Genomic DNA, 51,068 nt, shown 5'->3' with positions numbered 1-51,068 from the left:
GCCGACCCGACGGCGCTCAACCGCACCACCGTCGACCCGGCACTACCTGTCGAAATGCATGCCCTCCCGTCTCGCCGCCACCGCAGACTCACCCATGGCCCAGCCAGACCAGCACACCCGCCATACCAACCACACATCAGTCACAAGAGCCGGATATCCCATGCCATTGTGGGTTCTCCCCTCGTAGACGAGCGGAGAACCCACAGCTCGAACGGATATCCCTTCGAGGGTCAGGCCCCGAGGTGCGGGGTCAGACCTCGGTTTCGTCGTCGTCGGGTTCCTCGTCGGCGTCGGCGAGGGACCACTTCAGCTGGAACTCGACCTCTTCCTCGCTGTCACCGCGTTCGTGCTCGACGCTGATCCTGGCGTTCTTCGGCACCGTGAACCGCTCGCCGGCGATCTGGATCCGGAACGGCTTGCCCGCTTCCAGGGCGTCCGCCAGCCGGCGCAGCTTGGCCGCGAAGTCGGCGACGGAGTAGTCCTTCTCGACATCTCTCTCACTCATGCGGCCCATCCAACCAGCCGACAGGTTCTTCCAGCCATTGACAATAGTTGTACGGCGCGTTAACTATTGCATCATGGTGGAAGATCAGGTCGACCGGTTCTTCGAGGTCCTGGCCGACCCGACCCGGCGGCAGGTGGTGCGGCTGCTCGGTGAGGGTCCGCAACGGGCCGGCCAGCTGGCGGCCGCGACCGGTGCGTCGTCACCCGCGATGAGCCGGCACCTGCGGATCCTGCTGTCCGCCGGGCTGGTCGCCGACGAGCGCGGTCCCGACGACGCGCGGGTGCGGATCTTCCGGCTGAACCCCGAGCCCGTGGTCGCCGTACAGGCCTGGCTGGACCAGGTCCAGGCGCACTGGAGAGACCAGTTGGGCTCGTTCAAGCGACACGTCGAGCAGAAGGAGTCCTGATGACCAAGCCATCGGCATCCGCGTCCGTCGAGGTCGCCACCGACCCGCAGTCCGCGTTCCGGATCTTCACCGAGGAGATCGACCTGTGGTGGGTCCGCGGCCCGATCAACTTCTGGGACTCGGCCCGCGCCACCGCGATGCAGATCGAGCCGGGCGTCGGCGGCCGCATCCTCGAGGTCTACTCGCTCCCGGACGACGTACTCGAACTCGGCACGATCACCGACTGGGAGCCGGGCGCGCTGATGGCGTACCGCAGTTCGGTCGACGACACCGAGACCCGGATCACCTTCGACGAACTCGACGGCGGTACGCGCGTCACCGTCGTACAGACGCTGGTCCAGGGTGGCGAGAAGGCGTTCTACTTCTGGGCGAACATCCTGCACTGGGTGCCGCAGTGGTTCGAGCGCCGCAACGCGCCGGAGGCCCAGCGCGAGCTCGACCGCCTCTCGATCGGCCTGTACTACGAGGACCCGGCCGCCGCCGCGCGCTGGCTGCACACCGTCTTCGGCCTGGACTCCTGGGACAAGATCCCTGCCGAAGGCTCGGACCCGTCCTGGATCGAGTTGCACGTCGGCTCGTCCGCGATCCTGCTGTTCAAGCTGACCGAGGAGCGTAAGGGCCTGGACCACGAGGTCTGGGTGTACGTCGACGACCTGGCTGCCCACTTCGCCCGCAGTACGGCGAACGGCGCCAAGATCGTGTCCGAGATCCACACCCACGGCTACACCCGCTACCAAGCCGAAGACCTCGAAGGCCACCGCTGGATCTTCGCCCAGGCCCGCCCCTCCCAGTGACCATCCCGCTCACCGGCGGCCGCCTCACGCCCGGTGTCGTCCGCATCGGCGACACCGTGCGGCGGCCGTCGTCCCCCTTCACCGCAACCCTCCTACGCCACCTGTCATCCGTAGGCTTCACCGCCGCACCGCGCTACCTAGGCCGCGACGCCGAGGGTCGAGACATCCTCGCGTACCTGGACGGCTGGGTCCCCACCCGCTTCCAACGCTGGACCGACGACCAGGTAGCCGCAGCCGCCCGCCTCCTACGCACCTTCCACGACGCAACCCGCGGAACCCACCTGACCGGCAACCACGAGGTCATCTGCCACCACGACCCCGGCCCCAACAACTTCGTCTTCGTCGACAACCTGCCGGCCGCCCTGATCGACTTCGACCTGGCCAACCCCGGCAACCCGCTGGAAGACGTCGCCTACCTGGCCTGGACCTGGTGCATAGCCTCAAAACACAACGACCCAGAACCCCAAGCCACACAGGTAAAACTCGTGGCCGACACCTACGCCCTGACCACCACCCAACGCCAATCCCTCATCGCCACCATCCTCGAACGCCAACTCCAAAACGCCACCTTCTGGACCAAAACCCAAGCCGAAGTAACCCCCGACCAACGCGCGGCCCGCATCACCTGGTCCCACCACGAACACACCTTCCTACAAACCCACCGCCCCATCTTCGAACGCGCACTGACGTAGACCTGAGCCCGCCTTCGGGCGCTCGGCGGAGTGATCAAAGTGTTATAGCATCGATGCTATGACCTGGGGTACCGTTGAACTGGAAGCTGAGGTGCGCGCCTGGCTCGAAGGGTTACCGACCGACCTGTTTGCACGTGCTGCGTTCTACGTGGATCTCCTCACCGAGCGAGGCCCACTGCTGAGCGAGCCGTACACCAAGCAGATCGGCGAAAGCTTCGCGAGTTGCGTTTCTGGCTCGATCGGGATGCGATGCGGATCAGTTACTGGATTGCCACCGATCGGCGGATCATCCTGCTGACCGTGTTCCGGAAGACCGGGATGCGGGAGACGCGGGAGATCGAGAGAGCGCGGACGGCATATCGCAGGTGTGTGCAGGAAGCGCACACCGTTCCGGTGACGGAGGAGGACTGAGGTGACGAGCCGGACGGGATGGGACGAGGTTCGGGGACGCCGGATGGCGGAGCCCGGGGCTGCGGAGGCGTACGACGCGACTCGGCGCGCCTTCGAGCTCGGTGTAGCGGTGCGGCAGATGCGCGAACAGCGCGGCTGGACCCAGACCAGGCTGGCCGAGGCCGCAGGGATGACCCAGTCCGCCCTCGCCCGCTTCGAAGCCGGCGGGACTGTACCCACCCTGGCCCTGCTGGAACGGATTGCCCAAGCATTCAACGCCCGCCTGGTCGTCCGCTTCGACGAACACAACTCAGCCGGCTGAACCGGACCGATACCTGGCGGGAGTCGTACGACGCGGCGGCCAGTCCCCGGGTACGGCGGGAGTCCGCCACCTGGTGGCGTTGGACGGGATGTGGCTGGCCTTGCTGACGGGCGCCGGCTGGCACTCGACGGAGGCGGACCACGGGTGGTTAAAGGCGGCCGGCCTTTTTCAAAGCTAGGTAGGTGTCGGCGAGGGCGGGGGCTATCTGGTCGGGGTTTTCGTCTACTACGGTGACGCCGGCTCGGGTGAGGATGGCGGTTACTCGTTCGCGGTCCAGGCGGGTGCGGGCGGCGGAGGCGGCGCCGTAGACCTCGATCAGGTCGGAGCGGGTGGACTCGAGCTCGGTGAGGCGGGGGTCGGCGACCGAGGCGAGCACGATGACGTGGCGGCGGAGCAAGGGGCCGATGACGGGGAGCAGGGACTCCTCGATGACGGCTGGGTCCAACCCGGTCAGCAGTACGACAAGCGATCGCTGGCCGAGGCGTTCGAGGACCTGTGACACGACCACGCGGAAGTCCGTCTGCACCAGCTCGGCCTCGACGTTCGCGAGTGCGTTCACGAACGACGGCAGCACGTCCTCCGGCGCCGGTCGTCGTACGTCGGCCCGCACCGCCGAATCGCAAGCCAGCAAGGAAACCCGGTCGCCAGCACGGGTCGCCAACGCAGCCAGCAGCAACGCGGCATCCATCGCGTGGTCGAGCCGAGGTGCGTCCCCAACCCGCCCGGCCGACATCCGCCCGGAGTCGATCACGATGGCGACCTGACGATCGCGTTCCGGCCGCCAAGTCCGCAGTACGACGTTGCCCCGCCGAGCCGTCGCCCGCCAATCGATGCTCCGCACATCGTCCCCAGGCACGTAGTCCCGCAGCGAGTCGAACTCCGTCCCCTGCCCCCGCACGAGCAACGCAGTCCGCCCGTCCAGCTCACGCAACCGCGCCAGCCGCGACGGCAGATGCTTGCGGCTCTTGAACGGCGGCAACGCCCGCACGGTCCACGGAACCGTGTGCGACCCCTGCCGCCCAGCGAAACCCAGCGGACCGATCGACCGGATCGTCACCCGATGCGCCTGCCGGTCACCCCGCCGTGTAGGCAGCAGATGCGTCGTCAGCCGCCGCCGCTCGCCATGCGGCAGGTCCAGCTTGTGCGGCGGATCCTGCACGCCGGCAGACGGCGGCCATGCGTCCCGCAGCAGCCCCTTCACCCGCCGCCCCGGGTTCGCGACCAGCAACTGCACCACAGCCGGCTCACCCAGCCGTACGGCGTTGTCGCCCTCCCGACTGAGCTGCAGTCGCCGAGGCGAGCCGGCCAGCAGCATGTCGACCAGGCAGACCACCAGCACGACCGCGACCACGATGCCGACCCCGCTCCAACTCGGCATGAGCAGAGCAACGAAGACGACGCCCGCGGCGGCGAGCAGCCCAGCCCGGCCAGTGAGAACCATCAGCTGTACGCAATCATCGTGGCACCGGCACCGTGGCCAGCACGCTCTCGAGTACGGCGTCCGCGCTGACACCCTCGAGCTCAGCCTCCGGCCGCACCTGTACTCGATGCCGAAGGCAAGGACGCGCCATCGCCTTCACATCGTCCGGAATCACGTAGTCACGCCCCGACAACCACGCCCACGCCCGCGACACCGCCAGCAACGCCGTGGCCCCACGCGGCGACACACCAAGCTGCAGCGACGGCGACTGCCGCGTGGCCCGGCAGAGGTCCACCACGTACGCCAACACGTCCTCCCGGACAGCAACCCGCCGTACGGCGTTCTGCCCGGCCAGCAGGTCCTCCGGCCCGGCCACCGGACGCAGACCGGCGCCGGCGAGGTCCCGCGGGTCGAAGCCCTGCGCATGCCGAGCCAGGACGGCGATCTCCGCATCGCGCGGCGGGATGTCGAGCGTGACCTTCAGCAGGAACCGGTCGAGCTGGGCCTCCGGCAGCGGGTAGGTGCCCTCGTACTCGATCGGGTTCTGCGTAGCGGCGACGACGAACGGCACCGGCAGTTTGCGCGGCACACCGTCGACCGTGACCTGCCGCTCCTCCATCGCCTCCAGCAAAGCGGCCTGTGTCTTCGGCGGCGTCCGGTTGATCTCGTCGGCCAGCATGATGTTGGTGAACACCGGCCCCGGCCGGAACTCGAACTCGCTGCTCTTCGCGTCGTACACCAGCGATCCGGTGACGTCACCGGGCATCAGGTCCGGAGTGAACTGCACCCGCTTGGTGTCCAGCCGCATGGCGGTCGACAACGCCCGCACCATCAGCGTCTTCGCCGTACCCGGGACGCCTTCGAGCAGCACGTGGCCGCGGCAGAGCAGAGCGAGCACGAGCGCCGTCACCGCGGTGTCCTGGCCGACCACCGCCTTGCCGATCTCGGTCCGCAAGGCGACCAGTGCCTGCCTGGCCTGCTCGGCGGTGACCTCGGTAGTCGTCACGGGTGTCGTACCTCCTGCGTCAGTACGTCGAGTTCGTAGGACAAGGACATCAGGGCGGCGTCGCTCAGCGGTGGGAGGCCGTAGAGCAGCTCGTACAGCATGGCCGGATCCCGGCCGGTGCGTGCGGCAACCGTCGCGACGACAGCTGACGGGTCGGCGCGCCGCGGGATCCCGTGCGCCTTGTGCAGCTTGCCGAGCGCCGACTCGCGCAGTGCGGCCGCAGCCCGGTCTCGGGCGCGTGAGCGCCGGTAGAGCCGCGCCCTGCCCTCAGTGGTCTCTGCAGCATGCACGATGACCGGGAGCCGCTCGGCAACCACCGGACCGAGCCGCCGGCCACGCCAAAGCGCTACGACGAGTACGGCGAACGCCAGCGCCCACCCGATGTACCGGACGTCCGGCGGGATGAGTGGCGGCGCGTCCTCGTCGGGTTCGTCGTACCCGGTGGACTCCCACTGCGGCAGGTACCAGGTCAGGTCCTGGTGGGTGCCGATCAGGTTGAGTGCGAGCGCAGCGTTGCCGTCGTCCGCGAGCTGGTCGTTGGTGAACGAGCGCTGCGACCCCACCACGTCGACGATCCCGTTGTCGGTCTCCAACCGGATCACCGTGTTCGAGATGCCGTCGCCGTAGCAGGCCTGGGCTGTGGAGGGAGCGGAGTAGGTGGAGCCGCTGACGGTCGCCGTGCCGGCCTTGACTGCGGCAGGCAGGTCGCAGTCCGGAGCACGGCTGCCGGACGACAGGGTCTGACCGGCGTCCAGGACACCAGGCGCCAGGGCCTCCAGAGCGCGGGAGCCGGGACGGATGAGGACGATGTGGCTCCAGCCCGCGTGGGCGATTCGCTCCCAGTCGGAGCGATCCAGCTGGCCCATCGGCCCGATCAGCAAGGTCTTGCCGGCTCCCGGAGCGAGTGCGTCCTCCAGGTCCTCGGTGCCCTGCACGTTGACGCCGTGCTTCTCCAGGAGCGCCGCGAGGGCGCGTGCTCCGTTCTGCTCGGTGGAGTCCGGGCTGAACGGTCCGGAGGTGCGCGCGGCGGTCGCGATCAGGAGGACGATCGCCGCCAGCACGATCAGGCCGGTGACGAGCAGCGGCACCCGCAGCACCCGCCAGCTCTCACCGGCACTTCTCCCGACCACAGTGCTCACGCTTGCACCAACGCCTTGGCGGTTCGGGCCGCGTTGTCAGCTGTCACCACTGGTGCATACCGCTCCGGCGTACCAGGACGGTTGCCGTAGACAACCTCGGTGAACGCCAGCGCCGCGGGCTGCAACGGGTCTTGCAGAGACGGTACGGCGCGGCCCGCGTCGGCCACCACCTCGTACGCAGTCCGCCCCGCCCGCTCGTCCAGAATGGTTCGCTCGGTCAACTCCGCCACACAGGCACGGAACCGGCTGCGGATGGCGAGTGCGTAGTCCCCACCAGCGGCTTCCTGCTCCGCCTGCGCTCGGTACTCGGCCGCACGGCGCGGCCTGGCCGTGTCGAAGACCGCCTGGCCCTTGATGCGGTAGCTGGTCCGCAGCACGCCGGCCCGCCAGAGCACCACGATCGCGATCAGGATGATCAGTCCGATCAGCATGAACAGACCGGCGTGACCGCCGGGAGAGGTCCCGGACAGGCTGTCCATCAGGTCGGCGATCCACTCCATCACCTTGCCGAGCGCCCGCTCGATCAGCGAGTCGCCGGACTGCCGGTACGCCGACTTGGACAGCTCCTCGGCCGCCTCGGCGGCGGCCTGGTCCCGGCCGATGTCGATCGGGGGCTCCAGGATGATCACGACGTACCTCCAGGTCCCTGAACCGGGCCCTGAACCGGGCGCAGCACCGGCCGCATCCACAGGTCGAGGCCCTCCCGCCGTACCCGGAGGTCCAGGTAGATCAGGGCCTGGACGGCGGACATGAAGGCCAGGCTGGCGATCAGCGTGATCGCGGTCGCCAGCCCGGCGGCCACGCCGAGCACGACCGCGGCGATCGTCGCACTGCTGCTCTCACTGCCGTCGGCCCAGGTGCCGACCGTCATCACGAGCGTGGTCACCCCGAACTGCAGCGCGTAGCTGACGATGTTCACCACCAGCCCGGCGAACAGCAGGATGCCGAACACCCGCCAGAACTTGCCCTTCACCAGCCGCCAGGACCGCTTCAGCGCACCCCAGATGCCCACCCGCGCCGGGATGTGCAGCCCGATGTCCGGCGCGTGCCGGCCCTCCATCAGTACGACGGTCCCGGCCAGCAGCAGCCGGATGCCGAAGATCAGCACGAGCACCGCGCCGAGCAGCATCATCACGATCGCCACCGCGCCGGCCACGTCGGACGACACCGCGGACTCGGCCCCGGAACCGACGCCGACGACCGCCAGGCCCCAGCCGCCGATCAGGATGATGAACGACAGCGACTGCACCAGCCCGACCGCGGCCAGTGCGGGCAGCGCGGGCCGGACCAGCCGCAGCAGCTCGAGAGGCCCGACCCCATGCGCCAGCTGGCTCCGTACGGCGGCCAGCGCGATGATGCCGGCCAGCATGCTCGACACGACGGTGAACAGCACCAGCTGGACACCGTACGTGAGCAGCAGCGCCGCACCGGCCTGCTGGAACGGGTCCTCGGCCCCGAAGAACCCACTGATCCCGCCCGGTACGGCGATCTCGGTCAGCACAGCCTGGACCGCGAGCAGGGCGACGGCGGCGAGCACCGGGAGGCCCAGCATGATCGTCTTGTTGTCGGAGATGGTCCGGGCGGCGTTGTCGAGCAGGTCCGCGGGCAGCCACGGCCGCAGTGGCTCCGCCGCCGGGTCCTCGTGCATGCTGATGTCCGTCACCTGTCACCTCCCTCCGTCGAACCGCGGGCCGGGCTGAACCGTGTAGTCCATAGGTTGTCCCGGGCCAGGGCTGTGCACCATGATCACAGCCCAACTCGGGGTCACTCGGCGATCCGGCGTGTGCACTACCCGGGGAATGGGACACTATCCGTAGTGCGTACGGTCAGCATCCGCTGGGCGCACAACGATCGGACGGCAAGGAGCTGGGCGTGGCAGACGGTAACCGGACGATGCGGGGTCGCATCCTCATCGTCGACGACGACACGGCGTTGTCGGAGATGCTCAGCATCGTGCTGCGCAACGAAGGCTACGACACCTATCTGTGCGCGACCGGTGACAAAGCGGTACCGGCGTTCCGTGAGTTCAAACCGGACCTGCTGCTGCTCGACCTGATGCTGCCCGGGATGGACGGGATCGACGTCTGCCGGGCGATCCGGGCCGAGTCCGGCGTCCCGATCGTGATGCTGACCGCGAAGAGCGACACTGTGGACGTCGTGCTGGGCCTGGAGTCCGGCGCCGACGACTACGTGGTGAAGCCGTTCAAGCCGAAGGAGCTGGTGGCCCGGATCCGGGCCCGGCTGCGCCGGATGGACGAGCCCGGTCCGGAGTCGCTGACCATCGGCGACCTGACCATCGACGTGGCCGGGCACTCGGTGAAGCGGGCCGGTGAGACGATCCAGCTGACCCCGCTCGAGTTCGACCTGCTGGTCTGCCTGGCCTCCAAGCCCTGGCAGGTGTTCACCCGCGAGGTGCTGCTGGAGCAGGTCTGGGGCTACCGGCACGCGGCCGACACCCGGCTGGTCAACGTGCACGTCCAGCGGCTGCGCTCCAAGATCGAGAAGGACCCCGAGCACCCCGAGATCGTGGTCACGGTCCGCGGTGTCGGCTACAAGGCGGGTGCGGACTGATCGAGTACGGACGCGACCAAGAGTCGCAGGCGGCCGCCGACGCCCCGGCCGCCACGCCCGGTCCGGAGCAGCAGCAACCGGCACCGGTCGAGCAGGAGACGGCGGAGAACCGCGGGACGGAGCTCGAGCTCACCGCCGCCGTGGCCGATTGGCCTGCCTACCCGCAGCCGCTGTGGCGCACGCACCCGAAGCACTGGCCGGACATCTGGCGCCGGTCCATCCAGGCCCGGATCGTCACCGGCACCCTCCTGATGTCGACCGTCGTGCTGATCCTGGTCGGCTGGGTGATGATGAGCCAGGTCACCGACGGCGTGCTGGAGTCCCGCCGTACCAGCGCCCAGGCGGAGGCGATCGCGCAGCTCGCCTCGCTGTCCAACACGATCGACGCGGCCGACCCGAACTCGATCAACCAGCAGCTGTCCGAGCTGGTCCTCGGCACCAACCGCCCGGGCCTGTACGACGTCCTGCTGGTGCCCGGCGACTTGTCCTCGACCAACGCGATCCGCTACACCGGCCTCGTCGACAGCGACTCGATCCCGACCGAGCTGGCGTCCTCGGTGATGAGCGACGACACCAAGCTCTGGGACACCTACACGGTCATCAACTACCGCGACGGGCCCAGCGTGCCCGGCCTGGTGATCGGGTCCCAGCTCCGGGTCCCGACCGCGCCGACCGAGCGGTACGCCGTCTACTTCCTCTTCCCGCTCACCCCGCAGCAGGAGACGCTGGACGTCGTCCAGCGCGCGCTGGTCACGGCCGGCCTGCTGCTCGTCGTCCTGCTCGGAGCGGTCGCCTGGCTGGTCACCCGCCAGGTGGTCACGCCGGTCCGGATGGCGCGGCGGATCGCGGAGCGGCTGGCGGCCGGCAAGCTCGAGGAGCGGATGCAGGTTCGCGGCACCGACGACCTGGCCCGGCTGGCGGTCTCCTTCAACAAGATGGCCGGCAACCTGCAACGGCAGATCCGCCGGCTCGAGGAGCTGTCCCGGCTGCAGCGCCGGTTCGTCTCCGACGTCTCGCACGAGCTGCGCACCCCGCTGACCACGGTCCGGATGGCCGCCGACCTGCTGCACGAGAGCCGGGACCAGTTCGACCCGATCAGCCGGCGCTCGGTCGAGCTCCTGCAGAACGAGCTCAACCGGTTCGAGGAACTGCTCGCCGACCTGCTCGAGATCAGCCGGTTCGACGCCGGCGCGGCCGCCCTCGACCTGGAGGACGTGGACCTGCGCGACATCGTCAACCGGGTGCTGGAGAACCACGAGACCCTGCTGGAGCGCAAGGGCTGCGAGGTCCAGCTGGACATGCCGGAGCCGTGCCGGGCCCAGGTCGACTCGCGCCGGATCGAGCGGATCCTGCGCAACCTGATCGGCAACGCGATCGAGCACAGCGAGGGCCTGCCGATCCGGATCAGCACGGCGTACGACGACGACGCGGCCGCCGTCGCGGTCCGCGACCACGGCGTGGGCTTCCGGGCCGAGGAGGCCGAGATGGTGTTCAGCCGGTTCTGGCGGGCCGACCCGGCCCGGGCCCGGACCACCGGCGGCACCGGGCTCGGCCTGTCCATCGCGTTGGAGGACGCCCGGCTGCACGGCGGCCGGCTGGACGCCTGGGGGTCGCCCGGTGACGGCGCCTACTTCCGGCTGACGCTGCCGCGGCGGCCGGACGTCACGCTGTCCGGATCGCCGCTGCCGGCCCGCCCGGCCGACGCCAGCCGGGTGGTGACGGAGAAGTCCCTCGTCGACGTGGGAGCGCCGTACCAGAAACTGACCGGTGGTGAGGAGCGGTGAGGCGGAAGCTGCTTGCAGTGATCCTGGCGTTCCTGCTGCTGGCCACCGGCTGCGCGACGGTGCCGACCAAGGGCACCATCCGCAACGCCGGCCGGGAGGGCCTGGCGCCGGACTTCGGCGGCGTCGGCGTGGAGGCCAAGCCGCCGCGGGCGGACGCCCAGCCGCTGCAGCTGGTCAACGGCTTCCTGGAGGCGATGTCGGACTCCCGTGCCTTCGACGTGGCCCGGCAGTACCTGACCCCGGAGGCAGCGGCCGCCTGGAAGCCGGAGTCGCAGACGGTGGTGTACCAGCAGGCCCGTGACGCGGTCACCAGTTCTGGCGACCAGGTCCGGTTGCGGGCCGGCATGATCGCCACCATCGACGACCGCGGGTCCTGGACCCCGGCGAAGGTCGACGCCTCGGTCGACTTCACCTTCAAGCTGGTCAAGGTGGACGGCCAGTGGCGGGTCTCGACACCGCCGCCGGGGGTGTACCTGAGCAGCAACCAGCTCGACCCGAAACTTGCCCCGCGCAACCTCTACTTCTTCAACCCGGGCAAGGACATGCTCGTCCCCGACCCGGTCTACCTGCCGGTGAACCTGTCGGCCGGACAGGGCGCCACCCAGCTGATCCAGGAACTGCTCAAGGGCCCGACCAAACGCCTCGGCAACGGCGCCATCTCGCTGGCTCCACCGGGGACAGCGGTCCAGGTCTCCGTGCCGGTCGAGTTCGGCGTCGCGACGGTGGCCTTGAACGAGGCGGCCGCCTCGCTGCGGGACACCGAACGGCGACTGCTCGCGGCCCAGATCGTCTGGACCCTCAACCAGGTCAACCTGCGGGTCAAGATCACGGTCAGCGGCGCGCCGCTGCTGCCCGACGAGCCGGACGTGCTGCCGTTCTCCAACTTCGGGAACTACGACCCGCAGGTGCCCGACGGCGCGATGACCGAGCTGTACGGCGTCCGCTCCGGCCGGATCCAGCGGATCGAGGGGCTGGACGGGGCGTCCGACATCGCCGCCCGGCCGCTGACCAGCAGCAAGCTGTACGACTACCAGGCCGAGTCGTTCGCAGTCAGCCTGCGCGGGGACTCCGGCGCGATCGTGACCACCGACGACGGCGACAAGGTGGTGGCGTACGCCCGGCTGGAGTCCACCGAGAACGACAAGTCCGACCAGGTCCGGAAGATCCAGACCCAGGGCCGGGTGCTGCGGCCCAGCTTCGACAACCAGGACAACCTCTGGATCCTCGACCGCGCCGACGGCGCGGCGCCACGGCTCCGGGTCCGCAACCGCGACGGCACCGCGATCGCCGACGTGATCACCAGCTTCCACGGCGACGCGCCGATCGCGTTGCGGATGGCTCCGGACGGCGTCCGGGCGCTGCTGGTGATGCGGTCCAAGACCACCGGCCAGAACTACGTGCAGACCGGGACGATCCAGACCGCCAGCGGCGGCAAGCTCCTCCTCGGGCAGCTCCGCCAGCTTCAGTTGCCGCTCTCCGCCATCACGGATGCGGCCTGGAACAAGCTGGGCATCCTGGTCGCCGGCACGTCGCCCGACGTCGGCAACATCCGGCAGCCGTGGCTGGTCAACACCGACGGCTCCGGCCGGCAGTTGCTGCCCGGGGCGTCGTCCGGGTTCGAGACCGCGCTGCTCGCGTCGAACCTGAACAAGGACACCCTGCCGGTGGTCGAGGACGTGAAGGGCCAGCTGCACTGGCAGACCCGCGATCTCACCTGGGTCGACATGGACAACGATGCCAACGCGGCCCCGATCGTGCCGACCTACCCGGGCTGAGTTGTCCACAGGCTCGGCCTGTCCCGGTTGCGAGCGGGCGTGCTGTCGCGGATCGTTGAGCGGTGCCGGTCCGGGACGCGTTCGTGGATCTCGTGCTGGGTGGGCGGTGCGCGGGCTGCGACCGGCCGGGAGTCACTCTGTGTGGTCGTTGCCGGGAGCTACTGACTTCGGTGACTCCGTTCCGTGCTTGGCCGGACCCGCGGCCGGCCGGACTGCCTCCGCCCACCGCGAGTGCGCCGTACGCCGATGAGTTGCGCAAGTTGATCATTGCGCACAAGGAGGAGGCTCGGTACGCGCTGGCCCGTCCACTCGGCGCGGTGCTGGCAGCCGCCGTACGCGCTGCTCTCGGGGATCGGCGTGCCGTGTGGCTGTGCCCGGTTCCGTCGGCCAGGTCGACGGTCCGGCAGCGTGGGCACGACCCACTGCGCCGGATCACCCGCGCCGCCGCGCGATCCCTTCGGCGACAGGGAATCGACGCCCGGCCGGCTGCCGCGCTGACCGTCGTACGACGTCTCGACGACCAGGCCGGGTTGTCCGCGGAACGCCGTACCGCCAACCTGGACGGGGCTTTCGCGGCTCGTTCGCGCTGGGCTGAAACGCTGACGGATCAGCCGGTCCTGCTGGTCGACGACGTGATCACCACCGGTTCCACGCTGGCCGAGGCGGGCCGGGCCTTGGAATCCACCGGAATTCCGGTGCTCGGCTGTGCGGTGCTGGCCGCGACCCGCCGGCGCCGGCCGTCTGGTTCATGAGAACTTCCCTACCGGTTTTCGCCGAAGCCGACTAGCGTTGGCCTATGACACCCGCTAGGGACTGTCGGGCAGGGATGTGGTGCAGGTCCGGATCAGCCGGAATCCTCACTGCGGAGTCCGACCGGTTCCACAGCGGGTGTTCTCGTTTCGGGCACCGTCACACGAGGTACGGGGGTCCGGAGACGTAAGAAGAAGTCGCCGATCGATGGAGGTTTCCGTGGACGTCGTTGTCAAGGGTCATCACTGCGAGGTCAGTGACCGCTTCCGGCAGTACGTCGAGGAAAAACTCGAGCGGATCGAGAAGGTCGATCACCGGGTACTGCGGTGCGAGGTAGAAGTCAGCCAGGAGAAGAACCCGCGACAGCACGATCGGGCGATGCGTGTCGAGCTCACCATGTACACGAAGGGACCGGTGGTCCGCGCCGAAGCGACCGGCGAGACCAAGGCGGCGGCGTTCGACGTCTGCCTGGACCGGTTGCGGGCGCAGGTCCGCAAGGCGGCCGACCGCCGCCGGGTGCACCGTGGTGAGCGTACGCCGGAGGGCCTTCGGCACGTGAACGCGAAACAGCCACTCACCGACACCACTCCAGTGGAGGAACCAGCCGCCGAGGACGAGGTGGCGACGTACAAGTTCGGATCGCTCACGGTCACCGGTGACGGTCCTTTGGTGATGCGCGAGAAGACCCACACCGCCAAGCCGATGTCCCTGGACCAGGCGCTCTACGAGCTCGAACTGGTCGGACACGACTTCTACCTCTTCGTCGACGCCGACGAGAACCAGCCCAGCGTCGTCTACCGCCGCCGCGGCTACGACTACGGCGTCATCCGTCTGGCCGTCTGAGGCCGACAGCACGCGGGAGGAGCACATCACGAGGGGCCGGGCAGCTGCCCGGCCCCTCATCCTTCCCCTGCGAAGGTCTCTGCTACCCGTCGATCTGGGCCTGGAGGGCGGCTGCGTAGGTGGCTACCTCCGCGTAGACGCCCGGGTCGCCGGCGTCGGCGCAGCCCACGCCCCAGGAGACGACGCCGAAGAGCCGGCCGTTGAGGACCAGCGGACCGCCGGAGTCACCCTGGCAGGAGTCCTTGCCGCCGTCCTCGAACCCGGCGCAGATCTCGCCGTCCGCGGTGTACCCCTCGCTCGCGTACGCCTGCTCGCAGTACGCGTCACCCAGCACCGGCACGTCGACCTTCTGGAAGGTGTCCGCCGGCCCGGTGCCCTCGGTCTCACCCCAGCCGTACACGACCGACGCCGCACCCGCCGCGTCCGCCGCCTTGTCGGTCTCCAGCGCCAGCGTCGGCACACCGTCGAACGGCGTGGCCAGCGTCATCACGGCGACATCATGACCAGGCTCCTTGCCGTACGCCGGGTCCACCCAGATGCTGCTGATCTTCGACTCCTTGCCACCGGACTCGGTCAGCACGTCCCGGCCCTGGATCGCCGTGTAGGTGCCGGCCGCCTCCTGCGCGCAGTGCGCGGCGGTGACGATCTTGTTCGCGGCGACCAGCGTCGACCCGCACCACTGGCCGCTCGGCGACGGCGAGCCGCTGTTGTTGAGGGCAATCGCCCAGGGGGTGTCCGCGGTCTTGGCGACCGTGCCGCCGACGATCCGGGTCTTCGGCCCGTCCGGCGACTGCGCGGCCGACGCGGAGCCGGCTACGGCCACCGCACCGAGGGACGCCACGGCCAGCACACCGGCCGCCAGGGCGGCTCGGACCAACTGCACTCTTCCTGTCATGCCTCACTCCAGGTTGATAGGGGCCACGCGGGCGGCGCGGCCTCTCTGGAGCGTCTCCCGAACACCGTTCGTAGCGCACCTCCCACTTGCGGTAACTCCCGAGTTATGGCCGCCGGCCGGTCCCCCGATCCGGCCGGCGTGCCGGTCAGAGCCCCATCGCCTTGCCGTCGAGCACCTGGCTCTTCGCGGGAGCCTTCGGCGTCGGCGCCGTGCCGTAGGCGCTGAAGCTGAACTGGTTCTTGCCATCGGTCATCCGGATCACCCGGGCGGTCTCGGTGTCGATCCACAGCGCGGCGCCGTCGTCGGTGAGCCCGACGCACCGGACACCGTCGACCATCCGCGCCGTGACCTTGCGGGGCAGGGCGGCCGTGGCCGTGTCGTCCTCGCCGAAGACCGTCGCGAAGAACCTGCCGGGGGTGACCAGGTCGACCATGTCCTGGGTGTCCTTGTCGACCTTCGACAACTTGATCCACTTGTTCTTCAGCAGCCGGACGGTCCGCGCGGTCTCGGCCGGGCTGCTCTTCTCGGCCTTCGCCTGCGCGCGGATCGCCGACTCGGACAACTGCAGGTAGACGGTCTTGCCGATCGCACGGACCCGGTACGACGCGCCCGCGACGGTGAAGTTGCCCTCGCCGCCGCCTTTGGTCAGGGTGATGTCGAAGGTCATCGGCCCGCTGGTGTCGTCGATGGTGCCGCGCATCCGCAGGTTGGTCGCCGCCAGCGACGCAGCCCGGGTCTTCTGCATGATCGTCCGGACCGGCAGGTTCTCCAGCCCTGCTGCGGTCGGCGACGCGACCGGGCTGGTGGGAGGCGCCGTCGCCGCGGCGGTGGCGGCAGGCTTGTTGTCGCCGGCGGAGTCGGCGCCGGGGCCGCAACTGGTGGTGACCAGCGCGATCATGGCGACCGCCGCGGCGGTGCGGATCCAGGGGAAGGACATGGCTCGGACTCACCTTTCGGTACGCCGGCCCAGCGGCCGGGGCTCGTTCTCGTTCGTCCAAGAGCCTGCGTGCGCGCACTGCCGTCCCGCGGCGGTTCGACTGCGCGCGACTGCGGTCCGCCTGCCGACCCGCTGCTGGATAGACTGCCGTCGGGCTGAGGGCAGCTCGGTCTGAGCGGATCGGGAGGGTGCAGACCAGTGCCAGGGGCGGTGAGCGACTCTGTCCGGTTTACGCTGCTCGGACCGGTGCGAGCCCATCGTGGGTCGCGCGAGCTGGATCTCGGTCCGGCCAAGCAGCGCGCCGTACTGGCGAGTCTTCTGCTCTCCGCCAACCGGCCGGTCCCACCGAGCCGGATCATCGATCTCGTCTGGGGCGACGACCCGCCGGAGAACGGCCCGAACGTCGTACAGAAGTACGTCGCCGGCCTGCGCCGGGTGCTGGAGCCGGAGCGGGAACCGAGATCGTCCGGCCGGCTGCTGACCCTGACCGATGGCGGCTACCGGCTCGCCGTCGCACCTGGCGACTCCGACGTCGACCTGTTCAGCCAGCACGTCCGCACGGCAGGCCGGCTGCGTGCCGAGGGGCGCCTGGCGGAGACCGCAGCGGAGCTTCAGACAGCGCTGTCGTTGTGGCAGGCGGAGCCGTTGGCCGGCCTGACCGGCGTGTACTTCGAGGCCACCCGCGCTCGGCTCGCTGACGACCGCGCCGCGGCTGTGGAGGAGTGGGCCGAGGTGGAGCTCGAACAGGGGCACCTGCAGAGCCTGCTGCCGGAGCTGTCCCGCCTGGTTGCCGAGTTCCCGCTGCGCGAGCGACTGCGCGGCGTGCAGATGCTTGCCCTGTACCGCGCCGGCCGCCAGGCCGAGGCCCTGGCCGCCTACCGCGAGATTCGCAGCCTGTTGGTCACCACCCACGGCGTGGACCCGAGCCGCCCCCTCCAAGACCTTCACCAGCGGATCCTTCAAAACGATCCCACTCTCACCGCCCCCGTCCCCGCCCCACCCGTCCCCGCCCCACCCGCAGCCGACCCCGCGCCGTGGTCGCCCACTCCCGCCGCGCCGTTCGTTCCGTCGGCGCCGCACGGGGAGGGGTTGCAGTTGCGGGACTGGGTGCTGAAGTTCCTGGTCGCGGCGGTCCCGATTCTGACGGTCGGGCTGCTGGGTGGTCCGGCGATGGGCGTCGTGGCGGTCCGGCGACGCAGTACCCGTCTCGGGCTGGCAGCCGCGGGGTATCTGGGTGCGACGATCGCCGGCGCCCTGATGATCGACACGAGCAGCGACGAGATCACCGGCACCAAGGACGGTCTCGGCGTCACGCTGGTGATCGTCTCCGCGCTGGTCTGCGCAGTGCACCTGGCGGTGATCGTGCCGAGGCAGACCCGGCAGGCTCCGGGGGACGAGACGCGCCGGCAGTACGGGCGTCAACTCGCAGCCGAGCACCCGGTGATCGCCCGCCAGCTCGGGATCGGGCGCCCCGACCTGCCGAACCAGTTCGAGGACGGCGGGCTGATCGACATCAACGATGCGCCCGAGGCGGTCCTGCGGACGCTGCCCGGCGTCTCCGCCGAGCACGCCGCGCTGATCGCCGCCGACCGGACCCACCGCGGCCCGTTCCGCTCTCTGGAGGATCTGGCCGCGCGCGGCCTGTTCCCGTGGCCGATCCCGCCGCAGGTGGCCGAGATCGTGCTGATCATCCGGGTCCAGGACACCGTTGACGGCGACCGGCGGTAATTGTCGGTGGGCCCCGGCAGAATCGCTGCCGTGAGTACACAGGTGTTGTCGACGGCTCAGGCTCGGCGGGTGGCGCTGGCGGCTCAGGGGTTCATGGACCCGCGGCCGAAGGGCGTGCCGGACATGCGGGCGCTGGCTCGTGTGCTCGGCCGGATCGGGCTGATCCAGATCGACTCGGTGAACGTCGTCAGCCGCGCGCAGTACCTGCCGCTGTACTCCCGCCTCGGTCCGTACCCGCGCGACCTGCTCGACCGCGCCTCCGGAAAGGCGCCCCGCCGCCTCGTGGAGTACTGGGCCCACGAGGCGTCGCTGATCCCGGTCGAGACCCACTCGCTGATGCGCTGGCGGATGGCCCGCGCCGCGACCGAGGCCTGGGGTGGGCCACGGTCGATCGCGAAGGAGCGACCTGACCTGGTCAAGCAGGTGCTGGCCGACGTCCGCGACCACGGTCCGCTGACGGCGCGCGAGATCGACGACGACGTCGAGCGCTCGAAGGAGAACTGGGGCTGGAACTGGTCCGACGTGAAGCGGGCCCTGGAGTTCCTCTTCTTCGCCGGCGAGATCACGGTCGCCCGGCGCAACCAGCAGTTCGAGCGGATGTACGACATACCCGAGCGGGTGCTGCCGAGCGCCGTGCTGGACACTCCGACGCCGTCGTTGGACGAGGCGCACCGCGGGCTGGTGTCGATCGCGGCGCGGGCGCACGGGGTGTCGACCGCGCAGTGTCTGAAGGACTATTTCCGGACGGCACCGGAGCCGACAGCGCTGGCGATCCAGGAGCTCGTCGAGGAAGGTGAGCTGATCCCGGTCCAGATCGACGGCTGGAAGCGGCAGGCGTACCTGCACCGAGACGCGCGGCTGCCGCGGCGGGTCAACGCCCGGGCGCTGGTCAGCCCGTTCGACTCGCTGGTGTTCGAGCGGACCCGGACCGAGGTCCTGTTCGACTTCCGGTACCGGATCGAGATCTACGTGCCGGCCGAGAAACGCATCTACGGGTACTACGTGCTGCCCTTCCTGCTCGGGGACCGGCTGGTCGCCCGCGTGGACCTGAAGTCCGACCGGGCCGCCGGGGTGCTGCTGGTCCAGTCGGCGCACGCCGAGCCGAAGGCGCCGGTGGAGACCGCGGACGAGCTGGCCGCCGAGCTGGTCCAGCTCGCGGGGTTCCTGGGGCTGGACCAGGTCAAGGTGGCCGGTGGCGGTGACCTGTCGCCAGCGCTGAGTGACGCCCTGACCGGGGCGGTGGGGCGGGGAAGGAGTTAGCACAGCGAGGATACTGACGGCGCGGCCGGGAACTTTCCGGCGCGGCCGAGCGTGGGTCCGTTGGGGCCTGAGGCACGCTGCGGGCGTGGCTTGGCACACCTGGCCCCGTACGATGGGGGACGCACGCCCTTCCCGTCGGGTCGGCCGTGCCCTGTCGGCGTCGGCCGCAACGAGGCTTCAGCAGCAAGGAGAGAACTCCCCACCATGAAGGTGATCGACAAGGTCCTGCGGATCGGCGAGGGCAAGATCCTGCGTCAGCTCCAGGGCATCGCGAAGATGGTCAACTCGATCGAGGACGACTTCGTCGGGATGTCCGACGAGGAGCTCCGCGGTCAGACCGCGGAGTTCAAGCAGCGGCACGAGAACGGGGAGTCGCTCGACGCGCTGCTGCCGGAGGCGTTCGCGGTCGTCCGGGAGGCGGCCAAGCGGACCCTGCACCAGCGGCACTACGACGTCCAGATCATGGGCGGCGCCGCGCTGCACCTGGGCAACATCGCCGAGATGAAGACCGGTGAGGGCAAGACGCTGGTCGGCACGCTGCCGACGTACCTGAACGCCCTGTCCGGCAAGGGCGTGCACGTGGTCACGGTGAACGACTACCTGGCCAAGTACCAGGCCGAGTGGATGGGCCGGGTGTACCACTTCCTCGGCCTCGACTACGGCGTGATCCTGCCGCAGATGACGCCGGCCGAGCGCCGGGTCGCCTACGCCAAGGACATCACCTACGGCACCAACAACGAGTTCGGCTTCGACTACCTGCGCGACAACATGGCGCAGAGCATCGACGACTGCGTCCAGCGCGAGCACAACTACGCGATCGTGGACGAGGTGGACTCGATCCTGGTCGACGAGGCGCGGACCCCGCTGATCATCTCCGGCCCGGCCGAGGACTCCCAGCGCTGGTACGTCGAGATGGCCCGGATCGCTTCCACGCTGAAGCCCCGGATCGCCGACGACAAGGTGCCGGAGGAGCAGCGCCCGGTCGCCGACTACGAGGTGGACGAGAAGAAGCGCACCGTCGCGATCCTCGAGCGCGGGATCGAGAAGGTCGAGGACCGGCTCGGCATCGACAACCTGTACGAGTCGGCCAACACCCCGCTGATCAGCTACCTGAACAACGCGCTGAAGGCGAAGGACCTGTTCCGCCGCGACAAGGACTACGTGGTCGTCGACAACGAGGTGCTGATCGTCGACGAGCACACCGGCCGGACGCTGCACGGCCGTCGCTACAACGAGGGACTCCACCAGGCGATCGAGGCCAAGGAAGGCGTCGAGATCAAGGAGGAGTACCAGACGTTGGCGACGATCACGCTGCAGAACTACTTCCGCCTCTACGAGAAGCTGGCCGGCATGACCGGTACGGCGATGACGGAGGCGGCCGAGTTCCAGAAGATCTACGGCCTCGGCGTCGTGCCGATCCCGACCAACAAGCCGATGATCCGCGCCGACGAGCGGGACCTGATCTTCCGCACCGAGGACGCCAAGTTCGACGCGGTGGTCAAGGACATCGTCGAGGTGCACCGGACCGGCCAGCCGATCCTGGTCGGCACCACCAGCGTGGAGAAGTCCGAGCGGCTGTCCACCCAGCTCCGCAAGGAGAACATCGCGCACGAGGTGCTGAACGCGAAGCAGCACGCGCGGGAGGCGGCGATCGTCGCCGAGGCCGGCCGCAAGGGCGCGGTCACGGTGGCCACCAACATGGCCGGCCGCGGTACCGACATCATCCTCGGCGGCAACCCCGAGTTCCTGGCCGACAAGGAGCTGCGCGCCCGCGGCATCGACCCGGCCGAGGCGATCGAGGAGTACGAGACGGAGTACCCGACCGTCCTCGAGCAGTTCGAGAAGCAGGTCAAGGACGAGCAGGAAGAGGTCCGCGAGGCCGGCGGCCTGTACGTGCTCGGCACCGAGCGGCACGAGTCCCGCCGGATCGACAACCAGCTGCGCGGCCGGTCCGGCCGGCAGGGCGACCCGGGCAAGTCCCGGTTCTACCTGTCCCTGGAGGACGACCTGATGCGGCTGTTCAAGCGCGAGATGGTCGACTGGGCGATGTCGCGCAACAACGACGACAGCCAGCCGCTGGAGAACAAGGTCGTCACCAAGGCGATCGCGTCGGCGCAGTCCCAGGTCGAGGCGCAGAACTTCGAGACCCGGAAGAACATCCTCAAGTACGACGACGTGATGAACCGCCAGCGCCACGTCGTGTACGACGAGCGCCGCCGGGTGCTCGAGGGCGCCGACCTGCGTGACCAGGTGCAGGACATGCTCGAGGAGACCGTCACCGGCTACGTGCAGGGCGCGACCGCGGACGGGTTCGCCGAGGACTGGGACCTGGACGCGCTGTTCACCGCGATGAAGACGCTGTACTCGACCGAGCTGACCGAGGAGCAGCTGGTCGAGGAGGCCGGTGGCGACAAGGCCGGCCTGACCCAGGACTTCCTGATCGAGGCGTTCGTCGCCGACGCCAAGGCGGCGTACGACCGGCGCGAGGAGTCGCTGAGCTCGGACGCGATGCGCGAGCTGGAGCGCCAGGTCGTGCTGAGCGTGCTGGACCGCAAGTGGCGCGAGCACCTGTACGAGATGGACTACCTGCGCGAGGGCATCGGCCTGCGCGCGATGGCGCAGCGCGACCCGCTGGTCGAGTACCAGCGCGAGGGCTACGACATGTTCGCGGCGATGATGGAGTCGATCAAGGAGGAGTCGGTCGCCTTCATCTTCAACGTCGAGGTCAACGTCGAGGCGATTCAGGCCGAGGCCGCCACCCAGGCCCCGGAGGCCGAGAGCCTCGAGGGGCGCCGGATCGAGGACATCCTCACCCCGGGCGCGCCGGTGGCGGAGTTCCCCGGCCGGGACCAGGGCGAGGAGCGGCCGCAGGACACGCCGCGTCCGCGCGACATCCCGCGGCTGCGCGCCAAGGGCCTGACCGGCGACAGCCGCCCGCAGCGGCTGTCCTACTCGGCGCCGACGATCGACGGTGACGAGGAGGTCGCGGTCCACCAGGACGGCGCCGACGAGAACGGCCTGATGTACGCCGGCACCCCGCGCAACGTGGCCTGCCCGTGCGGCTCCGGCAAGAAGTACAAGCGCTGCCACGGCGACCCGCAGTCGGACGTCTACAAGTTCTGAGTTCACCTACTGGGGACCTCGGACATCTGACCAGATGTCCGAGGTCCCTTTGCGTTGTCCGAGCTCCGGCTGTGCGGCGCGTCATGGCCAGGGAGTGGGGGATGTGGTGGTGTGGGGGGATGTGGCTGACGGAGAAGTTTGGATTGTCCGTTCCGCTGGTGGGTGCGCCGATGGCGAACGTGAGCGGCGGTCGGCTGACCGCCGCGATCTCCGCAGCCGGTGGGCTGGGGATGCTCGGCGCCGGGTCCGCGGTGAGCGCCGACTGGATCCGGGCCGAGGGCGCGGTCGCGGCTGAGGGCGGCAAGCCGTACGGCGTCGGCCTGATGGCGTGGTCCGTCAAGGATCACCCGGAGCACCTCGACGCCGTGCTCGAGCTCAAGCCTGCCCTCGTGTCGCTCAGCTTCGGCGACTATGCGCCGTACGTCGGGGCGCTGCACGAGGAAGGCATCGTCGTCGCGATGCAGGCCGGGACGGTGGCCGACGCGCGGGAGGCGATCGACGCCGGGGTGGATGCGATCGTCGCCCGTGGCGCTGAGGCCGGCGGTCACGGGCGCAACGCGGTCGCCACACTTCCTTTGCTGCAAGCGATTCTCGACCTCACCAACCTCCCGGTGCTCGCGGCCGGAGGCATCTCCGGTCCGCGCGGGCTGGCCGCCGTACTGGCTGCTGGGGCGGCCGGCGGTTGGGTCGGTACGGCGTTCCTCACCTGTGCCGAGGCCCTGACGCCGGACTCGGTGCGGGCGCGGGTGATCGAGGCGGACGAGACCGACACGGTGTACGGCACCGTGTTCGACGCGGCCTCACGGGCGGGGTGGCCGGACGAGTTCGGCGGCCGGGCGCTCCGGAACGCCTACTTCGACTCGTGGGAAGGCCGCGAGGAGGAGCTCAAGGCCGACGACGCCGGCCACGACGACTACGTGACCGGGGTCCGCTCCGCCGACCCGGCCCGCGCGTCCATCTACGCAGGCCAAGGCGTCGGCGCGCTCACTTCCCAGTCGACCGCCGACGAGGTCGTGCGCTCCTTCGCCGGCTACCGCAGGTACCTCGACGCCGCGCGTTGACCGCCGGCTACCTCCCGCCGCGCTGCGCCTTGAACCACATCACAACCATCGCTGAGATCTTGACGTCCGGCGTTTTAACCGGTTTAGATGTCGTCTAAACCGGTTTAAAGCGTGTCGAGCGAGGTGTGATGAGCAAGCAGCGGCCGACGATCGCCGATGTGGCGAGCCGGGCAGGTGTGTCCAAGGGCGCGGTGTCGTTCGCGCTCAACGGGCGGCCCGGACTGGCCCAGGCGACCGTCGACAAGATCCTCGCCGCGGCCGACGAGCTGGGCTGGCGGCCGAGCAACCGGGCCCGGTCGCTGTCGGTCTCGAAGGCGTTCGCGCTCGGCCTGGTGATCACCCGGGACCCGGACGTGCTGTCCTCGGACCCGTTCTTCTCCGCCTTCATCGCCGGCGTCGAGAGCGTGCTGTCCACCCGCGGGCAGGCCCTGGTCCTGCAGGTCGTCACCGCCGGCGAGGAAGAGGAGGCCGGGTACCGGCGGCTGGCCCAAGACGGCCGCGTCGACGGCGTCTTCCTGTCCGACCTCCGGCACGAGGACCCCCGGATCGACCTGCTGGTCGAGCTCGGGATGCCCGCGGTGACCCTGAACCGGCCGGACGGCACGTCGCCGTTCCCGGCCGTCGTCCTGGACGACCGCCCGGGCACCCGCGCGGTCGTCGAGCACCTCGTCGCGCTCGGCCACACCCGGATCGCGCACGTCGCGGGCCCGCCCGCCTTCGTGCACGCGACCGCGCGGTCGACCGCCTTCGTGGCGGCCCTGGCCGACGCCGGGCTGCAGCCGGCCGCGATCGAGACCGGAGACTTCACCGCCGCGGCCGGGATCGAGGCCACCCGGCGGCTGCTCGCGCTGCCCGAGCCGCCGACCGCGATCGTCTACGCGAACGACCGGATGGCGATCGCCGGCCTCGGTGCCGCCCAGGCAGCCGGGCTGACCGTCCCGGACGACCTGAGCATCGCCGGCTTCGACGACAGCGAACTGGCCGAGTACGTCCACCCCGGCCTGACCACCGTGCGCGCCGACCCGTTCCGCTTCGGCGAGGCGGCCGCCCAGACCCTCAACCAGGTCGTCGACGGCGAGTCCGACGTACCTGATGCCGAGCTGGCGCCCGCCGAGCTCGTCGTACGGCGCTCCACCGCCGCACCACCCCCCGCATAGCGCTATCCCCTGGCGCACTTGGAGGAACCATGAAGTTGCAAGCAGGACTGCTGGCCCTGGTACTGGCCGGCTCGCTCGCCGCGTGTGGCGACGGCGGGGGCGGCGCTGGTGACGCCGACGCCGCGGCCAAGGCCACCGGGCCGATCACCATCTGGTACTCGAACAACAAGGAAGAAGTGGCCTGGGGCAAGCAGATGGTCACGGCCTGGAACACCGCGCACCCGGACCAGAAGGTGACCGCCCAGGAGATCCCGACCGGGAAGAGCTCCGAGGAGGTGATCGGGGCCGCGATCACGGCCGGCAACGCGCCGTGCCTGATCTTCAACACCTCGCCGGCCTCGGTCTCGCAGTTCCAGAAGCAGGGCGGCCTGGTGCCGCTGGACACGTTCAGCGACGGCAAGTCGTACATCGAGGACCGTTCCGGTGACGTGGCCCAGCAGTACAAGTCGACCGACGGCAAGTACTACCAGCTGCCGTGGAAGTCGAACCCGGTGATGATCTTCTACAACAAGAAGGCGTTCGCCAAGGCCGGGATCGACACCGCGAAGCCGCCGCTGGCGACGTACGACGAGTTCCTCGACACCTCCCGCAAGCTGGTCGCCGCGAAGGCCGCGAAGTTCGCCATCTACCCGGCGCCGAGCAACGAGTTCTTCCAGTCCTGGTTCGACTTCTACCCGCTGTACGCGGCCGAGAGCGGCGGCAAGCAGCTGGTCGCCGACGGCAAGGCGACGGTCAACTCAGACGAGGGCAAGAAGGTCGCGCAGTTCTGGCGGACCATGTACGCCGACAAGCTGGCGTCGCAGGAGAAGTACACCGGTGACGCGTTCGTGGACGGCACCGCCGCGATGGCCGTGGTGGGTCCGTGGGCGATCGCGACGTACAAGGGCAAGGTCGACTGGGGCGTGGTCCCGGTGCCGACCTCGGCCGGCAAGCCGGCGAACGAGATCCACACCTTCTCGGACGCGAAGAACGTCGGAATGTACTCGGCCTGCAAGAACCGCGGCACCGCGTGGGAGGTGCTGAAGTTCGCCACCAGCCAGGAGCAGGACGGCAAGTTCCTCGAGGCGACCGGCCAGATGCCGCTGCGCAAGGACGTGGCGTCGGCGTACGCGGACTACTTCGCCAAGAACCCGGACTACAAGACGTTCGCGGACCAGGCGGCCCGCACCGTCGAGGTGCCGAACGTGCCGAACTCGATCACCATCTGGCAGACCTTCCGGGACGCCTACTCCAAGTCGGTCATCTTCGGCCAGGAGGACCCGGGTGCGGCGCTGGACGGCGCGGCGCAGAAGGTCGATCAGCTCGCCGCGCAGTCATGACCCGACTGGCCTCGACCGGCGCAGGGCGGCGGCCCGGCGCCCGGGGTGGGATCCTCGGCCGGATCCTCGGTGAGCATCCGGCCGGGACCGCCTTCGTCACGCCGTACGTCGTGTTCCTGGCGGCCGTGTTCGCCTACCCGCTCGGGTTCGCGGTGTACATGGCGTTCCACGACTACTTCTTCACCGCGCCGGGCGCGATCGTGGAACGGCCGTTCGTCGGGTTCGACAACTTCGTCACGGTGCTCTCGGATCCCGCGGTACGGCGTTCCTTCGTCAACGTGGCCATCTTCCTGGTGATCAACGTGCCGCTGACCGTGGTGCTGGCGCTCGGACTGGCGACCGCGTTGAACGGGGCGATCCGGTGGCGGACGTTCTTCCGGGTCTCGTACTACGTCCCGTACGTGACCGCGAGCGTCGCGGTGGTCGGGGTCTGGCTGTTCCTGTTCAACTCGAACGGGCTGGTGAACTCGATCCTCGGGCCGCTCGCGCCGGACCCGTCCTGGCTGGTGAACTCGGCGCTGGCGATGCCGACCATCGCGGTCTACGTGACCTGGAAACAGCTCGGGTTCTTCATCCTGCTGTACCTGGCGGCGTTGCAGAACGTGTCGAAGGACCTGTACGAGGCGGCGTCGATGGACGGCGCCGGCCGGTGGAAGTCGTTCCTGAACGTGACCGTGCCCGGCGTGCGGCCGGCGACGACCCTCGTCGTACTGCTGGCGACGGTGACCGGGGCGAACCTGTTCACCGAGCCGTACCTGCTGACCGGCGGTGGCGGTCCGGACGGGGCGTCGGCGTCACCGGTGCTGGTGATGTACCAGAAGGGCATCGAGCAGGGGAACCCGGACCTCGGGGCCGCGATCGGGGTGCTGCTCGTGATCGGCGTACTGATCCTGGCGCTGATCGAACGGCGCTTCGTGGGGAGGGAGGACTGATGCGGCTGCGGTTCGTCGCGCTGCTCGCCGGCGCGTTCGTGTTCCTGTTCCCCTTCTACTACATGCTGATCGGTTCGCTGCAGGCCGAGCCGGATCCATCGGTCAGTGGGGCGTTCCCGTCGCCGGGGAACCTGACCGGCCACAACTACGTGGAGATCAACAACGAGATCAACCTCGGCCGGTCGCTGATCAACTCGGGGATCTTCACCGGCGGGGTGATCTTCGGGACGCTGGTGTTCGGTGTGCTCGCCGGGTACGCGCTCGCGCGGTTGCGGTTCCGCGGTCGCGGGCTGGTGTTCAGCCTGATGCTGCTGGTCCAGGTGGTGCCGTTCCAGCTGCTGACGATTCCGCTGTACGTGCTGATCGTGCGCAGCTACGGGCTGGCCGACTCCTACCTCGGGATGATCCTGCCGTTCGCGATCAACTCGACCGCGGTGTTCGTGTTCCGGCAGTACTTCCTCCAGCTTCCGCAGGAGCTCTTCGACGCGGCCCGGATCGACGGCGCCGGCGAGCTGGGCATCCTGTGGCGGGTGGCGATCCCGTTGGTGAAACCCGCGCTGCTGACTGGTGTGCTGCTGACCTTCATCGGGCCGTGGAACGAGTTCCTCTGGCCGTTCCTGATCACCAAGCAGCAGGACCTGCAACCGCTGGCGGTCTCGTTGTCGAACTACCTGACCACGGTGTCGTCGCGGGCCGCGAACCCGTTCGGCGCGGTGCTCGCCGGGGCGTGCGTGCTGGCCGCGCCCGCGGTGACGTTGTTCCTGATCTTCCAGCGCCGGTTCATCTCCACGAACCTCTCGTCCGGCGTCAAAGGCTAATCCTGAAAGGCTTTGTTGTGACTGTTCCTTACACCCTTACTCGTGTCGGCGTGCTGATGACGCCCGAGCCGGGCAACGAGCTCGAGGCCGAAGGGGTGCTGAACCCGGCCACCGGCCACACCCCGGACGGCACGCTGTACCTGCTGCCCCGGCTGGTTGCTCCGGGCAACGTGTCCCGGGTCGGCCTGGCCGAGGTCGAACTCGCCGACGGCGTCCCGGTCGGCATCCGGCGCGAAGGCGTCGTACTCGCCCCGGACGAGGGCTGGGAGCGCGGGCTGAACAACGCCGGCGTCGAGGACCCGCGGGTGACCTGGATCCCGTCGCTCGGCACCCACGTGATGACCTACGTCGCCTACGGCCCGCTCGGCCCCAAACCCGCGCTGGCCACCTCGGTCGACCTGCGCTCCTGGGAACGGCTCGGGCCGCTGCACTTCGAGTACCAGCCCGACCTCGACACCGACCTGAACCTGTTCCCCAACAAGGACACCGTGTTCTTCCCCGAACCGGTCACCGGCCCGGACGGCGAGCCCTCGTACGCGATGCTGCACCGGCCGATGTGGGATCTTGGCTGGTTCCGCGAAGGCGAAGGGGTCCACCTCCCGGCCGGCATCAAGGACGACCGGCCCGGGATCTGGGTCTCGTTCGTGCCGATCGCCGACGTCGAGCGCGACGTGCGCAACCTCGTGCACCTGCGCAACCACCGGCTCGTCGCGATGTCGGAGTACCCCTTCGAAGAGCTCAAGATCGGCGCCGGCCCGGCACCGCTGCGAGTGCCCGAGGGCTGGCTCGTGATCCACCACGGAGTGACCGGCGAGCAGCCGCAAGGCTTCGACCCCACCACGCAGAAGGTCAGCTACGCGGCCGGCGCGCTGCTGCTCGACGCCACCGACGTGACCAAGGTGATCGCCCGGACCGAGGAGCCGATGCTCGTGCCGGAGACCGACGAAGAGCGGATCGGGACCGTCGGGAACGTGGTGTTCCCGACCGCCATCGAAGAGGTCGACGGAGTGCACTACGTCTTCTACGGAATGGCCGACGCCGCCATCGGCGTGGCCAGATTGGATCGGGTGTCATGAGGATCCGCCGCCGAACCGTCCTCGGCGGCGCCCTCGCTCTGGGCGCTGCGTCTGCGGTCACGTCGCCTGCCTCGGCCACGGGCCGGTTGACCAACCTCGCGCATCTCGACTACCTGCGTACGACGGTGACGCCGCCGGCCGCACCTGGTCACAGCACTTACGGCTCGGGGCCGTTGGGCGTCCTGTGGACCTACGCGGATCGGCAAGCCGACGGCTCGTACAAGCGGATCGGCGGTGGGACCTACGACCCGGTGACCGACACCTACAGTCAGGGTGCGTTCAACGCGGACGACATCTCGCGTGCGGCCGTGGTCTACCTGCGCAGTGGTCGGCTCGACGTTGCCCGGGATCTGCTCCGGGGTCTCACCTACCTGCAGTCGCCCAACGGCAACGTCGTTCTGTGGATGCAGCCGGACGGGACGCTCAACCCCAGCGCGGAGCCGGTCGAGCTTCCGGATCCGTCGGACTCCGGGCCGTCGTACTGGCTCGCTCGTACGGTCTGGGCGCTGGGGGAGGGGTACGCCGCCTTCCGCCGGGTGGACCGCGGGTTTGCCGAGTTCCTTCGGGATCGGCTCGAGTTGGCGCTGGCCGCGTTGGTGCGGCAGGTGCTGGTTCGGTACGGCGAGTGGCACATCGTCGACGGTCGCCGGGTCCCTGCGTGGCTGATCGTGAACGGTGCTGACGCGACGTCGGAGGCCGTGCTCGGGTTGACGGCGTACGTGCGTGCTGGTGGGTCTGCGCGGGCTCGGAGGGCGCTGACGCAGTTCGCTTCGGGGATCGCTGCAATGAGTGCCGGGTCGTCGCGCGAGTGGCCGTTCCGGGCGCTGCTGCCTTGGGGTGAGTCGATCGCGGTCTGGCATGCGTGGGGCGCGCAGATGCCGTCAGCGTTGGCTGCTGCCGCGTCCGTCGTGGGCACTCCGGTCGGGCCCGCGATCGGGGACACGGCTGGGTTCACTCCGCTGCTGCTGACCGCGGGCGGGCCGGACAATGGCTGGCTGCCGGCGCCGATCGACCGTACCCAGATCGCTTATGGCGTCGACGCTCGACTGCAGGGCTTGCTGGCTGTCGGACTGGCTGGGACTCGGCAGGTCGCTGCGTTCGTCGCCGCCTGGTACTTCGGCGCGAACCGTGCCGGCGAGGCGATGTACGACGCTGCGACCGGGCGCACGTACGACGGGATCTCGGGCGACGGCGTGATCAACCGCAACTCCGGCGCCGAGTCCACCATCCACGGCCAGCTCTCGATGCTGGCCCTCGACGCCAACCCCGCCCTCGCCGCCCTCGCCCAGCAGTTGGGTGCCGGGCCGCTTGCCCGCTCGGGCCTGCAGGTCGTCGAAGGTGAGTCCGCCTCCGGCGGCACTGTCGTCACTCCGCCGTCCGCGTGGACCGGCGAATCCCAGTGGAGCAACGGTTCCTACGTTGCGCTGACCTCCGGATCATCGGCTGTCTGGACGTTGGAGCCGTCGCCGCAACTGCGTTTGGTGCTCCCGGTCGTCAACCTGCTCGACCCCGGTACGACGAGCTGGACGTCCGGCTCGTCCACCCTGGGAGAGATCGACCACAGCGCTCCTGGGCCGCAAGGCATCTCCGCGGCCCCGGGTGTGCTGCAGCCGATCACGTTGGGTCGACCGCTTCCGCCGTACGCGACGAGCCTCGAGGCGGTTGCCACTACCGGCACGGCTCAGATCGACGCGCTGCTGCTCATCCCCAGCATCAGCACGCTGCAGCTCGGCTCCGCCGTGCTGCTGTCCAGCGTCGACCCGCATCCGCGGACGTTCTCTGTGCGCAGCCAGCCGGGCGCCATCGCGTACAGCTACACGGCTCAGGGCACTCTGCACTCGCGGCGCCAGTTGGCTGGTGGGACCGGCAGGGTTCTCGTCCAGCCGGGTGGATTCACCGTCGTGCTTTGAGTGCTTCGGCGCACCAGTCGGCGACGAAGGCCAGCGCCTGGCCGCGTTGCTGGAAGAGGTGGTGGCTGTCGGCTTGCTGGTGGTAGGCATTGTGGGACGCGTCGGAGGCGGTGGCGAGCAGGCGGGGGAGAAGCCAGGCGTACTTGACGCCGGACGCCATCACGGCGAGGCGAACCAGATCGGGTTCGCCTCGCCAGCCGGCTTCGCGCAGGCCCTCCAGATAGTTGTCGATGCACGTCTCGGCAAGCTCGGGCAGTCGTTCGGCCGGCCAGAACAAGTCGAACACGGCATCCGGGATGTGGTTGCCGATGTCCTCACCCAGCGCGCCGTCGCCCATGAACGCCCAGTCGAGCAACGCAAGCTCGCCGGTCGGCCGCTGGATGACGTTGGACACCCAGAGATCGAGATGGCAACGGGCGCGCGGCAACCGCTCGGTCAGCTCGAGCAGTTCGTTGCGATGGGCAAGCAGGTGTCGCCAGCCCTCGCGCAGCCGGTCCGGCCAGGTGTCTGCGACCAACGGCTGCTGCCAGGCCGCATCGTCGTCGGCCAGGTCCATCGGCACGTCCCGCGTCGTCGAGTAGTCCCGCAGGAAGCCGATCGACGTCCACGGTCGATGGGTTGGCGGCCGCCCCTGCCACCGCCCCACAGCACGCGCCAACGCGGCATGCCCGGCCAGCGTCAGCTCGGTCCCCGGGGTCCCTTGGATGTCCTCCATCATCAGCACTGCCCTGGGTTCCCCTGCTTCGTCCGGGAGATCGACAACCTCCGCCTCGGGCAGGACCAGGCCGGCGGCGGCGAGTTGCTTGCGGAGTTCGTCGTCGCGATAGACCTCGACCTCGCGACGCCAGTAGTTCCAGTGCCGCGGGTCGTCCGACGCGGCCCACGGCCCCGTTGACGTTGTCGGCTTGCGCAGTACCTTCCGGACTGCCGTGCGTCCATCGGTATAGGACACGCGCTCGACGGTCTCGGTCACTGCGTTGAGTGGGTTGTGTCGCAGAGTCTCACTCACAAGCAGCTATGGTGACACGCCCTAGCTGAGGAGCAGGCGTGGCGGCAGACCAGTCAGTGCTTTGACGTCCCGCGTGAAGTGGGCTTGGTCGGCGTACCCGGTGAGTACGGCTACGTCCGCGAGCGCGAGCCCGGTCCGCGCATGGTCGAGCGCGACGTTCATCCGCAGCACGCGGTCGAGCATCTTCGGCCCGTAGCCGAACGCATGCAGGCAGCGCCGGTGCAGCTGCCGCTCGCTCAGCCCGACGCTCCCGGCCAGCGAGAGCACGCCGGCTCCGCCGCGAAGCATCCCGCTGCGGACGGCACGCAGTACCTGCGTGATCAAGCGATCCGGCGGCTCCTCGATCAGGTCCGCCACCGCCTGCTCCAGCGCCAACGCCGGGACCTCCGCCAGCCGCACCTGATCCGCCAGCCGCCGGCTCCGCGTCGGTGACCAGAGATCCGCGAGCGGCACGCGTTCGTTGAGGAGCTCCTTCGCCGGTACGCCGAGGAATCGCGGAGCCGTCCCCGGTGCGAACCGGATCCCGGCGTACCGAGTCCCCGCCTCCGCCGAGCCGATCCACGCGCGGCTGTCCGGGCCCGCGATGACCAGTTGGTCGTCCATCAGGAGCAGGTCCATGCAGCCGTCCGGGAGAACGCGGTACTCGCCGCCTTCCGCCGTACGGGTCCACAAAGCCGCGCCCGGTACCCGCGCGGGGCGCTCCCGATACGGCTCGAACTCAGTCACGACCTCAGTCTGTAACCCGCCACCGACAATTCCACACCTGCACGCCGTTCAGCTAGCGTCGGAGCATGCAGTTCGACCGGTACACCGTGATCCTGCTGACGCTCCGGCCGGACGCGCCCGTGATGACCGACGCGGAGGCGACCGCCCTCCAGGACCGCCACCTGGCCCACGGCGCGGATATGCAAGAGCGTGGCCTGGTCCTCGCCCGCGGCCCGCTCACCGACCAGGACGACGAGCGCTACCGAGGCTTCTCCGTCTGGTCCGTGGACCAGGAAACCGCCCGAACCTACGCCGAAGCCGACCCCGCAGTCCGAGCCGGCCGCCTGGCCGTCACGGTCATGACGTGGATGATGCCCGCCGGCAACCTGCAGTTCGCCAAGGTCCATCCACCCCGATCGATCGCCGAGGCAACCGCCGACTGAGCACAGCAATCCGATCGTGCTGTTGCTGTCATCCGGTTGCGGCAGCTGGCGGCGTACGTTGGCCGAATCGATCGATCGGATCGGTCTTCGTCGTTCGGGGGAACGAATGCCAGAGAACACCGCGCTGATTCCAGCCCACCAGACAACCGGCTGCCCGGCGACCACTGGGGTGCCGCCGGCCCAGCCGGTCCCACCCAGCGAGTCGATAGCGCAGCAAGCAGCGAAGGAACTCGCCGCCGCCGGTCAACGCGCCGGGGCGACCCGCCCCACACCTCCGCCAGTCTCCGCACCGCTCGCGCGCCACAGCGCCGAGCGGCCTCTGGTCGCGTCGTCAACCACACGGGTTGGCACGCTGCGGTTCACACCTCTGCCCGCTGCCGTCTGCCCACCGCAGCCCCACGCCACCCTGTGGACACGCATCCGATCCCTGTGGAAACGCAGCTGACGATCGCCGACCCGCACCCTCAGCCGAGTTCCAGGGCGGTGCAGACCCAGCGGTTGCGGCGGATCTCGAGGCGGAGTGCGATCGCACGGGACCGATGACCATGCCGAACGTGGGCAGCCACCTCGGCAACGTCCGTCGCCGGACAACAAACCCGGACCGACCGAACCGCACTCCGCTCCTTGGCCCCACGCCCGGTCGCCGTGGTCGTCATCCCCAGCACCCGAACCCGCCGATTCAGCTCAGCGAACACCACATCATCCGTGAACCGCACCAACTGAGAAATCGGCCGATCCCCAGCCAACACCTCAGAAACCGCCTGAGCCAACCGCCCACCCCAAACCCGAACATCCGGCAGGGGGCTTGGGTCGTTGGGGGTTGTGGGGGCGATGCCGACGCGTTTGAGGGCTTGGTGGCGGAGGGCGAGGGTGTTGGTGGGCATGGTGCCGGCGTGGCGGACGGTTGCCGGTACGGCGTGCTGCGACGGGTCGACGTCAACCGCGCGGAGGCGTGGGGTTGCCACGTCGGACAGGCTCGAGTGGGAGTCGGCGGCCTCGGTGAGAGGTGGGACTGGGGCCAGCGTCGGACCGGTCTGGTCCGGGCGTTGGGTGGGGGCCGCGGGGAGGTTTTGCTGGCTCATGTCACTTCTCCTGGTGGGTGGGCGGCACGGGGTTGCCGGTCGCGGGCGGCGGGATACGCAGCACCTGGCCGGGACGAATCAGGTCGGGGTCGGGCCCGATCAGCTGGCGGTTGGCGGCGTACCAGGCCGGCCAACGAGAGGCGATGTCCTGCGGGGTCGCTTGCGGGCCGAGCTCGGTCGCGGCGATGCTCCAGAGCGTGTCGCCGGGTTTCACGACCACCCGGCGAGGCACCCGCACCGGCTGCCCCGACCGCACATCCGTATACCGAACCGCAGCCCCCGCAGTAGGCCGATCCGGCACCCCCACCCGCACCCGCCCATCCCCCGCCACACCCCGGCGACCCCGAGCCTCAGCCGGCCCACCGGTCTGGGGCTGGGAGTCAGCCGGCGCCCCGGCCTGGGACCGGGAGTTAGCCGCGGCACCGGGCTGAGGCAGGGAGTCGGCTGGCGCGCCGGTGTTGGTGCCAGTCCGTTTGGCTGACGGGTTGGGGTCGGGAGCGGCGGTCTGCGGCTGCGGCGCAGGGCGGCGCGGCTCCAGTGGTACAACCCCCTCGGTCCGACCGTCCCGCCGTAGGTCGTGCGGCGCGTGAGCATCCCGCGGCACGACGTCCTGCGGCCTAGCAGCCTGCGTGTGGGTGGTGGATAGGGCCGAGCCGGTCAGGCGGACGGTGGACGGCGGCTCGGTGGTGCGCCAGGTGCTTGCGTTCGGTGTGGTGCCGGTCAGCAGGGTGGAGCGGGGTTCGTTGGTTGGTGGGTGCTCGGTGGTGGGCTGCAGGGTGGAGCGGGGCTCGGTCCAGGGGCGGTTGATGGGGGCGTCGGCCGGCGTGGCGTGGGCGGTGGTGAGGGTCAAGGGGGTCGCGGCGGCCAGACCGAGGGTGGTGCGGAGGAGGGTCCGGGCGGTCCGGGTGGTGATTAGGGCGGCGAGGGCGGAGGCGGCGGCGCCGAGGACGCCTGGAAGCTGTTCCAGAGCGGTTGTCGTGACCGCCAGGGCGAGCCAGGCGTAGGCGATCCAGGCGACTGTGGCGACCGCCAGGACGGTCAGTGAGTCGAGGTCGTGGCTGGTGGCTGCGCCGTACGAACCGGCCGTTATCCAGCGCAATGCCAGGCCGAGGGCGGCCAGCGTCGCCAGGGCGAGCAGGCCCTTCAGTCCTCGGATCATCGCGTTCACCCCACTTAGCCTCTGATCTATGAGTTTGCGTAAGTTTGCGTCTGCTTGACCACTATAGACCGGTAGTGATGCCGGTTCGCAAGTGGAAATGTCACGCAGCGTCGGCTTGGCGCACGGAAGGTGAGCAGGATCGGGTAGGTTCGCCGCCATGCGGTGGGATGCGTTGTTCGCGGACCTGGAGTCGCAGTTCGACGCGCTCCAGGCGGAGGATCTGTACGGCGAAGTGGCGGACCGGATCCGCGCTGAGGTCGGCAAGATCACCGTGCTCGACCGGCTGCGAGGCGCCGTCGACACCGTCGTACGGGTGGAGCTGACGAACGCCGAGCCCGTGCAGGGTCAACTCACCCGGGTCGGGAAGGACTGCCTGCTGATCGAGGCCGAGCGCGCCGAGGAGTGGCTGATCCCAGTTGCCGCGCTGGTCGCCGTACATCGGCTGGGGCCGTGGGCCGAGCCGGCAGTCGGCGCGGTGGCGGGGAAGCTCGGCCTGACGCACCTGCTGCGCGGGATCGCGCGCGACCGCTCACCGGTGACGCTGTTCTGCGGCGGGGCGCCCGTCACCGGGACGATCGACCGGGTCGGGGCGGACTTCCTGGAGCTCGCGGAGCATCCGCTGGACGCGCCGCGGCGGCGGACCGAGGTCTACAACGTGCGCCTGGTGCCGACCCAGGCGCTCTGTGCGGTACGACGCCGCTAGCCGGAGCGGCCGCTAGTTGTGCACGTCCTCCGACTGCTCGGCGTCCTCGCCGAACGGGTGCGCGTCGATGAACTCGCGAGTCTCGGTGTAGAGCCGCTCGATGTACTTCTCCAGCTCACTCGCCTCGACCCGCCACTGCCCGCGCCCGCCGATCTTCACCGCGGGGATGTCACCGCGGCGGACCAGGGCGTACACCTGGTTCGCGGAGATGTTGAGCACCTCGGCGACGTCGGCGAGCTGGAGGAAGCGCGGAGTCGGCATCCGGTCTGCTCCTTCACGTAGTGGCTGGTTCCTTCAGTTTGCCATGGTTGGCGATCGGACGATCCCGTTTGTCCCCAGGCTGACAGCCTGTGGATAGCCGTTCACGGTGTGGTGCCCGGACACGGCAGAATGTCGGCTCAGATGGCGATCGATTGACTGGGGAGTTCGACGTGGTCGACACAGCAGTGCGCGGTACCGGGTTCGGGGCGTCGTCCGTCCCCGCGCAGCGCAACCGGCGGGCCCGGTGGAAGGACGGCCGGCTCGTGCTCGGCGTGCTGCTGGTCGCGATCACCGCGCTGGCCGGCGCCAAGCTGCTCTCGTCCGCCGACGACACCACCACGATCTGGGCGGCCAAACGGGACCTGCCGGCCGGGACCAAGCTGACCGGCGACGACCTCACGACCGCGCGGGTCCGCTTCACCAACGGCGAGGACGCGGGGAGGTATGTCGCTGCCGACGCCGATCTGAAGGGGCTCGTCGTCAGCCGCGCGGTCGACGTGGGCGAGTTCGTGCCCCGGGAAGCGGCCGTCTCCGAGTCGGACAACGACCGCACCGAGTTGCCGCTGTCGGTCGCGACCGGGCGCCTGCCGTCGGACATCGCGGCCGGTGACGACGTCGACATCTGGGTGGTCCCGAAGGACGCGTCGCAGGCGAAGTTGCTCTGGGCAAAGGTCCGGGTGCTCCAGGCCGACGCGGTGAAGGGCGTGGCGGGTGGGTCGGCCCGACGGCAGGTCCTGGTCGGGCTGGCGCCCGACGACCTGCAACGACTGCCGGCCGCGTTGTCCGCGATGAGCACGGGGGAGCCGGTCCTCGTCAGGCGAGGCAACTGATGTCGGTACCAGTCCTCCTGGCCGTGACCGGGGCTCCGTGGGAGGCAGACGTCGTACGGCGGGCCGAGCGTGCGCCCGGGATTCGAGTGGTACGGCGATGTGTCGACATTGCCGACGTGATGGCGGCAGCCGCGAGTGGGCAGGCGCGGGCGGTCCTGCTCGCGGACGATCTGCCCAGGCTCACGTCCGACGCAGTCGCCGCGCTGCATGCGCGCCGGATCGCGGTGGTCGCGCTCGTGGACCCGACCGAGAACGGCGAACCCTTCGGCACCGAGGACAGGCTGAGCCGGATGGGGATCGAGCGCATCCTGCCGGCCGATGTCAGTCCGGAGGATCTCGGCCGGGCGATCACCGACGCGGTCGAGTCGGGTCCGCCGATGTCGGTGTCGCACTTCGCCGGTGGGTTCGTGCCGACGACGCCGGAGACGATGGGCCAGCCGCCGCCGGTCTACAACCAGGGCAGCGGCCGGATGATCGCGGTCTGGGGGCCGACTGGTGCTCCGGGGCGTACGACGGTCGCCGTTGGGCTCGCGTGTGAGCTTGCAGTAAAGGGCGTGCCGACGTTGCTGGCCGATGCCGACGTGTACGGCGGGACGGTCGCGCAGCATCTCGGGATGCTCGATGAGACCTCGGGGCTGGCGGCCGCGGCGCGGTCGGCGGCGAGTGGTGCGCTGGACATGGCGATGCTGGCGAAACATGCGCGGCAGGTCGAACCGCATCTGCTGGCGCTGACCGGGCTGAGCCGGGCGGACCGCTGGACGGAGCTGCGGCCGGCGGCGATCGAATCGGTCTGGTCGACTGCGCGGATGCTCGCGCCGTGCACAGTCGTGGACGTCGGGTTCTGCATCGAGAGCGACGAGGAGATCTCGTTCGACTCGCTGGCGCCCCGGCGCAACGGCGCGACACTGGCGACGCTCGAGGAGGCCGACGAGGTGGTCGTCGTCGGTACGGCGGACCCGGTCGGCCTCACGCGGTTGATCCGGGCGATCCACGAGCTGCGGTCGGTCGTGCCGTCGGTCAGCACACGGGTGGTGGTGAACCGGGTCCGGTCGGGTCCGCTCGGCAGTTCACCGTCCGATGCGATCGCGGAGGCGCTCGGGCGGTACGCGGGGGTCGAGGCAGCCGCGCAGCTCCCCTTCGACCAGCCGGCGGTGGATGCCGCGATCTCCCACGGTCGCAGCCTCGCCGAGGCCGCCAAGTCCAGCAAGCTCCGCAAGTCCCTCCAGCAGCTGGCGAACACGGTGACCAAAGACCTGTGACGGAAGGCGGGTCAGGGTTGGCTCGGTGGGGAATTGGGGGGAAACCCCACCGACAGCGACGTGGGGATGTGCCAGTGTTTGGGGAGTAGCCGACGCACCTAGGGGAACGTATGTCCGAGGTTCAGGGCCGGCCGGCCGGCACGATGAGTACCGAGCGGCGGTACGGGATCGCCATCTCGGTGGCGCTCATTCTGGGTGGCGTGTACTGGGCGCTGACCGGGCTGACCGAGGAGAGCAAGACGACCCAGGACAGCTACCCGGTCGAGGGGGACTCGCTGACGATCCAGACGACCTCGGTGGACGTCGAGGTGCGGTCCGGGGACGGGCCGGACGTGAAGGTCGAGCGGACGTTCGAGCGCAACGTGTTCGGGTCGGACCCGAAGGAGGACTACGAGGACGGGAAGTTGCAGCTGCGGGACAGCGGCTGCGGGTTCCTGTCGTTCGGGTGCGACACGAACTACGTCCTGACCGTGCCCAAGGACGTCAAGCTGACCGTCGAGAGCTCCAGCGGCGACATCAGGGTGTCCGGGCTGCCAGGCGGGGCGAACCTGAAGTCGAGCTCGGGCAGCATCGAGGCGGACGACGTCGGGGGATCGCTGTGGCTGGAGTCGAGCTCGGGCGATCTCGAGGCGCGGGGGCTGAGCGCGACCACGGTGAGCACGCAGAGCAGTTCGGGGAGCACCGAGCTGGACTTCATCTCCGCGCCGCAGTCGGTGGACGCCGAGTCGAGCTCGGGCGATGTGACGATCCGGATCCCGTCCGGGACCGAGACGTACAAGCTCGACACCGACACCTCCTCAGGGGACGAGACCGCCGACATCCGCAGCGACCCGTCCGCCACCCGCACCATCGACGCCAAGACCTCCTCCGGCGACCTGACCATCGAGTACAACCACTGATTCGCACCCCTGCGGGGTGCGGGAGGTCGGAGGCAGGCGACCGCAGCCGGTGACGCCTGGTGGGTGGGGTGGAGAAAGCTGCCATCGGTTGGGCAGCGGGGTGGTTACGGGGAGTTAGGGGGAGGGCCGCGAGGGTTAGCTCGGGTTTGTGCTGAGTAGGCTTGCGGGCATGTTGGTGGAGGCGGGTGTGCCGCGCGGGTTGCTGGTGGACTGGGGCGGTGTGCTCACTTCCGGGCTGGAGGATGCGCTGCGCCGGTGGGCCGAGGTGGACGGGTTCGACTTCGACTCGTACGTGCAGGCCGTGATGGCCTGGCTGCCCGCCGGGAACCCGGCCGAGGCGGTGGCGGAGGCCGAGCTGAACCCGATCCACGCGCTCGAGCGCGGCCAGCTCGCGGTCCCCGACTTCGAGCGCAAGCTCGCCTCGATCCTGGTCCGCCAAGACGGTTCGCCGGTCCCCGCGGAGGGCCTGATCGAGCGGATGTTCGCGCACTTCGAGCACCAGCCGGCGATGTCCGCGCTGGTCCGCCGGGCCCGCCAGCACGGCATCCGGACCGCCCTGCTGTCGAACTCCTGGGGCAACACCTACCCGCGCGACGCCTGGGACGGCATGTTCGACGACATCGTCATCTCCGGTGAGGTCGGGCTGCGCAAACCCGAGCCGGAGATCTTCCTGCTGGCCGCCCGCCGGCTGGACCTGAAGCCCGAGCAGTGCGTCTTCGTCGACGACCTCGAGCTCAACGTCGAGGGCGCGAAGGCCCTCGGCATGACCGCCGTCCTGCACACCTCGTACGACGACACCCTGAGTGCGCTGCAATCCCTGTTCGGAGTCGACCTGACGTGACCGTGATGTCCACCTCCTCCCCTGCGTCCCGCCCGCTCGTCTCTCGCCGCATCGTCATCGGGGTGGTCGCCTGCGCCGCTCTGGTGGCGCTGGGCGCCTGGGCGTACGGCCTGTTCGGCGGCATGATCGACCTCCGCGTGTACCGGATGGGCGGATCGGTGCTGCTCGACGGCGGTTCGCTGTACGACGCCAAGCTGCCGGGCTCAGGCCTGCCGTTCACCTACCCGCCGTTCGCGGCGATCGCGATGGTGCCGCTGGCCGCCGTACCGTGGAGTGCCGCGCTGGTCGTGTGGACCACGCTGTCGGTGCTGTGCATCACCGCGCTGTGGCGGACGAGCCTGCCGAAGACGGCCTGGTCGTTCTTCAACCAGCGCAAGCGCACCGCCGTGCTGGTCGCGCTCACCGCGCTGTCGCTGCTGCTCGAGCCGGTCTGGCAGACGATCCAGTTCGGCCAGATCAACCTGTTGCTGACCGCAATGATCCTGCTGGACCTGGTGCGGCCGCAGGACGCGCGGCTGCGTGGGTTCTGGCTCGGTGTGGCGATCGGCGTCAAGCTGACCCCGCTGCCGTTGCTGGCGCTGCTCGTGGTCACGAAGCAGTGGCGGGCGCTGCGGAACGCCGTACTGGGTCTGCTGGCGACGATGGCGGTCGGGTTCGCGATCGTGCCGAAGCAGTCCTGGCGGTACTGGACCGAGGTGATCCTCGACGCCAACCGGGTCGGCGGCCTCGCCTACAGCGGCAACCAGTCGTTCAACGGCTTCCTGCACCGGCTGGGGAACGACGCGGGCTGGGTGCAGCCCACGTGGTTCCTGTTGTCGGCCGTGTTCGGCCTGCTGGTGCTGTGGATGGCCCGGCGGTACTGGCTCGCCGACGAGCGGGTCACCGCGATCGCCGTGATGGCGCTGGCCGTCCTGTACGCGTCGCCGGTGACTTGGAGCCACCACTGGGTGTGGATCATCCCGCTCGGTGTGAGCCTGATCCGCGCGGTCAACCGGGTCTGGGGTCTCAACCCGGCCGTGGTGACCGGTGTGCTGTTCTACGGCCTGTTCGTGCTGCGGTCGATCTGGTGGGTGCCATTCCGCGACGACCGCGAGCTGGACTGGACGTTCTGGCAGTCCATCCCCGGCAACTCGCACCTGATCCTCGGCATGATCGCGTTCATCGTCCTCGCGGTCACCAGCCGCAGTCTCCCTAAACCAGCGCCCGTAACGGCCGATCGAGCCTGACAGCCAACTCGGCGTCGACGTACGCCGCCTCAGTCAGCAGTACGTCGACACTCGCTCGAAACGCACGCTGCAGCTCAGCAGGCTCCAGCGACCGCACCAGCGTCGCCTCCACGGGAGCCGTGGTGGCGGAGGGCAACAGGTGAAGGCCACGCCCCTGCGAGTGCGGGACATCGTGCCGCAGGCAGGCCAGCATCAGCACGTGGTCCCGCACGCCGCTGATCATGTACTCCGCCTGCCACGCCTTGCCCCGCGCGATGCTGGAGCGCGCATGCAACGCGTACAGCCACCCCATACCGACCAGGTCCACGGCAGCGGGCACGCCCCATGGGGGCTGGTCGGCACCCTCACCGAACAGCAGGCGGAAGCTAGGCCCGACTGCACCGAAGGAGCCCGCCGGCGCGAACGCAATGTCCACCTGCAACGTGGACTCAAGCAGGAATACCCGATAGACGGTGTCCCGCGACCACCTGTCCGTGTGGTGCACAGCGCTGTACGACCCGTACATCCGGTCAGTCCAGTCAGCCAGTACGGCGTCCTGCGACGCAGCAGCCGTCAACCCAAGCGCAAGGTCCACATCGGACCACTCGTCCTCAGCACCCAGCGCAGCCGAGCCAGTCAGCGCAGCACCGGCGACACGCTCGTCGGCCCGGGCCGCTGCCACCAGCGCGTCCCGCAGTGCCTCGCGCTCGGCAACCGTGTACATCACGTGGAAAACAGTAGGAGCAGACCGCCCGTGGTGTAGCCGACCATGACGACGAGCAGCGGCACCTGACCGGCCAGCGCCTTGTTGCGTGGGAAGAGCGCGACGGCGCGGTCGTGGGCCGAGATCACGCCCGCTAGGTGACCGCAGACCACCGCCAGCACCTGGAGGACCGCGATCGTCCCGCTGTGGTTGGTAATGCCGGTGTTCACCGCGAGCAACCCGGTGCCGAACACGTTCGCCCCGTTGCTGAGCGGGTCACTCAGGTAGATGAGCGTCCGCTGCCCCTCGAGGATGAACAGGGTCAGGTAGTGCGCGACGACGTACCCGAGGGCGATCGGTACGACGGAGTGCGCGAACAGCCTGGGGAGCGCCCGGCGCGAGCTGTGCGACAGCCGCCCGGCCAGCAGCGTGGCGCCGGAGTACGTGACCAGCACGAACAGAATGAACCCGATCAGCGCCAGCGTGCCGAGCAGCGTCATCGAGTAGTCGGTGTTCTGCGCCCAGCCGATCCAGGCCGACGAGTTCGAGAAACCGTCGTACGCCGTCGAGCCGAGGAGGGCCGACACCATGCCGACGAGACCGGGCAGCGGCTTCAGGCCGTCCAGGTTCTCCAGCGGGCGGCGGACCACCAACAGTCCGTCGGTACGGCGGCCCCACGGCGACAACCGGGCCATCAGCGAGGCGTAGACCTCGAACGGGTCGCCGGTCGAGAACCAGCGGTCGCCGAACAGGATCGCGCCGAACAGCATGATCACGACGTACAGCGCCATCCAGGCCTGCAGCACCGGGATGGTGGCCCGGTCCGGGGCGACGAGCTCGAGCCAGGTGAAGGCGAAAATGCCCAGTGTCGCCGGCCAGAGGCCGAGCCAGGGCGGGAGCCGGAGCAGGCCCTTCGACGGGGGCTGGCGGAGGACCTTGCACAGCAGCAGGTGGACGGTGCGCAGCGGGTTCAGGGTCCGCCAGACCGGGCCGAGCAGCAGCGAGATCGGCACCAGGCCGACCCAGACCAGGATGTAGATGAAGCCGAAGATCGGGTTGGTCAGCCGGTCCACGCCGAACAGCAGCGCGACCATCGCGTAGCCGAAGATGGCCAGGCCGACCAGCCGGACGATCCAGCGGAACCAGCTCGCGTCGACGGTCCGCGTGATTGCGGCCGGCAACGGCTTTCCGGAGGCGTCGCCGCGGTACTTCGGGTTCCGCCAGGCCAGCGCGAGGACGACGAACGACAGCGCGATCGCGACCGCGGCGCCGCCCACGGCCAGCCCGAACGGGATCGGCAGGTCCTGCCGGCCACCGATCCCGTGCAGCGGGAGCAGAAGAGGAGTGGTCACGAGACGACGAGCTTGGCGACGAGCTTGCCGCTTTCGTGGGTCTCGATCTCGAAGGTGCCCTTCATGTTCGCGGTGAACTTGACCGAGGCGGGCTTGCCCGGGGTCAGCGGGAGCTCCTTGTCGTAGCCGTGGATGTGCAGCTCGTCCGGCGCGTCGCTGATCGCGGTGACCAGGACGGTCTGACCGGCCTTGACCTTGATGCTCGCGCCGCTCGGGTTGACCTTGCCGTTGGCAACGGTGACGTTGATGGTGACGTCGGCCTGCTCACCGGACGGGTCGGCGGTGTTCGACGGGCTGCTCGGGTTCGGCTTGCCCGGCGTCTGGGTCATCGTCGGCAGGTCGGTGGGGGTACTGGAGGGAGCGGTCGCCGACGGGGTCGTGCTCGGACTCGCGCCGCTGTCGGTTTCGTTCCCGCAGCCGGCCAGGACCAGCATGGCCAGGGCGGGGAGGAGAGCGGTGGCGGTGCCGCGAGTGAGCGTCGTACGCATCGGTCGAGGGGCCTTTCGAGGGATCTGTTCAGTTCTCGGGGTGCGGACACACCCTCTTGCCTGACGAACACCAATAGCTCAGTGTTCCCGTACGGCCAGTGTCGCAGCCCACTGTCGGTGGGGCGGGCTAGGGTGACCAGACAAGCTGATCGACTGAGAGGAAGGTGACCCGATGCCGGACCGGTTGACGTCGCTGGACCTCACCTTCCTCAAGGCCGAGTCGCCGGCCACCCCGATGCACGTCGGGACGGTCGACATCTTCGAGCCGCCGGTGCACGGGGACGACGGGTTCGACTACGAGAGCCTGGTCGCCCTGATCCGGGACCGGATCGCCTTCGTGCCGCGGTACCGGCAGCGGGTCCAGCAGGTGCCGGGCCGGTTCGCCGGCCCGGTCTGGGTGGACGACGAAGAGTTCGACATCACCTTCCACGTACGGCGCTCCGCCCTGCCGCGCCCGGGGACGCACGCCCAGCTGCTGGAACTGGTCGCCCGGATCATGTCCCGCCGGCTGGACCGGGCCCGCCCGCTGTGGGAGATGTACCTGGTCGAGGGCCTGCAGGGCGACCGGTTCGCGATCATCTCCAAGTCCCACCAGGCCCTTGTCGACGGCAACAGTACGGTCGACATCGGCCAGGTCGTGCTGGACGCCACCGCGCAGCCGCGGGACACCCCGACCGACACCTGGCAGCCGGCCCACCCGCCATCCGCGCTGGAGCTGCTGGCCGGCGTGTTCGCGGACGCCACGCGGCACCCGACCGCCGTGCTCGAGCTGGCCCGGGCCGAGATGGCCAGCCTGACCGGGTCCACCTCGGTCCGCGAGGTGCTCGGCGGCGTGGTCGGCTCTCTCGCTGCGCAGCGGCACGCACAGGAGAGCTCACTGCACGTGAAGACCTCCGGCCAGCGCCGGTTCACCACCGTGCAGACCGACCTGGAGGACTACCGGACCGTCCGCGCACTGCACGGCGGGACGGTGAACGACGTGGTCCTGGCCGTGGTCGCGGGTGCGTTCCGAGCCTGGATGATGACCCGCGGTGAGGGCGTCGGGCCGACCCGCAGCGTGCGGGCCGTGGTCCCGGTCAGCATCCGCGACGACGAGGACGAGGAGCCGACCTCGCTCGGGTCCAGCGTGATCGCCTCGACCGTGACCCTCCCGGTCGGCGAGAACTCCCCGGTCATGCGGCTGCACCAGATCTCGTACCAGACCAAGGTTCACAAGGACACCGGCCGCGCGGTCAGCGCCCGGTCGCTGGTCGGCATCGCCGGGTTCGCGCCGACCACGCTGCACGCGCTCGCCGCCCGGGTCGCGACCACGACGGTCCGGCCGATCGATGACGTGGTGATCACCAACGTGCCGGGTCCGCAGTTCCCGCTGTACGCGCAGGGTGCGCCGATGCTGGCGTCGTACCCGGTGGTCCCGCTGATGCCCGGACAGGGGTTGTCCGTCGGCGTCACGTCGTACGACGGGAAGGTGTCGTTCGGGCTGAACGCGGACCGCACCGCGATGCCCGACCTGGCCGTTTTCGCCCAATGTGTGACCGATGCGCTGGACGAGTTGCTGGAGACCACCAAGGGCAGCCGGAGCCGGGCCTCCCGTGGCCGGAAGCGCGGCACAACGAAGAAGGCGGGCTCGTGAGGATCTACCTCCCATCCACGCTGCGGCGGCTCGACGACGCCTACCACGCCGGCGAGTTCGGCCCGCCGCCGCTGACGGCGTACGCGGTCACCCCGGCGCTGCGGGAGTGGTACGCCGAGGGCGACGACGAGGAGCTCGAGTACGCCGCGATGGCGCAGGCGGCCCGGGCTTCGGTGGGACTGCTGGCCGCCGATCCGGGCACTGCCCGCAGACGGGTGGTGATCGCGTGTGAGGTGAGCGCGATCCCGCCGGCGGACGGCACGGTCGAGCTGGGCGACGCCCGGCTCGAGCTGAACGTGGTGGTTCCGTGGTCCACGGTGGCCGCGGTGCACGTGGACGCGCCCGACGCGGCGGCGGTGGTCGGGAAGGCCGCCGACCTGTGGGACGCGGCCCAGAGCGGTGACGACGACGCGGTGTTCGCCCTCGATTCGTGCGAGGGTGAAGACCTGATGTGGTACGCGACGCAGGAGATTCCCGATCTGCTGGCGGCGGAGGGGCCGCGCGGCGGGCTGAACGGCTCGAGCTGACCAAGGGGAGTTGGTGGCGATGCAGGCGATCTGGAAAGGTGCCATCTCGTTCGGGATGGTGACGATCCCCATCAAGGTGTTCTCGGCGACCGAGGAGAAGGACATCTCCTTCCGCCAGGTGCACGTCTCCGACGGTGGCCGGATCAAGTACAAGCGGGTCTGCTCGATCGACGGCGAGGAGGTGCCGTACTCCGACATCGCCAAGGGCTACGAGATGCCGGACGGCCGGATGATCGTGCTGGAGGCGGACGACTTCGCCGACCTGCCGCTGTCCAGCAAGAAGGTCATCGACGTGCTGGAGTTCGTGCCGTCGGACCAGGTCGACCCGCTGTACCTGGGCAAGTCCTACTACCTGCAGGCCGACGGCGGGCCGGGCGCCAAGCCGTACGTGCTGCTCCGGGACGCCCTCGACGGCTCCGAGCTGTACGCGCTGGTGAAGGTCGCGCTGCGGTCCCGGGAGAGCCTCGGGCTGCTCCGGACGGTCGGCGACATCCTGGTGCTGCAGGTCATGCTGTGGCCGGACGAGGTCCGGGACGCGTCCTTCGCGGCGCCGGCCGAGGACGTCGAGATCCGGTCCCAGGAGAAGGCGATGGCGGCGTCGTACATCGACACGCTGCGTGGCGAGTTCGACCCGGACCAGTACCACGACGAGTACCGCGTGGCGCTGGAGAAGGTGGTCGAGGCGAAGGCGGCCGGGGTGCCGCTGCCGGAGACCGAGGAGGAGGAGCCGGAGGGCGCCGAGGTCGTCGACCTGGTCGCCGCGCTGCGCGCCTCGGTCGAGGCCGCGAAGGCGCGCCGAGCCGGTGGTGGTGAGGCCGATGCGCCGGCCAAGAAGGCCCCGGCGAAGAAGGCGGCCGCCAAGAAGGCACCGGCCAAGAAGGCCGCGGCTGCGAAGAAGGCCCCGGCGAAGAAGACCGCCAAGAAGACCACGAAGAAGTCGGCATGACCGAGCGTGGCCAGGAGCGTGCCGGCCACAGCCGGCGGGCGGTCGAGGTGAAGGCATGAGCGATCAGCCTCCGGACCTGCCGACTCCTCCGCCGACCACGACCGAGATTCCCCAGGACGCCTCGGAGATCCCGGCCGACCCGACCGCCGCGCCGGTCCGCCCTGGTGCGTTCCTGCTCGAGCTGATCCCGGTGCCGGTGTCGGACATCGACCGGGCGAAGCGGTTCTACTCCGAGCAGTGCGGGTTCCACGTCGACGTGGACGTCTCCCCGGCGGACGGCGTCCGCGTCGTCCAGCTGACGCCGCCGGGCTCGTACTGCTCGATCAGCCTTCTGCAAGGCCTGCCGATGGCCGACATGGAGCCGGGCTCGCTGCGGGCCCTGCACCTGGTCGTCAAGGACATCGAGGCGGCTCGCCAGGAGCTGATCGGGCGCGGTGTCGACGTCGGCGAGACCGAGGACCTCGGCGGCGTCTACTACGCCTGGTTCAAGGACCCCGACGGCAACACCTGGACCCTCCAGCACATGCCCTGGCGCGCCTAGCTAGTGTCCTGAGCCGGCGAGGAGCTCGAGCAACCGCTCGTTGAACTGCTCGGGGAACTCGGCCGGCTTCATCCGGTAGTCGCGCAAGCCCGCCATCACCAGGCGCCCGGCCGGCTGCTCGATCGGCACCCGTCCGGCAACCCACTGCAGGTAGCGCGACCCGAGCCTGTCCGGCAGCCCGGGCACCCGCCCGTACGTCGTACTCACCTCGAGGGACTCCTGCTGACCCGGAATCTCCATCAGCGTCACGTCGTACAAGCGCAGGTACGCCGCCTGCGCGTCAGCGCTCACGAAATGCCCGACCCCACCCATGCAGCCGAACCTACCGTCTCATCGGCCGACGCCGGGCGAGCACTTGTTGGCGTGAAACGTATGCTACAAATGAGTGGCCGGTCGCCGAGCGGACCAGTCGGGCTTGTGGTCAGGTTGCTGGTCAGGTTCGTTTCCGGTGGTGAGTCATGGCACCATGCTGGTGTCACCAGCGAGCGCGCCGCCCACCCGCACCGGCGTACCAGCACGATCCACAACCCTGATCGAGGAGCACCGCACGATGGATGCCGTCACCGCTGTACCTACTCCCGCCAACGAGCCCGTCAAGGGGTATGCGCCTGGATCGTCGGAGCGGGCGAGTCTGGAGGCGAAGCTCAAGGAGTTCACTGCGGCGGGTGCGATCGACCTGACCTGCACGATCGGTGGTGAGCAGCGGGTCGGTGGTGGTGCGCCGATCGAGGTGGTGCAGCCGCACAAGCACCGGCATGTGCTCGGCACGCTGGGTACTGCGACCGAGGCGGACGGCCGGGAGGCTGTGATCGCGGCGCTGGGCGCGGCGAAGTCGTGGCGTGCGTTGTCGTTCGACGACCGGGCGGCGATCTTCTTGAAGGCGGCCGATCTGCTGGCCGGCCCGTGGCGCGACACGCTGAACGCGGCGACGATGCTGGGTCAGTCCAAGACGGTGCAGCAGGCCGAGATCGACGCCGCGTGTGAGCTGATCGACTTCCTCCGGTTCAACGTGGCGTTCGCGCGGCAGATCGTGAGTGACCAGCCGATCTCGTCGCCGGGGGTGTGGAACCGGGTCGACTACCGGCCGCTGGAGGGGTTCGTCTACGCGATCACGCCGTTCAACTTCACCGCGATCGCGGGCAACCTGCCGACCGCGCCGGCGTTGATGGGGAACACGGTGGTGTGGAAGCCGTCGCCGACTCAGCAGTTCGCGGCGCACTGGACGATGCGGCTGCTGGAGGCGGCGGGGCTGCCGGCGGGTGTGATCAACCTGGTGACCGGTGACGGTATCGAGGTGTCCAAGGCTGCGCTGACGCATCCGGATCTGGCCGGGATTCACTTCACCGGGTCGACGAAGACGTTCCAGTCGTTGTGGTCGGCGGTGGGTGCGAACATCGCGTCGTACAAGACCTATCCGCGGCTGGTCGGTGAGACCGGTGGCAAGGACTTCATCCTGGCGCATCCGTCGGCGGATCCGGCGGTGCTGAAGACCGCGATGGTGCGGGGTGCGTTCGAGTACCAGGGTCAGAAGTGCTCGGCGGCGTCTCGGTCGTACGTCGCGCGCAGTGTGTGGGACCGGATCCGGGACGACATCGTGGCCGAGACCGAGTCGCTCACGATGGGTGATGTGACCGACCTGTCGAACTTCATCGGTGCGGTGATCGACGAGCGGGCGTTCGCCAAGCACAAGGTGGCGCTGGACCGGGCCCGGCGGGCCGACGGGCTCGAGGTGGTTGCCGGTGGCACCTACGACGACAGCGAGGGGTACTTCGTCCGGCCGACGCTGATCGTGTCCGACGACCCGACCGACGAGATCTTCACCACCGAGTACTTCGGCCCGATCCTCGGCGTGCACGTGTACGACGACGCCGACTACGACACGGTGCTGCAGCAGATGGAGAGCGCGGCGCCGTACGGGCTGACGGGTGCTGTGATCGCGCAGGACCGGCATGCGGTGGCTGCGGCCAGTGACTACCTGCGGTTTGCGGCTGGGAACTTCTACGTGAACGACAAGCCGACCGGTGCGGTGGTCGGGCAGCAGCCGTTCGGTGGGTCGCGGGCGTCGGGGACGAACGACAAGGCCGGGTCGATGTGGAACCTGATCCGCTGGGCCAGCCCGCGCTCGATGAAGGAGACCTTCGCCCCGCCGACCGACTACCGGTACCCGCATCAGGGTTGATCAGGGAAGGTCGGGGTTTACCCGGGAATCGGCGGGATCGGGAGTAGGTGGGCCCGTTGCGACGTTTCCCGGGTATGCATGAAACCGATCTGCACCTCGAGCCCAACGAAGCGTCCGACCTCTGCCTTGTGTTCGGGCCGGACGTCCTCGACCGCCACGGCTGGGACCGCGCGTTCGTGACGGTGCTGGACGAGGCGACCGCCGAGGACGCGCTGGCGCTGCTCGTCCACACCGCCGGGGCGCCGCTCGACGACGAGTGGTCGGCGATGCGTGTGTTCGCGGACGCCGGGGTGCACGCGGGCAAGACCGAGGACGCCGAGGCGTGCGCCTCGCGGGACGGCTACGTCTACGTGGTCGGCTCGCAGTTCGGGAAGAAGGCGGGACCGCTCGCGGCCAAGCGTTCCTGGATTGCCCGGGTCAGCGAGCAGTCGCTGGCGGACGCGGTCGACACCGGTGGCCGCGCGACGCTGGAGGTCGTCCGGCTGCGGTTCACGCTGCACCGGGCGATCAACGACGCCCTGGCCGACGTCGAGCTGCTGCCGATGGGCGAGCTCGAGCGCCAGGCGTACGTCGATGCCACCATCGCGATCGGTGAGCAGAAGGCCAAGCGCTGGGCCGGGACCGTCCTCCCGACGGACCGCCCGGTCAACATCGAGGCCGCCGAGTTCCGCGCCGACGGCCGGCTGCTGCTCGGCCTGCGCTACCCGGTGACCGCCGACGGCCACCCGATCCTGGTCGAGCTCGAGAACGTCGAGGAGCTCTTCGACGACCCGAACGCCGTACCGCGGTGTGGCAACGTCTGGGTGCTCGGCGATGTCGGCAGCGTCGAGGCGCCGGCCGGGTTCCGCGGTCTCGACACCCATGGCGGAGACCGCTTCGACGCGGTGATCGGCGACCTGGACGCGTCCGGCAAGTCGGCCACCGTCCTCGAGGACCACCCGGAGGGCGCGAACGCCGCCTCTGAGCACGTCCGGTTCGAGCTCCCGGACGACAGCGCCGGCGGTGTGGTCAGCGCCAAGGTCGTCCACCACTTCGGCGACATCCGCCGGGTCGAAGGCGTCGCCGTCGACCACGAAGGCCACGCCCACTACGTGATCGACGAGGAAGGCCACGTGGCCCTCAGGACGCTGGTTTTCGACTAGGTGTACTGACCCGGGAGGTTGTTGACTGAGGGCGAGACCTCCGGGCCGGTGGGCGCTCCGTCGTACTGGTCCCAGAGCAACTCCAGGAAGCCCGCGGCCCAGCGGCGGTTGGTCCGGCGCTGGCGTTCGACCCCGCACACGCCAGGCCGGTGGTGTGCGTGTTCGGACCACCGCTCTAGGCGGTGCGGTTGAGCTCCTGCAGGGGCGGGTCGACCAGGAGGGCGGATCCGCACTTGACGCAGATCCACTCGTCGGGCTCGTCGACCAGGTGGTCGGCGGCTTCGATCCGCTCGAACGGCATCACGGTCGCGCAGAACACGCAGTACTGCGAGTCCTCGCCGGCCGGTTCCGCGCGCTGACGCTTCTTCCGCATGACGGGCTCACCTCCGGAGCAACACTTCCCTTCAGGTTGCCACCGCAGGTGAGCCCATCAGCGGAGCGACACACCGCCTCGATCCGTGACCCCGGCCGCGGACAGGACACCGAAAGTCCAGCAGAAGTCCGGCAGCGGTGACCTCTTGACTAGCGCGAGAAACCGTTCCTAGCAT

General features: G+C 69.5%; 53 protein-coding genes. 34 read left to right on the top strand and 19 right to left on the bottom strand.

Annotation, left to right across the window (positions count from 1 at the left end; genetic code table 11):
* Window positions 1-250 precede the first annotated feature (250 nt).
* The gene (locus AB0H36_RS37495) at window positions 251-505 is read right to left on the bottom strand and encodes an amphi-Trp domain-containing protein (RefSeq protein ID WP_360534861.1); all 255 of its coding nucleotides are present in this window, start codon (window positions 503-505) and stop codon (window positions 251-253) included.
* A gap of 73 nt (window positions 506-578) precedes the next feature.
* Between AB0H36_RS37495 and AB0H36_RS37490 the strand changes: the two genes are divergently transcribed.
* Genes AB0H36_RS37490 through AB0H36_RS37465 form a run of 6 tightly spaced genes read left to right on the top strand, consistent with a single transcriptional unit; the run spans window position 579 to window position 3,109 of the window.
* Window positions 579-911 carry a metalloregulator ArsR/SmtB family transcription factor gene (locus AB0H36_RS37490; protein ID WP_360534859.1) on the top strand — a complete coding sequence of 111 codons (333 nt, stop codon included), beginning with the start codon at window positions 579-581 and terminating at the stop codon, window positions 909-911.
* Complete coding sequence (locus AB0H36_RS37485; RefSeq protein WP_360534857.1) at window positions 911-1,705, top strand: VOC family protein; 795 nt, start codon at window positions 911-913, stop codon at window positions 1,703-1,705. Before AB0H36_RS37490 ends, AB0H36_RS37485 begins: the two co-directional genes overlap by 1 nt.
* Window positions 1,702-2,397: a phosphotransferase gene (locus tag AB0H36_RS37480; RefSeq protein WP_360534855.1), complete on the top strand. Its 696-nt coding sequence runs from the start codon at window positions 1,702-1,704 to the stop codon at window positions 2,395-2,397. Before AB0H36_RS37485 ends, AB0H36_RS37480 begins: the two co-directional genes overlap by 4 nt.
* Before the next feature lie 58 nt (window positions 2,398-2,455).
* Complete coding sequence (locus tag AB0H36_RS37475; RefSeq protein ID WP_360534869.1) at window positions 2,456-2,695, top strand: hypothetical protein; 240 nt, start codon at window positions 2,456-2,458, stop codon at window positions 2,693-2,695.
* Window positions 2,647-2,808, top strand: coding sequence for a hypothetical protein (locus AB0H36_RS37470; RefSeq protein WP_360534853.1), 162 nt, complete (start codon window positions 2,647-2,649; stop codon window positions 2,806-2,808). Before AB0H36_RS37475 ends, AB0H36_RS37470 begins: the two co-directional genes overlap by 49 nt.
* A 1-nt stretch (window position 2,809) precedes the next feature.
* Window positions 2,810-3,109, top strand: a complete 300-nt coding sequence (locus AB0H36_RS37465; RefSeq protein ID WP_360534851.1) for a helix-turn-helix transcriptional regulator — start codon at window positions 2,810-2,812, stop codon at window positions 3,107-3,109.
* A gap of 148 nt (window positions 3,110-3,257) precedes the next feature.
* Here the strand turns inward: AB0H36_RS37465 and AB0H36_RS37460 are convergent, their stop codons facing one another.
* From AB0H36_RS37460 to AB0H36_RS37440, 5 genes are read right to left on the bottom strand one after another with little or no spacing between them, the layout of a single operon-like run.
* A complete protein-coding gene (locus tag AB0H36_RS37460; RefSeq protein WP_360534849.1) occupies window positions 3,258-4,550 on the bottom strand; it encodes a DUF58 domain-containing protein in 1,293 nt (430 codons plus the stop codon).
* A 13-nt stretch (window positions 4,551-4,563) separates the two neighbouring features.
* Window positions 4,564-5,535, bottom strand: a complete 972-nt coding sequence (locus AB0H36_RS37455) for a MoxR family ATPase (RefSeq protein WP_360534847.1) — start codon at window positions 5,533-5,535, stop codon at window positions 4,564-4,566.
* Window positions 5,532-6,674 (bottom strand): DUF4350 domain-containing protein, encoded by a 1,143-nt coding sequence (locus AB0H36_RS37450; RefSeq protein ID WP_360534845.1) that lies wholly within the window; start codon window positions 6,672-6,674, stop codon window positions 5,532-5,534. Before AB0H36_RS37450 ends, AB0H36_RS37455 begins: the two co-directional genes overlap by 4 nt.
* Window positions 6,671-7,303 (bottom strand): DUF4129 domain-containing protein, encoded by a 633-nt coding sequence (locus AB0H36_RS37445; RefSeq protein WP_360534843.1) that lies wholly within the window; start codon window positions 7,301-7,303, stop codon window positions 6,671-6,673. Before AB0H36_RS37445 ends, AB0H36_RS37450 begins: the two co-directional genes overlap by 4 nt.
* Window positions 7,300-8,337, bottom strand: coding sequence for a hypothetical protein (locus tag AB0H36_RS37440; RefSeq protein WP_360534841.1), 1,038 nt, complete (start codon window positions 8,335-8,337; stop codon window positions 7,300-7,302). The genes AB0H36_RS37445 and AB0H36_RS37440 overlap by 4 nt, the downstream gene beginning before the upstream one ends.
* 230 nt (window positions 8,338-8,567) lie before the next feature.
* Between AB0H36_RS37440 and mtrA the strand changes: the two genes are divergently transcribed.
* From mtrA to raiA, 5 genes are all read left to right on the top strand, one after another.
* The gene (gene mtrA, locus AB0H36_RS37435) at window positions 8,568-9,245 is read left to right on the top strand and encodes an MtrAB system response regulator MtrA (RefSeq protein ID WP_141859693.1); all 678 of its coding nucleotides are present in this window, start codon (window positions 8,568-8,570) and stop codon (window positions 9,243-9,245) included.
* A 140-nt stretch (window positions 9,246-9,385) separates the two neighbouring features.
* Window positions 9,386-11,029, top strand: coding sequence for an MtrAB system histidine kinase MtrB (mtrB, locus tag AB0H36_RS37430; RefSeq protein WP_360534839.1), 1,644 nt, complete (start codon window positions 9,386-9,388; stop codon window positions 11,027-11,029).
* Entirely contained in the window at window positions 11,026-12,804 is a 1,779-nt protein-coding gene (locus tag AB0H36_RS37425) for an LpqB family beta-propeller domain-containing protein (protein WP_360534837.1), read from the top strand. The genes mtrB and AB0H36_RS37425 overlap by 4 nt, the downstream gene beginning before the upstream one ends.
* Window positions 12,805-12,974: 170 nt before the next feature.
* The gene (locus AB0H36_RS37420; RefSeq protein ID WP_360534835.1) at window positions 12,975-13,556 is read left to right on the top strand and encodes a phosphoribosyltransferase family protein; all 582 of its coding nucleotides are present in this window, start codon (window positions 12,975-12,977) and stop codon (window positions 13,554-13,556) included.
* A gap of 217 nt (window positions 13,557-13,773) precedes the next feature.
* Window positions 13,774-14,397, top strand: coding sequence for a ribosome-associated translation inhibitor RaiA (raiA, locus tag AB0H36_RS37415; protein WP_360534833.1), 624 nt, complete (start codon window positions 13,774-13,776; stop codon window positions 14,395-14,397).
* A gap of 82 nt (window positions 14,398-14,479) precedes the next feature.
* Here raiA and AB0H36_RS37410 read toward each other — a convergent pair whose 3' ends face one another.
* Window positions 14,480-15,292: a serine protease gene (locus AB0H36_RS37410; protein WP_360534831.1), complete on the bottom strand. Its 813-nt coding sequence runs from the start codon at window positions 15,290-15,292 to the stop codon at window positions 14,480-14,482.
* A gap of 145 nt (window positions 15,293-15,437) precedes the next feature.
* Window positions 15,438-16,229, bottom strand: coding sequence for a hypothetical protein (locus AB0H36_RS37405; protein WP_360534829.1), 792 nt, complete (start codon window positions 16,227-16,229; stop codon window positions 15,438-15,440).
* Window positions 16,230-16,475: 246 nt separating this feature from the next.
* On the opposite strand from AB0H36_RS37405, the gene AB0H36_RS37400 reads away from it, so the two are divergent.
* The 10 genes from AB0H36_RS37400 to AB0H36_RS37355 all read left to right on the top strand — a co-directional run bounded on the left by AB0H36_RS37400 (window position 16,476) and on the right by AB0H36_RS37355 (window position 30,613).
* Window positions 16,476-17,957, top strand: a complete 1,482-nt coding sequence (locus AB0H36_RS37400; protein ID WP_360534827.1) for a BTAD domain-containing putative transcriptional regulator — start codon at window positions 16,476-16,478, stop codon at window positions 17,955-17,957.
* Window positions 17,958-18,050: 93 nt separating this feature from the next.
* Window positions 18,051-19,217 carry a crosslink repair DNA glycosylase YcaQ family protein gene (locus AB0H36_RS37395; protein WP_360534867.1) on the top strand — a complete coding sequence of 389 codons (1,167 nt, stop codon included), beginning with the start codon at window positions 18,051-18,053 and terminating at the stop codon, window positions 19,215-19,217.
* A 204-nt stretch (window positions 19,218-19,421) separates the two neighbouring features.
* Window positions 19,422-22,340, top strand: coding sequence for a preprotein translocase subunit SecA (secA, locus tag AB0H36_RS37390; RefSeq protein WP_360534825.1), 2,919 nt, complete (start codon window positions 19,422-19,424; stop codon window positions 22,338-22,340).
* Between the two features lie 170 nt (window positions 22,341-22,510).
* Window positions 22,511-23,401, top strand: coding sequence for a nitronate monooxygenase (locus tag AB0H36_RS37385; RefSeq protein ID WP_360534823.1), 891 nt, complete (start codon window positions 22,511-22,513; stop codon window positions 23,399-23,401).
* A 128-nt stretch (window positions 23,402-23,529) separates the two neighbouring features.
* Window positions 23,530-24,558, top strand: a complete 1,029-nt coding sequence (locus AB0H36_RS37380) for a LacI family DNA-binding transcriptional regulator (RefSeq protein WP_360534821.1) — start codon at window positions 23,530-23,532, stop codon at window positions 24,556-24,558.
* 29 nt (window positions 24,559-24,587) lie between these two features.
* A complete protein-coding gene (locus AB0H36_RS37375) occupies window positions 24,588-25,877 on the top strand; it encodes an extracellular solute-binding protein (protein WP_360534819.1) in 1,290 nt (429 codons plus the stop codon).
* Window positions 25,874-26,809, top strand: a complete 936-nt coding sequence (locus AB0H36_RS37370; protein ID WP_360534817.1) for a sugar ABC transporter permease — start codon at window positions 25,874-25,876, stop codon at window positions 26,807-26,809. Before AB0H36_RS37375 ends, AB0H36_RS37370 begins: the two co-directional genes overlap by 4 nt.
* Window positions 26,809-27,627, top strand: coding sequence for a carbohydrate ABC transporter permease (locus AB0H36_RS37365; RefSeq protein ID WP_360534814.1), 819 nt, complete (start codon window positions 26,809-26,811; stop codon window positions 27,625-27,627). Before AB0H36_RS37370 ends, AB0H36_RS37365 begins: the two co-directional genes overlap by 1 nt.
* Before the next feature lie 17 nt (window positions 27,628-27,644).
* Entirely contained in the window at window positions 27,645-28,703 is a 1,059-nt protein-coding gene (locus tag AB0H36_RS37360) for a glycosidase (protein WP_360534812.1), read from the top strand.
* Window positions 28,700-30,613: a hypothetical protein gene (locus AB0H36_RS37355; RefSeq protein ID WP_360534810.1), complete on the top strand. Its 1,914-nt coding sequence runs from the start codon at window positions 28,700-28,702 to the stop codon at window positions 30,611-30,613. Before AB0H36_RS37360 ends, AB0H36_RS37355 begins: the two co-directional genes overlap by 4 nt.
* Here the strand turns inward: AB0H36_RS37355 and AB0H36_RS37350 are convergent.
* Both AB0H36_RS37350 and AB0H36_RS37345 read right to left on the bottom strand, forming a co-directional pair.
* Window positions 30,597-31,622 (bottom strand): aminoglycoside phosphotransferase family protein, encoded by a 1,026-nt coding sequence (locus AB0H36_RS37350; protein WP_360534808.1) that lies wholly within the window; start codon window positions 31,620-31,622, stop codon window positions 30,597-30,599. The two genes, AB0H36_RS37355 and AB0H36_RS37350, sit on opposite strands and share 17 nt — an antisense overlap.
* A gap of 21 nt (window positions 31,623-31,643) precedes the next feature.
* On the bottom strand, window positions 31,644-32,348 hold the full coding sequence (locus AB0H36_RS37345; RefSeq protein WP_360534806.1) for a helix-turn-helix domain-containing protein: 705 nt from the start codon (window positions 32,346-32,348) through the stop codon (window positions 31,644-31,646).
* 65 nt (window positions 32,349-32,413) lie between these two features.
* Here AB0H36_RS37345 and AB0H36_RS37340 point away from each other — a divergent pair, with 65 nt between their 5' ends.
* Entirely contained in the window at window positions 32,414-32,770 is a 357-nt protein-coding gene (locus AB0H36_RS37340; protein WP_360534804.1) for a YciI family protein, read from the top strand.
* A 464-nt stretch (window positions 32,771-33,234) separates the two neighbouring features.
* On the opposite strand, the gene AB0H36_RS37335 is transcribed toward AB0H36_RS37340, so the two are convergent.
* Both AB0H36_RS37335 and AB0H36_RS37330 read right to left on the bottom strand, forming a co-directional pair.
* Complete coding sequence (locus tag AB0H36_RS37335; RefSeq protein WP_360534802.1) at window positions 33,235-33,852, bottom strand: Rv3235 family protein; 618 nt, start codon at window positions 33,850-33,852, stop codon at window positions 33,235-33,237.
* 1 nt (window position 33,853) lies between these two features.
* Window positions 33,854-35,011 carry a LysM peptidoglycan-binding domain-containing protein gene (locus tag AB0H36_RS37330; protein WP_360534800.1) on the bottom strand — a complete coding sequence of 386 codons (1,158 nt, stop codon included), beginning with the start codon at window positions 35,009-35,011 and terminating at the stop codon, window positions 33,854-33,856.
* A 157-nt stretch (window positions 35,012-35,168) separates the two neighbouring features.
* Here AB0H36_RS37330 and AB0H36_RS37325 point away from each other — a divergent pair, with 157 nt between their 5' ends.
* On the top strand, window positions 35,169-35,714 hold the full coding sequence (locus AB0H36_RS37325) for a hypothetical protein (protein ID WP_360534798.1): 546 nt from the start codon (window positions 35,169-35,171) through the stop codon (window positions 35,712-35,714).
* 12 nt (window positions 35,715-35,726) lie between these two features.
* On the opposite strand, the gene AB0H36_RS37320 is transcribed toward AB0H36_RS37325, so the two are convergent.
* Window positions 35,727-35,975, bottom strand: a complete 249-nt coding sequence (locus tag AB0H36_RS37320) for a helix-turn-helix domain-containing protein (protein ID WP_360534796.1) — start codon at window positions 35,973-35,975, stop codon at window positions 35,727-35,729.
* 170 nt (window positions 35,976-36,145) lie between these two features.
* Between AB0H36_RS37320 and AB0H36_RS37315 the strand changes: the two genes are divergently transcribed.
* The 5 genes from AB0H36_RS37315 to AB0H36_RS37295 all read left to right on the top strand — a co-directional run bounded on the left by AB0H36_RS37315 (window position 36,146) and on the right by AB0H36_RS37295 (window position 41,030).
* Entirely contained in the window at window positions 36,146-36,805 is a 660-nt protein-coding gene (locus AB0H36_RS37315) for an SAF domain-containing protein (protein ID WP_360534794.1), read from the top strand.
* Entirely contained in the window at window positions 36,805-38,064 is a 1,260-nt protein-coding gene (locus tag AB0H36_RS37310) for a hypothetical protein (RefSeq protein WP_360534792.1), read from the top strand. Before AB0H36_RS37315 ends, AB0H36_RS37310 begins: the two co-directional genes overlap by 1 nt.
* A 110-nt stretch (window positions 38,065-38,174) precedes the next feature.
* A complete protein-coding gene (locus AB0H36_RS37305) occupies window positions 38,175-38,963 on the top strand; it encodes a DUF4097 family beta strand repeat-containing protein (protein WP_360534790.1) in 789 nt (262 codons plus the stop codon).
* Between the two features lie 169 nt (window positions 38,964-39,132).
* Window positions 39,133-39,804: an HAD family phosphatase gene (locus AB0H36_RS37300; protein ID WP_360534788.1), complete on the top strand. Its 672-nt coding sequence runs from the start codon at window positions 39,133-39,135 to the stop codon at window positions 39,802-39,804.
* 5 nt (window positions 39,805-39,809) lie between these two features.
* Complete coding sequence (locus AB0H36_RS37295) at window positions 39,810-41,030, top strand: glycosyltransferase 87 family protein (RefSeq protein ID WP_360534786.1); 1,221 nt, start codon at window positions 39,810-39,812, stop codon at window positions 41,028-41,030.
* On the opposite strand, the gene AB0H36_RS37290 is transcribed toward AB0H36_RS37295, so the two are convergent.
* The 3 genes from AB0H36_RS37290 to AB0H36_RS37280 are packed head-to-tail and all read right to left on the bottom strand — an operon-like array spanning window position 40,996 to window position 43,552.
* Window positions 40,996-41,733: a nucleotidyltransferase domain-containing protein gene (locus AB0H36_RS37290; protein ID WP_360534865.1), complete on the bottom strand. Its 738-nt coding sequence runs from the start codon at window positions 41,731-41,733 to the stop codon at window positions 40,996-40,998. The two genes, AB0H36_RS37295 and AB0H36_RS37290, sit on opposite strands and share 35 nt — an antisense overlap.
* Window positions 41,733-43,064 carry a hypothetical protein gene (locus tag AB0H36_RS37285; protein WP_360534784.1) on the bottom strand — a complete coding sequence of 444 codons (1,332 nt, stop codon included), beginning with the start codon at window positions 43,062-43,064 and terminating at the stop codon, window positions 41,733-41,735. The genes AB0H36_RS37290 and AB0H36_RS37285 overlap by 1 nt, the downstream gene beginning before the upstream one ends.
* Window positions 43,061-43,552 carry a cupredoxin domain-containing protein gene (locus tag AB0H36_RS37280; protein WP_360534782.1) on the bottom strand — a complete coding sequence of 164 codons (492 nt, stop codon included), beginning with the start codon at window positions 43,550-43,552 and terminating at the stop codon, window positions 43,061-43,063. Before AB0H36_RS37280 ends, AB0H36_RS37285 begins: the two co-directional genes overlap by 4 nt.
* Window positions 43,553-43,724: 172 nt before the next feature.
* On the opposite strand from AB0H36_RS37280, the gene AB0H36_RS37275 reads away from it, so the two are divergent.
* Genes AB0H36_RS37275 through AB0H36_RS37260 form a run of 4 tightly spaced genes read left to right on the top strand, consistent with a single transcriptional unit; the run spans window position 43,725 to window position 47,199 of the window.
* Entirely contained in the window at window positions 43,725-45,185 is a 1,461-nt protein-coding gene (locus tag AB0H36_RS37275; protein ID WP_360534780.1) for a wax ester/triacylglycerol synthase family O-acyltransferase, read from the top strand.
* On the top strand, window positions 45,182-45,712 hold the full coding sequence (locus AB0H36_RS37270) for a hypothetical protein (protein ID WP_360534778.1): 531 nt from the start codon (window positions 45,182-45,184) through the stop codon (window positions 45,710-45,712). The genes AB0H36_RS37275 and AB0H36_RS37270 overlap by 4 nt, the downstream gene beginning before the upstream one ends.
* A 19-nt stretch (window positions 45,713-45,731) precedes the next feature.
* Window positions 45,732-46,658 carry a Ku protein gene (locus AB0H36_RS37265; RefSeq protein ID WP_360534863.1) on the top strand — a complete coding sequence of 309 codons (927 nt, stop codon included), beginning with the start codon at window positions 45,732-45,734 and terminating at the stop codon, window positions 46,656-46,658.
* Between the two features lie 55 nt (window positions 46,659-46,713).
* Entirely contained in the window at window positions 46,714-47,199 is a 486-nt protein-coding gene (locus tag AB0H36_RS37260) for a VOC family protein (protein WP_360534776.1), read from the top strand.
* Here AB0H36_RS37260 and AB0H36_RS37255 read toward each other — a convergent pair whose 3' ends face one another.
* Window positions 47,200-47,511, bottom strand: coding sequence for a hypothetical protein (locus AB0H36_RS37255; RefSeq protein WP_360534774.1), 312 nt, complete (start codon window positions 47,509-47,511; stop codon window positions 47,200-47,202).
* A 139-nt stretch (window positions 47,512-47,650) separates the two neighbouring features.
* Here AB0H36_RS37255 and pruA point away from each other — a divergent pair, with 139 nt between their 5' ends.
* On the top strand, window positions 47,651-49,378 hold the full coding sequence (gene pruA / locus AB0H36_RS37250) for an L-glutamate gamma-semialdehyde dehydrogenase (RefSeq protein WP_360534772.1): 1,728 nt from the start codon (window positions 47,651-47,653) through the stop codon (window positions 49,376-49,378).
* A gap of 74 nt (window positions 49,379-49,452) precedes the next feature.
* Complete coding sequence (locus AB0H36_RS37245) at window positions 49,453-50,520, top strand: hypothetical protein (RefSeq protein ID WP_360534770.1); 1,068 nt, start codon at window positions 49,453-49,455, stop codon at window positions 50,518-50,520.
* Here the strand turns inward: AB0H36_RS37245 and AB0H36_RS37240 are convergent.
* Both AB0H36_RS37240 and AB0H36_RS37235 read right to left on the bottom strand, forming a co-directional pair.
* Window positions 50,517-50,660: a hypothetical protein gene (locus AB0H36_RS37240; RefSeq protein WP_360534768.1), complete on the bottom strand. Its 144-nt coding sequence runs from the start codon at window positions 50,658-50,660 to the stop codon at window positions 50,517-50,519. The two genes, AB0H36_RS37245 and AB0H36_RS37240, sit on opposite strands and share 4 nt — an antisense overlap.
* 35 nt (window positions 50,661-50,695) lie before the next feature.
* A complete protein-coding gene (locus AB0H36_RS37235) occupies window positions 50,696-50,893 on the bottom strand; it encodes a hypothetical protein (protein WP_360534766.1) in 198 nt (65 codons plus the stop codon).
* Between the last annotated feature and the right edge of the window lie 175 nt (window positions 50,894-51,068).

The organism is Kribbella sp. NPDC050820, assembly GCF_040653975.1.
In the GTDB taxonomy this organism is placed as follows: domain Bacteria; phylum Actinomycetota; class Actinomycetes; order Propionibacteriales; family Kribbellaceae; genus Kribbella.
The sequence above is the reverse complement of the archived record's forward strand: the minus strand, read 5'-3'. Positions and strand labels throughout refer to the sequence as shown.

What these genes read in the sequence shown, in the direction of transcription:
- AB0H36_RS37495 (WP_360534861.1), bottom strand. Translation starts at nt 505, where the DNA reads ATGAGTGAGAGAGATGTCGAGAAGGACTACTCCGTCGCCGACTTCGCG.
- AB0H36_RS37490 (WP_360534859.1), top strand. Translation starts at nt 579, where the DNA reads ATGGTGGAAGATCAGGTCGACCGGTTCTTCGAGGTCCTGGCCGACCCG.
- AB0H36_RS37485 (WP_360534857.1), top strand. Translation starts at nt 911, where the DNA reads ATGACCAAGCCATCGGCATCCGCGTCCGTCGAGGTCGCCACCGACCCG.
- AB0H36_RS37475 (WP_360534869.1), top strand. Translation starts at nt 2,456, where the DNA reads ATGACCTGGGGTACCGTTGAACTGGAAGCTGAGGTGCGCGCCTGGCTC.
- AB0H36_RS37470 (WP_360534853.1), top strand. Translation starts at nt 2,647, where the DNA reads ATGCGGATCAGTTACTGGATTGCCACCGATCGGCGGATCATCCTGCTG.
- AB0H36_RS37460 (WP_360534849.1), bottom strand. Translation starts at nt 4,550, where the DNA reads ATGGTTCTCACTGGCCGGGCTGGGCTGCTCGCCGCCGCGGGCGTCGTC.
- mtrA (WP_141859693.1), top strand. Translation starts at nt 8,568, where the DNA reads ATGCGGGGTCGCATCCTCATCGTCGACGACGACACGGCGTTGTCGGAG.
- AB0H36_RS37410 (WP_360534831.1), bottom strand. Translation starts at nt 15,292, where the DNA reads ATGACAGGAAGAGTGCAGTTGGTCCGAGCCGCCCTGGCGGCCGGTGTG.
- AB0H36_RS37405 (WP_360534829.1), bottom strand. Translation starts at nt 16,229, where the DNA reads ATGTCCTTCCCCTGGATCCGCACCGCCGCGGCGGTCGCCATGATCGCG.
- AB0H36_RS37395 (WP_360534867.1), top strand. Translation starts at nt 18,051, where the DNA reads ATGGACCCGCGGCCGAAGGGCGTGCCGGACATGCGGGCGCTGGCTCGT.
- secA (WP_360534825.1), top strand. Translation starts at nt 19,422, where the DNA reads ATGAAGGTGATCGACAAGGTCCTGCGGATCGGCGAGGGCAAGATCCTG.
- AB0H36_RS37385 (WP_360534823.1), top strand. Translation starts at nt 22,511, where the DNA reads ATGGCGAACGTGAGCGGCGGTCGGCTGACCGCCGCGATCTCCGCAGCC.
- AB0H36_RS37380 (WP_360534821.1), top strand. Translation starts at nt 23,530, where the DNA reads ATGAGCAAGCAGCGGCCGACGATCGCCGATGTGGCGAGCCGGGCAGGT.
- AB0H36_RS37375 (WP_360534819.1), top strand. Translation starts at nt 24,588, where the DNA reads ATGAAGTTGCAAGCAGGACTGCTGGCCCTGGTACTGGCCGGCTCGCTC.
- AB0H36_RS37370 (WP_360534817.1), top strand. Translation starts at nt 25,874, where the DNA reads ATGACCCGACTGGCCTCGACCGGCGCAGGGCGGCGGCCCGGCGCCCGG.
- AB0H36_RS37365 (WP_360534814.1), top strand. Translation starts at nt 26,809, where the DNA reads ATGCGGCTGCGGTTCGTCGCGCTGCTCGCCGGCGCGTTCGTGTTCCTG.
- AB0H36_RS37355 (WP_360534810.1), top strand. Translation starts at nt 28,700, where the DNA reads ATGAGGATCCGCCGCCGAACCGTCCTCGGCGGCGCCCTCGCTCTGGGC.
- AB0H36_RS37340 (WP_360534804.1), top strand. Translation starts at nt 32,414, where the DNA reads ATGCAGTTCGACCGGTACACCGTGATCCTGCTGACGCTCCGGCCGGAC.
- AB0H36_RS37335 (WP_360534802.1), bottom strand. Translation starts at nt 33,852, where the DNA reads ATGAGCCAGCAAAACCTCCCCGCGGCCCCCACCCAACGCCCGGACCAG.
- AB0H36_RS37330 (WP_360534800.1), bottom strand. Translation starts at nt 35,011, where the DNA reads ATGATCCGAGGACTGAAGGGCCTGCTCGCCCTGGCGACGCTGGCCGCC.
- AB0H36_RS37325 (WP_360534798.1), top strand. Translation starts at nt 35,169, where the DNA reads ATGCGGTGGGATGCGTTGTTCGCGGACCTGGAGTCGCAGTTCGACGCG.
- AB0H36_RS37320 (WP_360534796.1), bottom strand. Translation starts at nt 35,975, where the DNA reads ATGCCGACTCCGCGCTTCCTCCAGCTCGCCGACGTCGCCGAGGTGCTC.
- AB0H36_RS37310 (WP_360534792.1), top strand. Translation starts at nt 36,805, where the DNA reads ATGTCGGTACCAGTCCTCCTGGCCGTGACCGGGGCTCCGTGGGAGGCA.
- AB0H36_RS37305 (WP_360534790.1), top strand. Translation starts at nt 38,175, where the DNA reads ATGTCCGAGGTTCAGGGCCGGCCGGCCGGCACGATGAGTACCGAGCGG.
- AB0H36_RS37300 (WP_360534788.1), top strand. Translation starts at nt 39,133, where the DNA reads ATGTTGGTGGAGGCGGGTGTGCCGCGCGGGTTGCTGGTGGACTGGGGC.
- AB0H36_RS37295 (WP_360534786.1), top strand. Translation starts at nt 39,810, where the DNA reads ATGTCCACCTCCTCCCCTGCGTCCCGCCCGCTCGTCTCTCGCCGCATC.
- AB0H36_RS37290 (WP_360534865.1), bottom strand. Translation starts at nt 41,733, where the DNA reads ATGTACACGGTTGCCGAGCGCGAGGCACTGCGGGACGCGCTGGTGGCA.
- AB0H36_RS37280 (WP_360534782.1), bottom strand. Translation starts at nt 43,552, where the DNA reads ATGCGTACGACGCTCACTCGCGGCACCGCCACCGCTCTCCTCCCCGCC.
- AB0H36_RS37275 (WP_360534780.1), top strand. Translation starts at nt 43,725, where the DNA reads ATGCCGGACCGGTTGACGTCGCTGGACCTCACCTTCCTCAAGGCCGAG.
- AB0H36_RS37265 (WP_360534863.1), top strand. Translation starts at nt 45,732, where the DNA reads ATGCAGGCGATCTGGAAAGGTGCCATCTCGTTCGGGATGGTGACGATC.
- AB0H36_RS37260 (WP_360534776.1), top strand. Translation starts at nt 46,714, where the DNA reads ATGAGCGATCAGCCTCCGGACCTGCCGACTCCTCCGCCGACCACGACC.
- AB0H36_RS37255 (WP_360534774.1), bottom strand. Translation starts at nt 47,511, where the DNA reads ATGGGTGGGGTCGGGCATTTCGTGAGCGCTGACGCGCAGGCGGCGTAC.
- AB0H36_RS37245 (WP_360534770.1), top strand. Translation starts at nt 49,453, where the DNA reads ATGCATGAAACCGATCTGCACCTCGAGCCCAACGAAGCGTCCGACCTC.
- AB0H36_RS37235 (WP_360534766.1), bottom strand. Translation starts at nt 50,893, where the DNA reads ATGCGGAAGAAGCGTCAGCGCGCGGAACCGGCCGGCGAGGACTCGCAG.